This is a genomic window from Acinetobacter bouvetii (assembly GCF_902753875.1).
GTDB classification, from domain to species: domain Bacteria; phylum Pseudomonadota; class Gammaproteobacteria; order Pseudomonadales; family Moraxellaceae; genus Acinetobacter; species Acinetobacter bouvetii_A.
On the sequence record NZ_CADDTS010000006.1, the window covers coordinates 57672 to 115342 of the forward strand.

Here is a 57671-nt window from a genome sequence, read left to right on the forward strand (position 1 = left end):
TAAAGTTTGCATGAAATTAAAACCGTTAATTAGACGAGATTTGCTTCTTCAGAAACAATCATATGTAAGATTTTTTGCGCCAAATCACGAGCAGCACCCTGATTTGTTTCAATAATATAATGTGCAACTTCACGATACAAAGGATCGCGAATTGCCAATAAATCACGTAACTTTTGTTCAGGATTTTCAACTTGCAAGAGAGGACGGTTTTTATCCCGATAGGTACGCTGTAATTGAATTTCGACAGGAGTATAGAGATAGACAACGATTCCACGTTGCTTGAGAAATGCACGATTAGGAGCTTGGGTCACCGCCCCACCACCGGTTGCAAGAACCAGGTGTGAACGAGCAGTGAGTTCATCAATCACCATCGTTTCACGGTTACGAAACCCCTTTTCACCTTCTTTTTCAAAAATCCAAGGGATCGTAGCACCTGTTTTACGTTCAATCTCCTGATCACTATCAAGAAACTCTCGCCCTAACAGTTCCGCTAAATGACGACCAACAGTTGTTTTCCCAGCCCCCATTGGCCCTACCAAATAGACATTTGGTAGGGTTTCAAACTCATTGCTTGGCAAGGAGTCACCTATTTATTTTGTTAAATTCAAAATATATTAATGATTTCTTGAAACACTGTCATTAACAATTCGTGGTGTAACAAAAATCAATAGTTCACTCTTGTTATCCGATTTCACATCTTTACGGAACAAACGTCCTAAATATGGAATATCTCCCAAGAATGGTACTTTGGTTTGTTGATTAATGGTTTGCTGTTCAAAAATACCACCCAGAACTACCGTCTCTCCATTATCCACCAGTACATTGGTGTTGATTTCATTTTTGTTAATGGTGTACTGCCCCGTTGGTGTTGCATTACCTATCGAGTCATTTTTGATTTGCAAGTTCATTTGAACCTTGCCTTCAGGTGTGATACTTGGCGTCACATCAAGACTTAAAGTCGCATCAACAAATTCTGTTTTTGAAACAGCATTTACACCACCACCCTCAGCTGATTGATAAGGAATCTGTGTACCTGACGCGACTTTTGCCTGCTGCTTATCCGCAGTCAACACTTTTGGCGTAGAGATGACTTCACCATAACCATCAGCCTGCAGTGCTGACAACTCAAGATCCAGCATGAAATCAGACAGGCTGATCAGACCAAAGGCAATTTTGCTTGCTCCTGTGGCAGTTACACCCAAATCCACATTCAAATTGTCAGGTCGTTGAATCGTATATTTACCATCATCACTTGGAGTTTTCAAATCCCATAAAGTGGTATCACTACCACCGACCAGCAAATCATTATTTTGATTAATCCCTTGAGACAAAATACCCCACTTCACACCCATCTGCTTACTGAACTCAGTAGATGCGCGGACAATACGTGCTTCAACCATGACCTGTTTTACTGACACATCCAGCAAATCAATCATCTTACGAATTTGATCAATTTTTGTAGAAGTATCATTCACAATAATAGTATTTGTACGTGGATCTGTAGAAATCGTGCCTCGCGGACTAAGTAAACTACCTACACTATCACCTAAAGGATCCGTTGCAGTACCACCGGAAGTATTTGATCCGTTGGATGCATTTTTACCATTGGTAATCAATTTTTCTATATCAGTCGCTTTTGCATAGCTAAGTTGAATATATTCGGTTTGCAAAGGCGCCAGTTTGACACTTTGTGCCAGTGCTTTCGCCTCTTCCTCTTCAGCCTTAATCAGTTCTGACACCGGTGCAATCCAGATCACATTACCATTACGACGCTTGTCCAGATTTTTAGTCTTTAAAATGATATCCAAGGCCTGATCCCAAGGAACATCTTTCAGACGTAAAGTAATATTACCTTGGACACTGTCAGCAGTGACCATATTGATGCCGGTAAAGTCTGCCAACAACTGTAGTACACGTCGCACTTCAATATCTTGGAAATCCAGAGAAATCTTTTTACCTGTATAAGTATTGGCAGCCTTAGGCTTAAGTGGATTTTTATCTTCTGGACGTTTGAGACTAATCGTTAACTTATTATCAGTCTGATAAGCCATATATTCATAGCTACCCGATGTCTGAATGGTAATAACACCATTTCCGCCATCATTCTGAGCATCAACTGTTGATACAGGTGTCGCAAAATCATTCACGTTTAAACGGCGTGCCAGATGGGTTGGTACTTTATTACCTAAAGTTCTTACAACAACTTTACTACCTTGTTGCTGCACATCGACCGGCGTATTACTTCCTAACAAATCAACAACAACCTGACCTTCACCCTGACTGCCACGCTGAAAACCGATATTAGAAATGCCTTGCGCAATTTTTTGAGCCACTACAGGTTGTGCAGCAAAATCATTCCCAGCCGAATTAATTTTGAGAATAAAAGTATTACCTTCAACGCGCGTAGTAAAAGCACCAGCATCTGTTAAATTAACAGTTAAACGTGAACGCTGTGCATCAGAACTGACATCTATAGAACTTGCTTCTTTAGTAGCAACAGGAATGCTATTTTGATGGAGATTCTGCTGTGCCTTATCAAAATCAAGAATCAGACGTGATGGCTGTTCAAGTTGATATGCTTGAGGCTGTGGTGGCAAACCATTAAACATCACACGAATTTCTGTACCCTGACCTGCGATCTGCATTGGTACGATATTTGTAATACTGACCTGTGCATTGGCAACTTGCATAACTGCTATTGCAACAGCACCCATAGAAAATTGACGAAACAAATGGTTCATTGTATTACCATCCCCAAATATAAAATCTTTAAAACTATTATTCATTTTTATTCCTTTTAAACTTAAGGCGCCGGTCCAATTAATACCAGACTTCTTGGACGTTCCACGTATCCCTCTCGCCCATCTGGAATAATTTCCACAAGATCAATTTGCGTAGGAGTAATATTAATCACACGTCCGTGATTCATCCCCATATAACTACCGCGCTGTACCCGCTCAATTTCACCATCAGGTGTCTGGATTAATGCCAAAATCTGTCCAGACTGGCTACGCATACTACCCTTCATGTTTAAGGATTCTATTGCGTAGCTTTCTAAAGGCTGAAGCTGACGTGACAAATTAGGGTAAACACGTTTGCCAGCCATAATTTTTAATTCAGCAGCCAGCGAACTAGGAACAAAAGGACTTTTGAGCTGGTGAGCCGAGTAATTGAATGTCGGAACTGGTGGAAAAACCGGTGCAGGCTCAATAGCCAAAGGCGGTTGATTACGAATATTTGCCATTTGCTCATTTACCGCATCAATGCGCGAATCACATCCGACAAACAACAAACCCACCATCATGCTGAGAGAAATATTTTGTATTTTCATTACTGTGCCCCTCCAGCCGTAGCAGTTGAATTAGCATCAGCAGCTTGAGCATCTGCAGCTCCAATATAGCGATATGTTTTTGCCTTAACACTGTAATTTACTTGAGGAATTTCAGACTTCTTCTCTTTATTTTCAGTTGCTGTAATATCAAAATCGTGCAAAGTGACAATACGAGGCAATGCCGCAATACCGCTAACAAAAGAACCAAAAGCGTGATAATCACCTGTTGCTTCAATAGCAATCGGCTGTTCGATAAAGAACTCTTGTTTTATTTCATTTTCTAAACGAATATTTTTGAATTTCAAGCCAGAGTTCACACCAGTGACGTTGATATCCTCAACCAATCCTGGAATTTCCGTTTCCTTAGGCAATTGTTCCAGTTGCTGATTGAAATTCGCTTCCATTTCCTGCAACTGAGCTTGTAATTGCTGCAAATTACGAAGTTTGGAATCTTTTTCACGAAACTCGTTGAGCAAATTTTGCTCTTGAGCAGCAGCATTAGAAATATCGTCTAATTTACCTTTAATTGCTAAAAAATAACCCAATAACCCAATCATCAATACAATTAAAATCCAACAAGTGATTTTAACGGATAATGGCCAGCTCCCGTAGTTATTCATATCCAAAGTATTGAACTGCTGCAGGAACTTGTCCAGCGTCAATTTCTTTTTCGTTACAACAGCTTCATTTGGATTTAATTCATCAAATTCATCGAGACTCATTGTGCTGCCCCCGCTGTTGAATTAGCTGTATTTTGTTGCCCTTCAGGTTGTGCTTCTGGCGTGGCTAGCTGTGCAATCTGATCTAAATCGGCAGTCACAACAAACGAACCATAATTTTCTTCAACACGTGGCACCACAGAACTTGGAGCTTTATCTTTTTTCTCTTCAACAGCTAAAAAAGAATTCATAAAGGCATTACGATACCAGGCAGATGCTTCTAAATTACGTAAAAACTCAGCCACAGTATTCGGACTTTCAGCCTTACCTTCAATCGTGAATTTATCCCCGGTACGAACAAATCTAGTAATATACAAACTACCTGGTGTTACACGAACCAATTCATCAATCAGGCGTACAGTAACCGGACGCTGCCCTTGTAAACCTTGAATCAGCTTCATGCGCTCAATAATCGCATTACGCTGCGCTTCTAAACCTTCTAATGATTTAAGTTGCACATCAAGATTCTGATTAGTACTGCTAATTAACTGGTTTGCCTGTTCCTGATCTTCTAGTTTGTGATCATAATAAAACCATGACAAAGTAACCGCCAAAGCCCCGATTAATGCAGCCGCAATACAAATTGCAATAAATTCTTTTTTTCGTTTCTCTCTTAGCTCATCACGCCAAGGGAGTAAGTTAATTCTTGCCATTAATCAAAACTCCTTAATGCCAAACCACATGCCACCATGAGTGAAGAAGCATCATTCTCTATTTTTTTAATATCGATTTGTGGAGAAAACCCCATTTGCAAAAATGGGTTGGCAATCGTCACGCGATAACCCAGTTTTTGTTGTAATAACTTCGCTAGCCCCGGAATGTTGGCATTACCCCCTGCCAAAAGGATATGATCAATTTCATTAAACTGTGAAGATGAAAAAAAGAACTGCAATGATCGTGCGGCTTGCTGAACCACAGCTTCAAGGAAAGGCTCCAGCACTTCAACATCATAGTCATCAGGCAATGAACGGCTCTTCTTGGCACGTCCTGCTTCCTCGAAAGACAAGCCATAGCGATTTTGTATTTCTTGAGTGAGCTGTTTACCGCCAAACACCTGCTCTCGGGTATAAATCACTTTATTATTTTGCATTACAGACAGGGTCGTCATGGTATGACCAATATCTAAAATACCGACCGTGTTTACCCCCATTGGCAGGGTATCAGAAAATACCTGATAAGCATTTTCGATTGCAAAACTTTCAACATCTGCGGTTTTAGGTGTAAGGTTCGCCAGCTCCAGTACCTCGGCACGTGCTTCTACATTTTCCAGGCGAGTCGCCACCAAAAGCACATTAACCCGATTAGGATTGGCCAAACGATCTGGAAGGACTTCAAAATCCAGGCTGGCTTCATCTAGAGGGAAAGGAATATATTGTTCCGCATCCATACGAATTTGAACTTCACGCTCATCATCCGTCATATCAGCATCCATCTCAATGGTTTTAGTAATTACCATAGAGGTTGGAATAGCCAGGGCTGCATCTTTAGATTGTGTATTGGCAAGATTAATCGCCCGCTCTAATGCATCACCCACTGCTTCTGGATTTAAAATATTTTTTTCAACAACACTACCTTCAGGCAGAGGAACCAGTGCATAACTGTCTACCCAATACCTGTTACCGCTTTTAACAGAAAGTTCTAAAACTTTAACAGAAGTAGAACTAATATCTACTCCTACTAACCCCTTATTCGGCTTACGATATAACCTGAGCACAATATAATTCCTATTATTTTTTTATCCCCAATAAAAGTAACCTACTAATCAGTGTTGGTCTATAATTTTATGCAGATACAATAACTCATCTAACAATCTGCATGTGTAAAGGCTATACTGACCGCCAATTAGTTTGCCATTAGCTCTTATTAAAACTTACTTGTTATGAAAAAGCTATCTCGTTCGGGCCATGTTCATCCATTTTTTTTGATCATAATTATAGTTTTGGTCTCAATTCCGATGGGATTTTATGGCATGTATCTCTATATTGCCCCATCGCTACCCAAAATGACCACCTTAAAAAAGGCGCCGTTATTAAAACCTTTACAGGTTTACAGTGCTGATAATGAGCTAATTGCTGAGTATGGCGGCAAATTATCTGTGCCGGTGGAATACAAACAGATTCCTAAACCCTTTATTTACGCCTTTCTTGCTGCAGAGGATTCCTCATTCTTTGAACACAGTGGGATTAGTTTTAAAGGTTTAGGCCGTGCTGTCAGTGAAACCATTACCGGTTCCAATGTACAAACCGGTGGTTCGACCATCACCATGCAGGTGGCAAAAAACTATTATTTAACGCCTGAACGCACACTGAAACGCAAACTGACTGAAATTTTCCTGGCCCGCGAAATCGAACAAAACCTGACCAAAGAAGAAATTCTCACTTTGTACGTGAATAAAATCTTCTTGGGTAAAAATGCATACGGGATTGCAGCAGCAGCTAAAATTTACTACAACAAAAATCTGGATCAACTCACTATTGCCCAAATGGCGATGATTTCAGGCTTGCCTAAAGCACCATCCAAATATAATCCGGTAGTCAATCCGACCCGTGCCTTAGAACGCCGTAACTGGATTTTAGGTCGCATGTTGCAATTGGGCTATATCAATCAGCCTCAATATCAAAAGGCGATTGCTGAACCAATTAACCTGGATATGCCAGAACGCGGCATTAATAACAAATATCCCTATGTCGGCGAAATGGTCCGCTCAGAATTGATTGAAAAGTTTGGTGAACAAGCAATTGATTCGGGTTATAAAGTTTATACGACCATCGACAGTAAACGCCAAGCCTATGCTGAAGAAGCTGTACAACAAGGATTGGAAGCTTATGATCGTCGTCATGGTTGGCGTGGTGCTGAAGCCAATGACAAGCCTCTAAGCGATTTTATGGCCTATGCAAACACCTATCCTGCCAAAGTCATCAAAGTCGATAACAACTCTTTTGATGCCTTGATGCAAGATGGATCTACCGTGACTGTGCCCTGGTCAGGCATGTCTTGGGCTTATCCATATAGAAATGCCAACAGCGTAGGCCCTGCACCAAGCAAAGCATCTCAGATTGTTAAAGTTAAAGATATTATTCGCTTACGCCCCAATGATAATAAAACTTCATGGGCACTGGTTCAGATCCCCAAGGCTCAAGGCCAGCTAATTGCATTAAATCCAAATAATGGTGCCATTGAAGCCATTGTAGGGGGATATAATTTTTATCAGTCCAAATTCAATCGTGCCCTACAAGGCTGGCGCCAACCGGGTTCAACCATTAAACCCTTTGTCTATGCCTTGGCACTTGAACGTGGCATGACGCCCTATAGCATGGTCAATGATAGCCCGATTACCATTGGCAAGTGGTCTCCAAAGAACTCGGATGGACGTTATCTGGGCATGATTCCATTACGTCGTGCCTTGTATTTATCTCGAAATACTGTTTCTGTTCGATTACTACAAACAGTGGGTATCGAGCGTACCCGGCAGTTATTGATGGATTTTGGCCTACATGAAAATCAAATTCCACGAAACTACACCATTGCTTTAGGAACACCCCAAGTTCTTCCTATCCAGATGGCAACCGGCTATGCCACCTTTGCTAATGGTGGTTATCGCATTCAGCCACATTTTATTGACCGGATTGAAGATGCTTACGGTAAAGTGATTTATCAAAGTAACCCGGAATACGCATGTATTTCCTGCATTAATCAAAACGATGACGACTCTGAATCAGCCGAACCCGTGACACCGGATGACGAAGTAATTCAAGTGACCGATCAGACTTTGCCTGAAGAAAAAGAACTGGCAAAACTGGAACTGGATGAAGCAAAAAGTAAATACCGCCAAGCGCAACGTATTTTAAAATCAAGTTCTGCTTATGACATGGCCAATATTTTGCGTGATGTGATCCAGCATGGTACAGGTCGTGCTGCATTGCGTATTGGTCGTGATGATCTGGGCGGCAAAACCGGAACCACCAATGATGCCAAAGATGCCTGGTTTGCTGGCTTTAATGGCAAGTTGGTAACAGTAGCCTGGGTCGGTTTTGACCAGCCAACGACTTTGGGTCGTCGAGAATACGGTGGTGTTGCAGCTTTACCAATCTGGACCAACTTTATGGGCAATGCCTTAAAAGGCACACCTGCTGCCTGGGTTCATTTTGATAAAAATGCCAAAGCCCCTACCAATCATCGCCAAACCATTACTGTAGGTGAGCCTGATCGCGAAGATCGCTCTTCTCCACCACTGGCGCTACCATTATACCGCCCTGCACCTGTCGCTCCTGCACATACTCCGGAACGTGATTTTGACGACTTACCTGGAGAAGAAATCCTGGTTCCAGAGAATAAGAATCCACCTAATTTGGAAAAGCAGAATAACAAGTCAGATGCACTTGACCATTTGATAGATGTATTTCAGTAAAACTAAAAAAGCCCTCATCTGAGGGCTTTTTTAACACTCATTTTTTCTTAAAGACATAAATCTGGAACTGAGCCTTTAACTCAAATTGCTCAAGCTGCTCTAGCACCTGCCGACGTTCTGGCTTGGCTTTATAGGCATAAGGCGTCATGGCAATCAGATTTTTCAAATCCGCTTGAGACAAGCTAAATGGCGCTTCCACAATACTTTCATCAACCAGCTCAAAGCTGTCCTGCAATTGCTCAACAAACTTATGCGGCTCATGCGGATTGACTGTTTCAAACAGCGCCTCACGCATCGCATACAGATGTTCTGTCGCCGGGGTCACCACCATCAAATAGGCTTCAGGCTTGAGCACTCGCAAAATTTCCTGTTTGGGAATCGGGCTAAACAAACTGCTGCACAGATCAATCGAGTGATCCAGCACCGGTAAGGTTGCGCCTGTTCCCACCACCCAAGTCACGTTTTTATTCAGTTTTGCCGCCACCTGTACCGCATTTTTGGCAATATCTACACCGATACATTGCAGCACTTCAGCCTGCATGGCATTGGTGTAATAGCCTTCACCACAGCCAATATCCAGCAGGTTTTCAATCCGTAATTCACGGATTTTTTTCACTACTGCTTGCTGCAAGGGTGCATAAAAACCGGCACTCAAAAATGCCCGGCGGGCTTGCACAGATTCCGGGGTATCCCCCGGGTTTTTACTGTGCTTGTGTTGAACCACATGTAAATTGACATAGCCCTGCTTGGCTACATCGTAACTATGATGATTTGCACAGCGCCATGTTTTCTCTGTTAACTGCAATGCCTCACGACAGACAGGACACATGAGCAGATTCATAATTTTCTCCAAAGTCTCAATCGACCATAAAAAAGCCGGCAAATGTGGGAGCAAATGCCGGCTTTTTTCAATATTTGCTTAACGTAATTTTAAGGTCATTAGGCCTAAAACCACCAGCATAATTGTAATAATCCAGAAGCGGATCACCACCTGAGTTTCACGCCAGCCTTTTTTCTCGTAATGATGATGCAAAGGCGCCATCAGGAAGACACGCTTGTTGCGCATACGCAGCGAACCGATTTGCAGGAATACGGAAATGGCTTCCACTACAAAAACCCCACCCATAATGGCAAATACAATTTCCTGACGAACCATCACTGCAATAGTACCCAGCATTGCACCTAATGAAAGTGCACCTACATCGCCCATGAAGACTTGCGCTGGATGCGCGTTGTACCACAGGAAGGCTAAGCCGGCGCCAATCATGGCCGCACAAATCACCACCAGTTCAGATGAATATTTCACATACGGAATATGCAGATAATTGGCAAAACGAATATCACCAGCCAGATAGGCAAACACCCCTAAACCAGCAGCAACCAGAACAATCGGCATAATCGCCAAGCCATCCAGACCATCGGTCAGGTTGACCGCATTGGATGCCCCATTAATCACCAGATAGGTAAAGATAATAAAACCAATGCCTAAAGGAATAGCGGATAATGGAATAGTCAGATTTTTAAAGAACGGAATCAACAGATCCAGCATATTGCTGGTGTGCACAGGATTGACTTGTTGAGTGGCAATCACATACAACGCAATACCGGCACCTAGCGAACCGACTGAAGTCCAGAAGAATTTTTTACGCGCAGGCAGACCAGCATTGTCTTTATAGCGAACCTTAATCCAGTCATCGGCCCAACCTACAGCCCCAAAAATCACCATCACACCCAGGACAATCCAGACATAGGGATTGGATAAATCGGCCCAAAGCAAGGTAGATATCCCGATCGAGAGCAGGATCAAAATCCCGCCCATGGTCGGTGTACCCATTTTCTTGGCATGGTTTTCAGGAGCAAAAGAACTCACCGCCTGTCCGTATTTTAATGCCTGTAATTTACGGATCATCATTGGACCCAATACCAGTCCAATGGTCAATGCAGTTAAGACACTGAGCAAAGATCGCAAGGTTAAATAACGGATCACGCCGAACGAGCTGTGATAGCCCGCGAGATGTTCAAATAGCCATAACAGCATTAAAGTTTCTCCATCAAATCAGCCATCAATGTTTCCATGTGGGTATAGCGAGAACCTTTAAACAGGAAACTCATGGATTGAGGTTGATGTGTTTCAATTAAACTAAGTAAGAAAGGAAGCGCTTGCGCCTGCGTCAGGAAGGCCTGCATTTTTTTGCCGTATTGGGTACTGCGTGCGCCTTCCTGAGCGGCAGGTGCAAACTCACCTACAGCCACCACGAAATGCACACCCGCAACCGAAACCAGGTCTCGGCCCAACATATAATGCTGCTGCGCGGCACTTGCGCCCAACTCTCCAATATCACCAATGACCATCACCTTAACCCCTTCCTGCTGCGCCAGCACTTCTGCAGCTGCGCGCATGGACGTCGGGTTGGCATTATAAGTGTCATCAATAAATAGATGTTTTGCAGTACGAATAAAATTCAGACGACCTTTTGCGCCTTTAGCCTGCTCCAGACCGGTCACAATGTCATCCAGCGCAATACCAATCGCCAAGGCAAAAGCCGTTGCGGCAGTGGCATTTTGCACATTGTGTTCACCGGCAAAGGGTAAATTCACCTGACGAGTGCCTTGTGGGGTATGCAGCATAAAAACCGCAGATTGTGGCTGCAATTCTATTTCGATTGCATACACTTCACCGCCCTGACCAAAACTCAAGACTTTTTCGGTTTGTACCGCTTGTCGAATCGGTTCTGCAAAATCATCTGCCGCCGGAACGATTGAGGTACCTGCTGGATCAATATGACGATAAATTTCAGATTTAGCCCGACAGATACCATCACGTCCGCCAAATTCACCCAGATGCGCCGTACCAATATTGATAATGCCGGCCACATGCGGTTGCACCAGATTAGAGGTGTAATCAATCTCACCCTGATGGCTGGCACCCAGTTCCATAACGGCATACTGATGTTCGGCACGCAGCTCAAGCAGCATCATTGGCACACCCAAATCGTTATTCAGGTTACCGCGAGTAATCAGAGTTGGTGCTAGACGCGAAAGAATACTGCCCAGCATTTCTTTGGTGGTGGTTTTACCACTGCTGCCAGTCAGGGCAATCACTTTCAGTTGTGCATTTTGCGCACGGCGATAAGCCCCAAGATGCCCTAAAGCCAATCGGGTATCTTCAACCACAAGCTGGCAAATATCCGCATCTACAGGATGGCTGACAATGGCAATTTCACAGCCTTTGCCTGCGACCTGAGCAACAAAATCATGGGCATCAAAGCGTTCACCTTTAAGCGCTAGAAACGCATCGCCTTTTTCTGCAAAACGTGAATCGCTCAAGATACGCTTGATTTCACCCTGAGGGATCTGGTCATTCAGCCAATAGCCTTGAGTCGCTTCAGCCAGCTGAACAGCTGTCCATGGCTCTAAAGGTACCGTACTGGTCGTTGATGTATGCATATTGTTTCCTATTGGGCAGGATAAGCTGAATCTGGTGTGTGATGCTGTGCATCGATTGCAGATTGCACTTCAACCACATCATCAAACCAATGCCGTACCCCATCAATTTCCTGATAGTTTTCGTGACCTTTACCAGCAATCACCACAATGTCACCTGCCTGTGCATTTTTCACGGCAAATTTAATAGCTTCACGGCGGTCATGAATTTCATGCACCACATGATGGTCAAACTGGATGCCGGCTTTCATATCAGCAAAAATCTGTTCAGGATTTTCAGTCCGTGGGTTATCAGAGGTAATCAGCGCTACATCGGCATGATCTAGTGCTGCTTGCGTCATCAGTGGACGTTTGCCCCGATCACGGTCACCGCCACAGCCAAACACTGCCCATAAATTCTGAGTAACATGACGTTTCAGGGTTTGTAGAACTTGAATTAAAGCATCTGGCGTATGAGCATAATCCACCACAAATAGACGCTGGTCATCACGCAGTACCTGCATGCGACCAGGTGCACCTTTGAGTTGTGGTGCCACGGCTATCAAATCGGCCAAGTTAAAGCCAGCCTGTTCAGCGGCAATCAAACTAGCCACAATATTTTCCACATTGAAATGACCGAGCAATGGGCTATTCACTTCAAATTCACCCTGTGTAGTCACCAGTTTAAATTTGGCACCATTCAAACTATATTGAATATCCTGAACCTGATAATCGGCAGCCTGTGTGGTTGAATAGGTTAAAATTCGAGGCTGTGCAGAATTGGCTTTGGCGGCATCCAGCATAACCTGTGCATGCGCATCATCAATATTGATAATCGCCACTTTAAGCGAGGTAAATTGAAACAGCAGCGATTTGGCTGCCGCATAGGCTTCCAGCGTACCGTGATAATCCAGATGGTCACGACTTAAATTACTATACGCTGCAATTTCAATGACACAGCCATTCAAACGGCCTTGTTCCAGACCATGGGAGCTGGCTTCAATCGCAGCGAATTCAGCACCTGCCTGAGCATATTCATGTAAGGAATTTTGCAGCTGCAAGGCATCCAGAGTGGTATGCGAAGAAGCTTCCAGATTTGGCAAAATGCCGTTCCCCGTGGTGCCCATCACGGCACACTTGCGGCCCTGCAACATCAGCAGTTCAGCAATTAAACGGGAAATGGTAGTTTTACCATTGGTTCCGGTCACGGCAATAATGCGCGTAGCAGCGACAGGTTGCGTAGCCTGTAAATATTGCTTTTGCCAATACCCCATCAAATGACGGACATTTGGCACCACGATACTATTTTCCAGACCGAGATCGGTTTCACTCACCACCGCCAAAGCACCATGGGCTAATGCCGACTGGGCAAATTGCACGGTTTTTTCCGGTTGCGAAAAACTAGTCAGGGCAATAAAAATTTGCCCTGCTTCAACTTTACGACTATCTAAACCAAAACCACTGAATGGTTTGGTCATCCATCCAGCGATTTTTGGGGCGGTGTAGAGATCTTGAAATGTAATGGACATTCATCACCTATTACTGGATTTTGGGAGTATCTAAAGGTTTATCTAAAGGTACATTCATTAAACGTAGTGATTCTTGCATCACACGTGCAAATACCGGTGCTGCCACCAGACCACCGTAATATTGCCCTTTGGGATTTTCAACCACGACAATCATGGCCAAACGCGGATCACTGACCGGTGCAATCCCGGCAAATAAGGCACGATAATCTGTTTGTGAATAGCCTTTACGGTCCGGACGCAATTTATGTGCGGTCCCGGTTTTACCTGCCACGCGATAGCCTGGAATATTGGCTTGTTGCGCGGTACCGCCAGGTAAAGTCACGGCTTCCATCATCAATAACACTTGTTCTGCAATTTTCGGATCAACAATCTGTTCGCCTTTCGGTGGCTGTTCTAATTTATATAAACTTAAAGGCACTTTTACGCCTTTATTGGCAATCATGGCATAAGCATCGGCAATCTGTAATACCGTAGCATTCAGACCATAACCATAAGCCATGGTGCCGACTTCAGATACATTCCATTTGCTTGGTGGTAAAATCAGACCGGCACTTTCACCCGGAAATTTAACTGCTGAGCGCTGTCCCAATCCCACACGTTTATAAAAAGTCGGTAAAGTTGCATAAGGGAGTGATAAAGCAATTTTAGCTACCCCAACGTTGGAAGACTTCTGGATAATTCCGCCCAAAGTCAAGGCGCCATAATTATGTGTATCACGAATGGTATGATTACCAATACGCATACTGCCCGGTGAAGTATTGACCACCGTATTTGCCGTATATTTACCACTTTCCAATGCCATGGCCACGGTCAATGGTTTCATGGTTGAACCCGGCTCAAATGAATCGACTGCACCGCGGTTACGCATGGCATCTTTATTGGCTAAGCTTTTTTTATCATTCGGATTATAAGAAGGCCAGCTGGTCATCGCCAGAATTTCACCGGTTTTGATATCCACCGCAATGGCTGTTGCCGAACGTGCATTATTGGCCACCCCTGCCGCAGTCAATTCACGATACATAATATATTGCAGACGTGAATCGATACTGAGGGTGATGTTTTCTCCAGCTTCAACTTCCTTGATCACTTCAGGATCTTTAAAACGGTTGCCACGTTTGTCACGGACAATTTGCTGCTCGCCATCATGACCGGATAACGCCGTATTCAGCTGCATTTCCAAACCTTCAATCCCAGTGCCTTCACTATTGGTTAAGCCAATAATTTGTGCATTCGGCTGCGGCTGCGGATAGTAACGCTTATAATTTTTCTCGGTATAGACGCCCTGAAACTCACGTTTGGCAATCAGTTCAGCCTGCTGTGGCGGAATTTCTTTTTGCAGTACCAGATAACGTGAACGAGGCTTTTCGTTCATTTTCTTTTTTAGCTCAGCACGGTCAATTCCGACCGCATCGGCAAGTTCATCCAGATTCAGGTTTTTATCTGGCAACTGACGTTTTAGCTTGCGGTTATGTGGATCTTTCGCCAGTTCAGCGGTGATTTCTTCAAACTGTTTTTTGGTATCAAAATAATCACGCGGATCAATCACCACCTTCATGACTGGCGTACTAATTGCCAGCGGCACACCATGACGGTCATAAATCACACCACGCATGGCGCGGACTTTTTCCGTTCTTAAAATGTTAGCATTGGCCTTGTTCTGCAAAAAGTCTTTGTTAATGACCTGCACATAAAATGCCCGTCCCACCAAAGCCAAAAAGCACAGTAGAACCACGCTCCACATCAGATAAAAACGCCACATATCCACACTAAGCGTGGTTTTTTCCGTAATCGGCTGCTGCTTTTTGCGTGTTGTCTGCTTTGTTCTCTTGTCCACCATATTACAGCTAGCCTTATTTTTTATCGTCTGAAGTCATTGGTAAAGAAATTACGACCGTTTGTGCCGCAGGTGGCGAGTACATGCGCAACTGGGTCACTGCGCGTGTCCCAATCTGTGCCGTCGCACCAAAGGTTTGTTGCTCGATTAGCAAACGCCCCCACTCTGCATTCAGATCATCCTTTTCCCGCATAAAAGAACTGAGTTCGCGATAATCATGTCGATATTCAAAGACTTGAAATACCACCATAATAGCGCTAACAAAGACCAATAGCAGCAAAACAGCATAAGCGATGACTTTTTTCATCGATTTTTTTTCTGTTTTGTTTTCTGATTTCTTTTCAACAACTTCAGTTTTCATTATTCGCCTTTTGAAGCTAAGCGCTCTGCAACTCTAAGCCATGCACTACGAGAACGAGGGTTGGCTTTCACCTCTTCTTCACTGGCACGGACTCGGGAAATTTTCTTTAAACGACGGGTATCTTCCCGTTTCTGTGGCAATCCCCAACTGGTATCTTCCGCCAAAGTCGATTCTTTTTGAATAAATTGTTTAATTAAACGATCTTCGAGCGAGTGGAAACTGATCACTGCCAGACGACCTTCAGGTTTAAGCACCTCTACCGCTTGCGGGAGGAAAGCTTCAATATCATCTAATTCTTTATTAATGGCAATACGGATGGCTTGAAAAGTTCGGGTCGCAGCATGTTTATTTTTTTCCCATTTTGGATGCGCCACTTTAACAATTTCGGCCAGTTGAGCTGTGGTTTCAATATAACCTGCAGCTTTAATGGCTTTGGCAATCCGGCGGCTATAACGCTCTTCCCCATACTGGAAAATTACATTTGCCAAGGCTTCTTCTTCAATATCTACCAACCATTCAGCTGCCGTCGGACCTTGGGAATTATCCATACGCATGTCTAAAGGTCCATCTTTCATAAAACTAAAGCCACGTTCAGCCTGGTCCAGCTGTGGTGATGACACACCCAAATCCGCCATCACGCCATCAACCAGATCAATCCCGTGCGCTTCCAGTTCCTGCTTCAAATCTGCAAAACTGGCATGAATAATTTTAAAACGTGAATCTTCCTGTTCCAGAAGCGCCGCTGTTTCCAAAGCTTGCGGATCTTTATCAAAGGCATAAACACGTGCATTTTCATCTAATTTTGAGAGTAATAAACGGGTATGACCACCTCGACCAAAGGTCCCATCGACATAAATTCCTGTATTTCGATCTGCCAACAAGGCATCAACAGTTTCGTGAAGTAATACAGAAATATGCGACATAAGGGTTCAATCAATACTAGGAAAAATGTAACTGCACATTATTACCTTGTTTTGATAAAGCTCCAAACGACTTTTTGTAGGGAAATATTACTTTTCATAGATAAAACCGTTTCTAACTGAATTCAATCCAGATCTGCTCTATCGTGCATATGATTTTTATTGTTCCCTGCTTTTGATATCGTTGAAATAATGGTGAATTCTACAACGCTACCATCATAAAAAAGCCAACCCCTCAGGATTGGCTTTTTGCGATCAATTCAGATTAACGTTTACTGTTATAAATCTGATCAAAAATCGCACCATTCACAAAGTGGGTTTGTTGTGCTTTGGCCCAGCCACCAAAAACCTCATCAATAGTGAAGGTTTTCAGTTTAGGGAATTGAGCAGAGTATTTCGCTAACACTTCTGGATTACGTGGACGGTAGTAATATTTAGCTGCCATTTCCTGACCCAATGGTGAGTACAAGTAGTTGATATAACCTTTAGCTAACCATTTATTGCCATCTTTTTCGACCGTTTTATCTACAATGGCCACTGATGGTTCAGTAAGAATGGACATAGACGGATAGACAATATCAAACTTGTTTTTACCTAAAGTTTTTTGTGTCACTAAGGCTTCATTTTCCCAAGTTAGCAATACATCACCAATGCCACGTTCAGCAAAAGTGGTCATTGAAGCTCGCGCCGCCGAGTCCATCACCTTAACATTGTGGTACATTTTACCCACAAAATCTTTAGCCTTGGCATCATTACCCCCCGGTTGTTTCAGGGCGTAACCCCAAGCAGACAAATATACCCAACGCGGTAAACCACCAGTTTTCGGATTTGGCGTAATAATCTGCACACCCGGTTTGATCAAATCAGACCAGTCCTTAATATGCTTTGGATTACCTTTACGCACCATAAACACGATGGTAGAAGTGTATGGTGCAGAGTTATATGGAAATTCTTTTTGCCAACCTGGTTGGATCTGACCCGACTTGACGATTTCTTCAATATCGTTTGCCAAAGCCAGAGTCACCACATCGCCTTTTAAGCCATCGACCACAGAACGGGCCTGTTTACCTGAACCGCCATGCGACTGTTTAAAATTAACGGTATTACCAGTTCGTTCTTTCCAGTATGCACCAAATGACTTGTTGAATTCTTCATAAAATTCACGTGTTGCATCATAGGACACATTTAAAAATTCACGCTCTGCCGCCTGAGCAGAAGTTGCAGTAAAAGTCATGCTGGAAGCCAGCAATGCTGCACTAAATAAGGCTTTCAATTGAGTTTTCATTGCGATACAAATCAATCATCTACATTACTGCTAAATATATGAAATAAAGTCATAAATCGCAATCAATTAAACTCTCCGCAATTCAACAAAATACCTTTCCAATACAATTAAAATAATGTTTTTATTAAAAATAATTAAAACAGTTTACTTATTCCATATATATACCGTTTTCTGAATTGCATATGCAAAAAACGGATAACAAACTGTTATCCGTTTTTTAGAACTGGCTTTAATCTTCAGAAAGATTTATTTTTTCTCGCTGTAGATCTGATCAAAAATCGCACCATTCACAAAGTGGGTTTTCTGTGCTTTGGCCCATCCACCAAATACATTACCAATCGTAAACAGTTTGATTTTAGGGAATTGAGCAGCATATTTTGCGGCAACTTGTGGATTACGCGGACGGAAAAAATATTGCGCGGCCAAATCCTGTCCTTTAGGTGAATATAGATAGTTCAAATAACCCTTAGCCAAATTACGGTTGCCATCTTTATCCACATTTTTGTCGACAATCGCCACAGATGGCTCGGCTAAAATTGAAATGGACGGATAGATAATCTGATATTTGTCTTTGCCCAGACCTTGAGTTGCCAGCAATGCTTCATTTTCCCAAGACAACAGCACATCCCCAATGCCACGCTCAGCAAAAGTGGTTAAAGAACCTCGAGCACCTGAATCCAGCACTTTGACATTGCTATATAACTTTTTGACCAGCTCACGTGCCTTAGCATCATTACCGCCCGGCTGTTTCAGTGCATAGCCCCATGCAGACAGATAAATCCAACGTGGAGCACCTCCGGTTTTCGGATTAGGCGTAATAATTTCCACCCCAGGTTTGGTTAAATCATTCCAGTCTTTAATATTTTTAGGATTGCCCTTACGCACCAGAAAAACCACGGTGGAAGTATAAGGCGCAGAATTATTCGGGAACTGTTTTTGCCAGTTTTTATGAATCAGTCCAGCATTGACAATTTCATCGATATCATTTGCTAAGGCTAAGGTCACCACATCTGCCTGCAATCCATCAATTACGGAACGGGCCTGCTTACCCGAACCACCATGAGATTGCTTAAAATTGATGTCCTGGCCGGTACGTTCTTTCCAGAAAGTACCAAAGGCCTGATTATATTCCTGATAAAATTCACGCGTTGGATCATAAGACACATTCAGAAAATCTTTAGCTGCAAAGCTATGTGAAGTGATTCCCCCGAGTAAAGCCAAAACTGTAGATGCGATTATTTTTTTCATCGATAGTGCTCTTATTAAATAATCCAGCCACTATATAAATCAAAAATAATTTTAACAATCATTAACTTATAATGATTTATGGTTTAAAAATCAATTTTATAGATATTCACTAAAATGCTTTAATATGCTTATAAATGAATAATGGGAAAAATCAAAAGACACTGCTTCTTTGAGTTTCTTCATGTTGTCTCCATATTTATTTGCTAAAAAGACGCTAGGGTTATAAGTTTTTATCATTTTGTAAAAAAGTGTGATCCAGTTCTACTTTTGTATTTTTTTATGTGGTTAAATGGTAGTCACACATAGGATTAAAAAAATATATAAAATTCCAGCACCAATAAGGGGGATGTGGAAATGCAATATACAAACTTGATTAAAGCGTTTAGCTTAAGTTTAACTTTAGGGTTTATGGCTCAATTTGGACATGCTGCGGCAATTAAAGCGACCGATAGCAAAATAATGGGGCCGGAAAAATCTTCACTGATTGAAAAAGCATTGCTACAGCAGAAGAATGGTTCCAATACCTTACGTGCTGACAATGATTTAAAAGTACTGACTGAAATTAAAGTTGCACCGACTCAAAGCTTTTTTGCTGCTCAAAATCAGAAGTTTTCTCGTTTTGTACAAGCTTTGTTCCCGCAAAATAACTCTTAATTCCCGACCTAATTGTCCAGCGAACTTCTTACCCCTTTAGAAGTTCAAACCAAGCCTAATCATTTCAATGTTGAATTTAACATTAAGTGATTAGGCTTTTTCGTTATAATAGCTTTCATTCACATTCTGAAAAAAATTGGTTATGACTGTTCGTACTCGTATTGCTCCTTCTCCTACCGGTTTTCCACACGTCGGTACTGCATATATTGCCCTGTTTAACTTATGTTTTGCCAAAAAACATGGCGGTGAGTTTATTCTTCGTATTGAAGATACAGACCAACTTCGCTCAACCCCTGAATCTGAAAAAATGATTTTAGATTCTCTGCGCTGGTTAGGCTTAAACTGGTCAGAAGGTCCTGATGTTGGTGGTCCTCACGCACCTTACCGCCAATCTGAGCGTATGGACATCTATAAACAATATGCCTTGGAACTGGTAGAAAAAGGCCATGCCTTCTACTGCTTTGCAACAACGGAAGAGCTGGATCAAATGCGTGCGGAACAGCAAGCACGTGGTGAAACTCCTCGTTATGACGGTCGTGGCTTACTACTTTCTGAAGAGGAAGTACAACGTCGTTTGGCTGCGGGTGAAGCACATGTCATTCGTATGAAAGTGCCGGCTGAAGGCAGCTGCAAATTTAACGATATGCTCCGTGGTGAAGTGGAAATTCCATGGGCACAAGTCGACATGCAAATTCTGCTGAAAACTGATGGCTTACCGACTTACCACCTTGCAAACGTGGTTGATGACCATCTCATGCAAATTACCCATGTGATCCGTGGTGAAGAATGGATTCCGTCTGCACCGAAGCATCAGTTGCTTTACAAATACTTTGGTTGGGATATGCCTGTGCTTTGCCACATGCCACTACTACGTAACCCGGATAAATCAAAACTGTCTAAGCGTAAGAACCCAACTTCAATCAACTACTACAAAGACATCGGGGTTTTGCCTGAAGCATTATTGAACTACTTGGGTCGTATGGGTTGGTCAATGCCAGATGAACGTGAAAAATTCACTTTGGCAGAAATGATTGATCACTTTGACATTCAACGTGTATCACTCGGTGGCCCGATCTTTGATGTAGAGAAACTGAATTGGCTCAACGGTCAATGGATTAAAGCACTCTCTCCTGCTGAACTATTAAATACTTTATTGGCTTGGAAAGCAGACCGTCAAACATTAGAAGATATTGCCGCTGCGATTCAGCCACGTATTAACTTATTGTCTGAAGCGGTGAATTGGGCCGGTTTTTATTTCAACCAGTTCCCGAGCATTAGCAAAGAACAGTTCGAAAGCAAAAAATTGTCTGAAGAACAGGTTCGTCAAAGCTTGCAGTTTGCCATTTGGCGTTTAGAAAGCCTGTTTACCTGGAATAACGACACCGTAAGCCAAACCTTAATGGATTTGGCCAACCAGATGGAAATTAAGCTGCGAGACTTTATGCCTACGTTCTTTATTGCCATTGCCGGCTCAACCAGTTCAACACCAGTCATGCAATCGATGGTCACTATTGGTCCTGACTTAACATTTGCCCGCTTACGTCATGCGCTTGAAATTGTCGGCGGACCGAGCAAAAAAGAAACAAAAGTATGGGAAAAGCTCAACGAAAGCTTAAAATTGCCGAAAAATGATGCAGTTGATCAAGCATAATTGATTTTATAGTTGACGTGTGAGTGCAATCCCCCTAATATTGCGCTCACACAAACTGGGGTCATAGCTCAGTTGGTAGAGCGCTACAATGGCATTGTAGAGGTCAGGAGTTCGATCCTCCTTGACTCCACCAAGTTTTTTGTTTTACCTGTGTTTGCCTCATAAGTCCCTATCGTCTAGAGGCCTAGGACATCGCCCTTTCACGGCGGTAACCGGGGTTCGAATCCCCGTAGGGACGCCAAATTCAAAAAAGCCACTAAGTTATTTAGTGGCTTTTTTATTGCCTAAATTTTCATTCAAGCTATTTTAATCTTGTGTTTTTTGCTTTCTATCTCATTCCGATTAAAATAAGCCATAGATTAGAATTGTGGAGTTGCAATGCAATATCGTTGCCCAAAATGCCAAAGCCCTAAAATTATGCCCGTTGCTCAAGCAGGAAGCCCCGCTGCGCGACCTGTGGTACCTAAAAGTCTGGTCTTTTTAATTCCAGCCGTTTTTATCCTGTTGCTTTTAGTCTTGATTAGCATTGCCATGTGGATTTTCGGTGATGGTGCTGGCACTACCCTTCAAACTGCGACCGTGGTTGTGTTTGTCATCTGCTTGATTGCAGGCTTTATGTTTTACCGCGACCTTCCTGACTTTAAAATTTCCATGCAAGGCTTTATGCAATCCCAAAAGAAATGGAAATGTCGTGAATGCAATCACGAGTGGGAAATCTAAAAGTCTTTATATTTGTCATCTCCATTTCACATCAGCTACAGGCTTAACCCTAGTGCTGGTGTAAATCATGCTCATGATGTAAATGCTTCCCTTCATCTCCATGAGCATGGCTGTGTGAATGCGCTATACATTCATCATTTTCTATCTGTAGCGTCATTTCAGTAATGCCATGCTCATGGCTGAGCATTTCCAAAGCTTCACGATAAAGCTGGTTATGATCGGCCTGTGGTGCATATAAATGTACGGTCAGATGAATATTCTTGGAGCTAATTGCCCATACCTTCAATTGATGAATACTTTCAACATCTTTTAAGTTCAAAAGATCTTGACGTAATTTTTCAATATCAATTTCCTCTGGTACACCTTCCAGCAGTATATTGATACTCTGTTTCAGCAAGACCCAAGTGCGCGGCAATACCCACACCCCAATCAGTACTGCAATTAAGGTATCAACCCACATCCAACCAGTGAAATAAATAATCGCTGCGCCAATAATCACCCCTACTGATCCCAAAGCATCACTCAATACTTCCAGATAAGCGCCTTTTACATTCAAGCTTTGCTCAGAGCTGGAAAATAAGATGCGCATTGAAATCAGGTTAATTAGCAGCCCGATTACAGCAACAATGAGCATACCGATGCTTTGAATTTGAGGCGGTGTAGAAAAACGCTGATAGGCTTCATATAAAATATAAATGGCCACGATAAAAAGCATGGAGGCATTAAACAGGGCAGCTAAAATTTCAAAACGTTGATAGCCAAAAGTCCGCTTATTATCCGCAGGCATTTTCCCAATTTTAATCGCTACTAAAGCAATGGCTAAGGCAGCTGCATCGGTAAACATATGTGCAGCATCTGAAAGCAAGGCTAAACTTTGAGTAATAAAGCCAGCAACCACCTCAATGATTAAAAAAATCGTGGTGAGCATCAGAGCAAAAGTGAGCTTTTTGATATTGGCTTCAGTCACAACCGCATGACTATGATCATGACCATGATGTTCACTCATTGCTGGCTCCTGTTATATCCAAAGATTTTGCATTGATTGTTTTAAAGCATAGCAATCAATCATCGAGTTATAAAATTACGTTTTTCGAATTTATTATCAAAACAAAAAAACCAGCCCGCAGGCTGGTTTTTTATTCACATTAAAATCAGCAATTAACTGCCAATTTTTTTGTATTTAGTACGTTTTTGCACAGCTGCATCACCTAAACGTGCCAAACGATATGCTTCATATTCAGCATAGTTACCTTCATAGAATTCAGGCTGTTCGTTCTCAAATGACAAGATATGCGTTGCAATACGGTCTAGGAACCAACGGTCATGCGATACCACCATCACTGTACCCGGGAATACCAAAATGGCATCCTCAAGTGCACGTAAGGTTTCGATATCCAAGTCGTTCGATGGTTCATCGAGTAAGATCACGTTAGCGCCCATTTGCAGAATTTTCGCAAGTTGTAGACGGTTACGCTCACCACCAGATAACTCACCAACACGTTTTTGCTGATCTTGACCTTTAAAGTTAAAGCGACCGATATAAGCACGTGATGCGATTTCATAGTCACCGATACGCAAGATATCTAAACCGCCAGAAACTTCTTCCCAAACAGTTTTATTGTTATCTAAAGTGTCACGGATCTGACCCACATAAGCCACTTTAACCGATTCACCTAAGGTCACGGTACCAGTATCCGGTTGTTGTTCGCCAGTCATCATACGGAATAAGGTTGTTTTACCCGCACCGTTTGGACCAACAATACCGACAATCGCTGTTGCTGGCACAGTGAAGGTCAAATCTTTATACAGCAAGCGACCATCAAACGATTTGCTGATGCCTTCAACTTCTACAACCTTGTTACCTAAACGTGGACCAGGTGGAATGTAGATTTCAGAGGTTTCATTACGCTGTTGGAACTCACGTGAGTTAAGCTCTTCAAAACGCTCCATACGCGCTTTGTTTTTCTTTTGCTGGCCTTTGGCATTTGAGCGAACCCATTCAAGTTCTTTTTTCAATGCCTTAGCAAAAGATTCTTCTTGTTTATTTTCCTGCTCTAAACGGGCATTCTTTTGTTCCAACCAAGAAGAATAGTTACCTTGGTAAGGAATACCATGGCCACGGTCAAGCTCCAAAATCCACTCTGCAACGTTATCCAAGAAATAACGGTCATGGGTAATCGCAACGATGGTACCCGGGAAGTCTTTCAAGAAACGTTCTAACCAAGATACAGATTCTGCATCCAAATGGTTCGTCGGTTCATCAAGAAGTAACATGTCCGGCTTAGACAGCAATAAACGGCACAGTGCAACACGACGGCGTTCACCACCTGAAAGCAAGGTGACATCTGCATCCCAAGCTGGAAGGTTTAACGCAGCCGCAGCTTGATCCATTTGGTTGACAATGTTGTGTGCATCCCAAGAATGGATAATTGCTTCTAACTTCTCTTGCTCTTTTGCAAGTGCATCAAAGTCAGCATCTTCAGCTGCATATTCAGCGAAAACTTCATCTAAACGTGCAAGTGCATCAAGTGGTTCACGTAAGCCATCTTCAACGTTACCACGAACATCTTTTGCTGGGTCAAGTGGTGGTTCCTGCTCAAGGTAGCCGATTTTAATACCCGGTTGAGCACGCGCTTCACCTGAGAAATCTTTATCTACGCCAGCCATAATACGAAGCAAGGTTGATTTACCTGCACCGTTTAAACCAAGCACACCAATTTTTGCACCTGGAAAGAATGATAAAGAGATGTCTTTCAAGATTTCGCGCTTAGGCGGAACCATCTTAGACACACGGTTCATCGTGTAAATATATTGGGCCACGTAGGACTCCTCTATAGAAAAAGCAACATTCGCAAGCGAACGACAGCCGCAGGCGAACAGATATTTGGCGGGCATTATACGATGAATGTGCCAAAAAAATAAGATATAGCTTTCATCCTCAATAGATTGTTACAACTAAAGACGAGTTTATTTTTTAAACATGATTTTGCAAACTCATGTTGCCGCAGTTTTGCTGAAAATCTTTTAGCTTTATAAATAAATAAGATATTCATGTCTATAAATATGCGGTTTTATTAATATTCATAAATGCTATATTGATGAAAATTAACTCACGAAGATGACGTAAACATGACTTATAAAGATGAAACATTGGCCATTCATGCCGGCTATAGCCCGGAGCCGACTACAAAAGCTGTCGCAGTACCTATTTATCAGACCACATCTTATGCCTTTGACAACACTCAACATGGGGCTGATCTCTTCGATTTAAAGGTTCAGGGCAATATCTATACCCGAATTATGAACCCGACCACCGCAGTTTTAGAGCAACGTCTGGCGGCGCTCGAAGGCGGCATTGGGGCTTTGGCGCTCGCATCTGGCATGTCAGCCATTACCTACGCCATTCAAACCATTGCCGAAGCTGGTGACAATATTGCTTCAGTGTCCACCTTATATGGCGGTACCTATAATCTGTTTGCTCACACTTTGCCTAAACAGGGCATTGAAGTGCGTTTCTTCGATTATCAAAATCCGGAAGCCTTACGAGGCTTAATTGATGACAAAACCAAACTGGTATTTGTCGAATCGATTGGTAATCCACTGGGCAATATTATTGACCTCGAAGCCATTTCCAAAATTGCCCATGAATATGGGGTACCAGTGATTGTCGACAACACTGTTGCCACCCCTGCACTGCTCAAACCTTTTGAACATGGGGCCGACATTGTGGTGCATTCCCTGACCAAATATATTGGCGGACATGGTAATTCCATTGGCGGTGCAATTGTTGACAGCGGTAAATTTCCCTGGGGCCAATATCCTGAGCGCTTTAAAGTCTTGAATACGCCTGATCCAAGTTATCATGGGGTCAATTATGTAGAAGCTTTGGGTGCTGCAGCGTATATCGCACGTGCCCGTGTCGTACCGCTACGCAATACCGGCGCAGCCATTAGTCCACTGAGTGTTTTTCTGATCCTGCAAGGTCTGGAAACTTTAAGTCTACGTATGGAACGCCACACCGAAAATGCGCAAAAGGTAGCCGAATATTTACAGCAGCACCCCAAAGTCCAATGGGTCAATTATGCCGGACTCAAAGACCACCCTCAGCATGCTTTGGCACAAAAATATGTGAAAGGTAAACCATCTGCCATCCTGTCTTTTGGCGTGCAAGATGGCCGGGAAGGCGGAACCCGTTTTATTGATGCCCTACAGCTCTTCACCCGACTGGTGAATATTGGGGATGCTAAAAGTCTGGCTTGCCACCCTGCCACCACCACCCACCGTCAATTGAATGAGGAAGAACTCAAATCTGCAGGAGTCAGTGTAGATATGGTCCGTTTATCCGTGGGGATTGAACATATAGATGATTTGATTGCTGACTTGGAACAAGCGCTGGCTCAAGTTTAAATCTTTTATATTTCAATACATTTCAGCCTTCTTCCCGATGCGAAGAAGGCTTGAGAGGAGCCTTCATCTTTCTTGTTATTTCTCTTGGTTTTATTTTAAATTCATGGTAAAAATCAAATTACAGGTAGAACAATAATAGAGCAAATACTCTAATTATATTTGTAAATTCAACAACTTATCTATAGCTTTTTTTTAAACATCCGCTATTATTGACTACTCCAGAATAGCTCAAATTCCCCAATATTTTGAGCCCTAGAATCAATTAAAAAAACATAATCTAGAATTTCATTAAGCCAGGAAAATATTGTGAATTCAAAACTAGAGAAACTTTTTCAGAATCGAGTTAACGGAAAAATCGTCTTAATCACTGGTGCATCTAGTGGTATCGGTTTGACTGTTGCACATAGGCTTGCCGATGCCGGTGCTCATGTTCTGCTCGTGGCTCGCACCAAAGACACACTCGATCAAGTCAAACAAGAAATTGAAGCCAAAGGCGGAAAAGCCTCCGTTTTTCCATGTGATTTAAATGACATGGAATCTATTGATGAAGTATCAAAACAAATTTTAGCCTCTGTCGATCATATTGATATCCTGATTAACAATGCAGGGCGTTCAATTCGTCGTGCAGTGCATGAATCAACCGATCGTTTCCATGATTTTGAACGTACCATGCAGCTGAATTACTTCGGTGCCATTCGTTTGGTCATGAATATCCTGCCGCAAATGATGGTACGTCGTGATGGTCATATCATTAACATCAGCTCGATTGGTGTATTGGCCAATGCAACACGCTTCTCGGCTTATGTCGCATCTAAAGCAGCACTAGATGCCTTTAGCCGCTGTCTTTCTGCTGAAGTGCATTCACATAAAATTGCCATTACTTCAGTCTATATGCCGTTGGTACGCACCCCGATGATTGCGCCAACCAAAATTTATAAATATGTGCCCACCTTATCTCCTGAGCAGGCATCAGATTTAATTGCCTATGCAATTGTCAAACGTCCGAAGAAAGTAGCGACCAACCTTGGACGACTGGCTTCAATCACCTATTCGATTGCACCAGACATTAATAACAAATTGATGTCAATTGGTTATAACCTGTTCCCAAGTTCTTCTGCTTCGGTAGGTCAGCCACAAAAACTGAATTGGGTGCAAAAAGCGTATGCACGTTTGTTCCCAGGTGAACATTGGTAAGATTATGCAATACGAAAGCCAGTCAATAGACTGGTTTTTTTATGCTATAAACATCCTTAACTTTTTTTTGCTTTTAGATTTTTATGCGGATTGCTGCTCTCATTTTCCAATATAGCTGTTTTGCCTTTGCTCTTTTTCTTTGCTATCAAGTCGGTACTGCTATATACCTGCAAGATTATAAATTGATGGATATCGTCAGTGATATCGGTACGATTCTAATTTGTATCGATTTAGGCATGTTCCTGTATTTCAATAAATCTTTAACAGCACTGAAGATGAAAGTAGCGTCTCAACAGCCTGCTGTTCAGGTTTCAATTATCGAGAACATAACACGTAAGTTGGGTCATTTGGGTATTATTCTGATTATCTGTAGCTGGATTGTGCCAATCATTAATTCATAAAGATCAAATAAAAAAACCTCCCGATTGGGAGGTTTTCTTTTAGCGACTAAAGATTATTTAGAACCTTTAATCCCGGCTTGAAGTAATAACGCACCCAAACCACCAATTTTATTTTCTTGGGGTTTATTCGCTTGAGGTTTTTTATGACCTTGTGGGCGGTCACCTTGCGGACGTGCATGCTGTGGACGTTTACCTTGAGGCTTACGTTCACCGCGTTGTTCATTCTGAGCATTGTCACGGCGTGGCTGGCGTGGTGCTTTAGCAGGTGCTTCTGAACCTTCAGGACGCATAGACAGGTTCACACGGTTACGTTCAGCGTCCACAGTTAATACACGCACCTGAACGATTTGACCCGGTTTCACCACTTTATGCGGATCAGAGACAAACTCGTTTGCCAGTTCAGAAATATGCACTAAACCGTCTTGGTGTACGCCTACATCCACAAATGCGCCGAAGTTGGTGACATTGGTGATTACGCCTTCCAGCTGCATGCCTTCAGTCAATTGCGACACTTCAGTGATGTCTTCACGGAACTTCGCAGTACGGAATTCCGGACGCGGGTCACGACCCGGTTTTTCAAGTTCAGACAATACATCTTGAATGGTTGGCAAACCAAACTGGTCATTAGCAAATTCTTCTGCATTCACTTGGCGAATGATTTCAGAATTACCAATAATATCTTTTACGGTCGTTGCTTTGGCTTCGACAATTTTGTTTACCAAGCCATAAGATTCTGGGTGAACTGCAGATGCATCTAATGGCTCAGAACCGTCTTGAATACGCAAGAAACCAGCTGCCTGTTCAAAAGTACGCTCGCCTAAACGTGGTACTTTTTTCAAATCTTGACGACTGTCAAAACGGCCATTTTCCTTACGGAAGTCAACAATTTGCTGTGCAATCGATTTGTTCAAACCTGCGATATAACCCAAAATTGCTGAAGATGCGGTATTCACATCTACACCGACCGAGTTCACACAGTCTTCCACTACTGCTTCTAATGTTTTCGCCAAACCAGTTTGGTTCACGTCATGTTGGTACTGACCCACACCAATCGATTTTGGATCAATTTTTACAAGTTCCGCCAATGGATCTTGTAAACGACGTGCAATCGATACGGCTCCACGAATTGAAACATCCAGTTCAGGAAGCTCTTGTGATGCCAATTCAGATGCCGAATAGACTGATGCACCGGCCTCAGATACGGAAACACGAGTCAATTTCAGGTCGCTATTGGCCGCCATCATTTCAGCAACCACAGCTTCAGTTTCACGACTTGCAGTCCCGTTACCAATCGCGATCAAATCAACATTGAATTCACGGCAAAGACGCGCAAGTTCAGCAATCGAACCCTCTTTATCTTCTTTTGGTGCAAACGGATAAATGGTGCTATGTGCAAGCACATCGCCAGAAGCATTCACTACAGCCAGTTTCACCCCGGTACGGATACCTGGGTCTACACCTAAGGTACAACGAGCACCAGCAGGAGCAGAAAGCAATAAATGACGCAGGTTTTCTGCAAATACGTCCATCGCTTCTGCTTCAGCAGCCAAGCGTTTTTCAGTCAATAATGAATGTTCGATTTGTGGACGAACTTTACCTAACCAGAACAGTTTTGCAGTTTGCTTCAAGTAATCTTGACGGCTTTGCGGTTGAACTGTTTCCAGACTGTATTCAGTTTCGATACGGTTCAATGGAAGTTCATCTTCACCATCGACTTTTAAGCCCAAGACATTTTCCTGACGGCCGCGAAGCATCGCCAACAAACGATGTGAAGGGACTTTATTCAGGTTTTCAGAGAAATCGAAGTAATCACGGAATTTTTTACCAACTTCTTTTTTCTCTTCACTTGCAACTAAGCTTTTAAGCGTTGCAGTTTTTGCAAAGGTCGCTTTTAACTCAGTTGTGAGTGCAATATTTTGTGCCCAGTCATCAATCAGAATGTGCTGGATCGCATCCAGTTGGCTTTCCGCATCTGGATAATCTTCATGACTAAAGCCCGCTAACGCTTCAGCAGGGTCAACTTGTTCATTAAAGATTTTTTCAGCGACAGGCCCCAAGCCAGCTTCTTTGGCTTTAAAAGATTTGCTGGTACGTTTAGGACGGTACGGTGCGTAAAGTTCTTCTAAAGCATTCTTGGTTTCAGCAGCATTTACACGTGCCAACAAATCATCTGACAATTTATTTTGTTCTTTCAGCGATTCGATTACTTTTTCACGGCGTTCAAATAAATCACGTAGATACGATAAACGGGTGTCGAGTTGGCGTAACTGGGTATCGTCCAAGCCTTGCGTTACTTCTTTACGGTAACGTGCGATAAATGGAACGCTGGCACCTTCATCAATCAGTTTGATGGCAGCTTCTACTTGATTTGGACGTACGGCAATTTCTTTTGCTAACTGCTGAACTAAGTCAGTCATCGTGTTTGATCCCACAAGGATAAGTACTAAATTGCATGATTATAAAGACCAAGCCCATAAAATCCACAATTGTTTTGATTAAATTTATAAGTGGTCAATATTGCCAATCCAGCTCTTTTTCATAATTTGCTCTAAAATTAGGTGATAAGTAGATTTTTAACCTAGATATTCAGCATGATAAGCGCTAATTTAGATGTATACATTTGGTATCTATGTCTTGATTTTATCTGCAATATTTGTTGCTTTAGAGCATAGCAAACAGATACCAATGAATCGTATACTCAAGAGCATCCGAACTTTTGTTTACGATGACAATAAAGAATAAGGAGCACATCATGAGTTTAGTGGTACCTGCTGAAAAAACAGATCCAGTACAAACCGAAACTGATCGCGTCGAACGCATACTCGTTGTGGATGATGATGTGCGATTACGTACGTTGTTGCAGCGCTTTTTAGAAGATAAAGGCTTCGTGGTCAAAACGGCACACGATGCGACACAAATGGATCGTTTATTGCAGCGCGAACTTTTCTCCCTGATCGTGCTCGATTTCATGCTTCCAGTAGAAGATGGCTTGAGTATTTGCCGTCGTTTACGCCAGTCGAATATTGATACCCCAATTATCATGCTCACTGCACGCGGCAGCGATTCAGACCGTATTGCCGGGCTAGAAGCAGGTGCAGATGATTACCTGCCTAAACCGTTTAATCCGAATGAGCTGCTGGCGCGTATTCGTGCGGTTTTACGTCGTCAGGTACGTGAAGTTCCGGGTGCGCCAAGCCAGCAGATGGAAGTCGTGAGTTTTGGCCCATGGTCACTAGATTTATCTACCCGTACCCTCACCCGTGAAGGTCAGGTGGTGACTTTGACTACAGGTGAATTCGCGGTACTGAAAGCCTTGGTACAACATCCACGTGAACCATTGACTCGCGACAAGCTGATGAATCTGGCACGTGGCCGTGAATGGGGGGCTATGGAACGTTCTATCGATGTTCAGGTATCACGTTTACGTCGTCTGGTGGAAGAAAACCCTGCCCGCGCACGTTATATCCAAACTGTTTGGGGCGTGGGTTATGTGTTTGTTCCAGATGGCGCGGAATAAGTTTAAGCAAAGATTAATGTCACTAACACGACGGAGTCTTTTCATTAAACCTGATAGATATGCAATAACCTGCGGTTCGCCTTACTTTTGTTTCGGCAAAAGTAAGCAAAACCATTGTCATCCGCAAAACTCGTCCATTTTCTGCACGTAAATGAAATCATCGCAGAAACTTTATATATTAAAAAGCTCCTGCCTCAAACAGTTGCGGATGACCTGAGCGCGTATCGGACATGGTTTATTGTTCTAATACTTTAAATTTTGCTCTAGGATCATGCGTGAAACTCGAACCTATCGACCCACAAAAATTTACTGATTACGTCGCTTACTCAGAAAAAAAGAGAACTCGCTGGAATCGTTTTCTCGACAAAATTAAGCCACGCTCAGCTGCAATGCGTACCACAGTGCTCGTGTTATTCATTGTATTTTTCAGTTTATTTATGTCGTTGTGGTTCTTCTGGCGTACGCTTTACTTACCGGAAATTCAGCAACACGCACGCTACCTAGGTGTTGAGCTGGAAATCATCAACAACCCCGATTTACGGATTTTCCATAACGATGCCGAAGTGGACGTTGATACCTGGTTAAAAAACCGAGTCGGCATTGAATACATTACCGATCCTAAAGAATATCCAAGTGTACGTGACAAGGTCATTGCCGAGTTTTTTACCAATCAGATTGAAAAAGCACTCGCCAAAGAACTGAAAGTTGAAAATGTCACCGTATATTTCCAGTTTAAACCCAGCCCACGTATTTGGATTCAAACTCCTGAAATGAAGGGCCACTGGGTACGTGAACCGTTAAAAACCTATGCCAACTATAGCCCAGAACTGGTATTTGGCTGGTTATTGGGTGTCCCCCTCATTGCCGCTGCCATCATTTTAACTCTGGTTCGCCAGTTAAACCGCCCGCTACGCCGTTTGCAAAATGCAGCGAACAGCTACAGTAAAACAGGGTCTGCGCCCTATTTGGAAACCAATCATGGCCCACAGGAAATTCGTGAAGTCAACCAGGCATTTAATCACATGATTTATACCCTGGATCAGACTGAACGCGATCGTCGGATTATGTTGGCAGGCATTTCTCACGACTTGCGCACGCCCCTTACCCGCATTCGTTTAAGCGCGGAAATGATGCCCGATGAAGACTTTTTGAAAGAAGGTCTGATTTATGATGTGGAAGATATGGATGCTATTCTGAATCAGTTCATCTCATATATGCGTGATGGTTCTGATGAGGAACTGCAAGATACTGATCTGAATATGCTGCTACAAGAATTGGTGATTCAGTTCAAACCCTTGAAGATTCTTTTTAAAGCACAGGAAATTCCAAATATTCAGGCTCGTAGCCAGTCATTGAAACGTCTGATTGGCAATCTGATCAACAATTCCAAACGTTATGGCGCCGAACCAATTGAACTGTCAGCCAAAGTTGAAAATGAACATATTCTGATTAGTGTAGCTGACAATGGCGAAGGCATTCCTGAAGACCAGATTGAAGACCTGATGCAGCCGTTTGTTCGCGGAAATGAAGCACGTACTATTCAAGGTAGTGGTTTAGGTTTGGCCATTGTGAAACGTATTGTCGATATGCACCAAGGCAAACTCACGATTCATAATCGCCCTCAAGGCGGCTTAGAAGCACTTATTTCTTTACCTATTTTTCATGATCAAACGGAGGAGAACATTCAGCACAGCACTTTAGGGAAAATCAAACAAACTTTGACTGAACACTTTTAACAATTGATCAAATAAGCAACAAACAGTTTTGTTTAAGGATTAATCTATTAATTTTTAGATGATTAAAATCAGCAATTTAAAATCCATAAAAAATACTTATACCCACATTTTTTCAAAAAATTAGACCTTAGCCTAACAGGCATGCACAATTTATTTATGGGACGGTACAATCCGTCTAGTTTTGAACAAGAATTGAGCGTAAACCATGTCTTTAGATCGTATTCGTTTAGCGTCACTTCATGACAAAGTCATGAGCGCAGAACAAGCTGCTACTTTTATCCAAGATGGTATGACTGTAGGTATGAGTGGATTTACTCGTGCAGGTGAAGCAAAAGCTGTTCCTCTAGCACTTGTAAAACAAGCTCAAACTAATCCTTTGAAAATTACCTTAATCACAGGCGCAAGTCTGGGTAACGACTTAGATAAAAAATTAACTGAAGCTGGTGTACTTGCTCGTCGTTTACCGTTCCAAGTGGATAGTACTTTACGTAAAGCCATTAACAAAGGCGAAGTCATGTTCATCGATCAGCATTTGTCTGAAACTGTTGAACAAATGCGTAACCAACAATTGAAAAAGCCAGATGTAGCAGTAATTGAAGCTGTTGCCATTACTGAAGATGGCGGCATCATTCCGACCACTTCTGTAGGTAACTCTGCAAGCTTTGCTATTTTTGCTGAAAAAGTAATTGTTGAAATCAACACCAATTTAAGCCCGGCATTTGAAGGCTTGCACGATATCTATATCCCAACCTATCGTCCAACACGTCAAGCAATTCCATTGACGCATGTAGATCAACGTATTGGTACTGCTGCAATCAATATCGATCCTGCTAAAATTGTCGGTATCGTATTCAACAATGAATATCACGACTCTCCATCAACTGTGACTGAACCAGATGATGAAACTCAAGGTATTGCCAACCACCTGATCGCTTTCTTTGAACAAGAAGTGGCTGCTGGTCGTTTACCAAAAGATTTAGGACCATTACAGGCAGGTATCGGTTCAATTGCCAATGCCGTATTGACTGGTCTGAAAGAATCAAACTTCGAAGATCTAGTGATGTACTCTGAAGTACTTCAAGACTGTACGTTCGAATTGATCGATGCCGGCAAAATGAAATTTGCTTCAGGTTCTTCAATTACCCTTTCTGCTAAATATGGCGAAAAAGTATTTAACAACCTTGAACAATACAAAGACAAACTTGTACTTCGTCCACAAGAAATTTCGAACCACCCTGAATTGGTGCGTCGTTTAGGTATTATTGGTATCAACACTGCATTAGAGTTTGATATTTACGGTAACGTAAACTCAACTCACGTTTGCGGTACCAAAATGATGAACGGTATTGGTGGTTCAGGTGACTTCGCACGTAATGCTCACTTGGCAATCTTCGTGACTAAATCAATCGCAAAAGGCGGCGACATTTCTTCTGTTGTGCCATTTGCATCTCACGTTGACCATGCAGAACACGACGTTGATATCCTTGTAACTGAACAGGGTCTTGCTGACTTACGTGGTTTAGCGCCGCGTGAACGTGCTCGTGCGATTATCGACAACTGTGCGCACCCAATGTACCGTGATGCCTTGAATGACTACTTTGATCGTGCATGTGCAAAAGGCGGTCAAACTCCACACATCTTGCGTGAAGCATTGTCTTGGCACTCTAACTTTGAAGAGCAAGGTCATATGCTTGCTGTTCAGGCTGAAGCTAAAAGTGCTTAATTGCCCGACTGTGGCATAGTATTAAAAAAGCGTACTCCGGTACGCTTTTTTTAATTTAGCAACGCTACCTGCATGATAAAAAACAACGCTCAGCTAACACTAAAAGTGATTTCAAAATCATCATTTCCTTAGCGCCTATAAACGTTGTTCAACCGCTTGACGATTTTGCTTTTTAATTTTTTCCATTTGCGCATTTAAGTCTAAGACCTGCTTATATAGGTCATTAAACGGCTTGATCGGCTGGTCCTGATAAAACATAAACCTCTGGTTCTTTTTCTCCCATTTATTATTTTTAAGAATCTGGAATAAGGCATCGGCCTTATCTAAAACCAGAAGTTCCAAGGCAAATAAGGCGTGGGTCTGATCGCTATCCCGGCTTTCACGCAAGCTATCGGTTAACTGACGTCTCAAATGCGATTTAATGGATAACTGTTTGGCCCGAGCCAAAGTGTTTTCTTCACGTTGCGCGCTTTGCTCTTGATACTGGGCTGCAAGCAAATGTGCTTGGCGCAGCATCTGTTCCGTTTCTACATATTTCTGCTGGCGGTCTTTGTCTAAGCGGTCGATATTTAAAAACTGATCCCAGTGTATTGCCTTAAGCTCACGCAAATAGGCATTTCGTGCTTCTGCATTTTGAATCATTTCGCTCAGCACAAAGTCAGCCATCACCTTATAATCACCCTGCAAACGATGATCCGATACATTGATATTGATCGGCTTTGACCATTCCTGAGCTTGCTGATAAATCAGTTCAGCTTTTTCATACAATACCGTTTGGTATTGATGCACCTGACTGAGCTCTTGTTGTTGTTCGGAATATTGATAAAACATCCAGCCAAATACAGTACATGTCGCCAATCCTAAGATAAGAAAAATCCTGGGCATATCAGACTCCGCAATACGGTGTTTTCATCATCATAACGTGTTTTGGTTTAAATCGTTTATTTTTCAAACAAAAGCTTTATAAAGCTGGTAACCCTCTTGCGGCTTTCTGCCGTATTGACGCTTTAAATTTTGCTTCGAATCCCCATCAATATAGACAAGAAAAGAACAGAGAATCCTTATGCGCGTAGATATTTGGTCAGATGTAGTTTGCCCATTTTGTTATATTGGTAAAAAACGTCTGGAAGCTGCTGCTGAACAGGCAGGTGTAGAACTTGAAGTTCATTGGCACAGTTATGAACTTGATCCAGATGCACCGCCCCGTCAGGAAATCTCCAACTCTGAACGTCTTGCGCAAAAATATGGACGTAGCGTTGCAGAGGTCGAAGAAATGCAGCGCAATATTGCAGCCATGGCTGCGGAAGAAGGCATTCAGTTCAACTGGGAAAATGCCAACTCGGGCAATACCTTTAATGCACACCGCATCATTCATTTAGCGCAAAGTAAAGGTCTGGGTTCAGAAGCCAAAGAAGCCTTTTTCTATAGCTATATGACCCAAGGTTTGGCCATTGGTGAACGTGAAACACTGGAAGATGTCGCAGCACGCATTGGATTGAATCCGGTAGAAGTGGACGATGTCCTCAATTCAGATGAATATGCAGACTTTGTCAAATTTGATGAAGAAATTGCACGCGATCAATTAAAAGTGACTGGCGTTCCTTTCTTTGTATTTGATCAGCGTATTGCCTTGGCCGGTGCCCAGCCACGCGAAGTGTTTTTAAAAGTGATGGAAAAAGCTTTAGAAGCACCGCAACAAACTGAAATTGAAGCGGATGATAACGCAATTTGCAAGGATGACAACTGCGATCTGCCTGAAAAATAAGGGTGATCGTTCAATAAATTACACTTAATAAAAATCCCCAACTTGGGGATTTTTTCATTTCAAGGCGGCTTGATTTATTCAACTTAATCAACCAAGAAACTAATCTTTAAATTTACACGATACTCAGTAATTTTATTGTCTTTGATGACCACTTTTTGTTCATTAATCCATGCACCCTGTACATTTTTTACCGTTTCCGTCACTTTATGTATACCGGATTGAATCGCATCTTCAAAACTTTTATTGCTGCTTGAATTCACTTCAACTACTTTTGCGATAGCCATCGTTTTAACCTCAGGTTTTATTATTTTGAACTTTGATAATAGGGTATTTTTTAATCAAAAAAATCACTTTTAACATTACACCGCAAAAACTTACATACAGAACACAATACCGCTCAGAAGAGTTAACCTATTACAAAACTCAACTTATCTATACAAGGCTTGGACACAATATGAGTTTCTATTCGCTAGGCTTATATGCGGGATAATTCAATTCCAGATCATGAAATTTTTAGAGGTAAATATGAACACTGAAACACAAAACCCTGCTGTTGATTCTACCCCTGTACAAAATTCTGCTGTTGATTCCAGTTCGACACAAAGTGCCTGTGCCAAATCTCGCTTTTCTCCCACTCTAAAGGGAGTGCTTATAGGAGCGGTTGCAGGCAGCGTATTACCTGTTTTTGGTACCTTTAGCGGTGCGATTATTGGAGGTGTCGCTGGCAAAGTTTATGAGAAAAAATGTCAAAATAAATGCCATGAAAATTAATATTTTTTTATATTTTTAAGCAGCTTAAGACAGATTGCGCCGCTCAATCTGTCTTAGAGCAAAAACTCTAAATATATGATTTATATAATAATTTAAACTGACCATTCATCTTTTTCAACGTATTTGCTCTTCCTGAGTTTGATTATTTTTTGATACTATTTATGTGAAATTTATTTTTTATATCTCCCCATTGTCCAAATTCGTTTTGGGCATCCTTTCACTTAAAGGAAATGATGATGAACGCAATGAAATCTCTTTTGGCTGTAGCGGTTGTGGCTTTCTCTGCAAATGTATCTGCTCAAATTGTTTATATTCCAGATTTTCCTGTAAAAAAAGCAGTTGAAACGGTAAATAATGCTGAGCAAAAAGCGCCGGCTTCTGCTCCTGCTAATCAAGAGACAACTGCATCTGAAGCAAAAGCTTAACCAGCCTATTCAGATTCAAATAAAAAAACAGACTGAAGCTATTCAGTCTGTTTTTTTATGCATAGTCCGTCTCAAAAACCAGCCCTGTATTTTTGGCTCATATTCATGATCCCGCCCATTTTTAGCCTCAGTTCAGCCTGACTTTTTGAGCCCAGATATAAAATGAAAACCATGCCCATAACCCAAACTGATCTTTGCAACCAAAAATAATTGCTCATTTTTTATCTAAAATTTACATTTTTTGCTAATTATGTCTATAGATACTCAAAAACTGACATTTTTTTGCATGCTTTTTCTTTACAAATACATATAATCAAAGGAACTAAATGAATAATTTTCCTGAATAAAAAGTGTTCATATGCAAGAACTTCAAGCGCTGATTCAAGGTAAGATTCCCCCACAAACGGTTAAGATCGAGCATTTAATCGCGCTTGCCGAACGCTACCCACAAACGACATCTGCAGAATATAAATTACTTGAACTGGCGACCAATATCGTTTTGGCAAGTTATCTAGAAAAAGCACATAAGCATCTCTAGGGGTCAGTGCATGAATGTTTTAGAAAAAGTGATGTTGATTAAAGAACTCAATTTCTTAATTGACGGTTTAGAACAGCGTTCATTGTCTTTTTTTGAAATTGCGCGATCGAAAACACGGATTAAAGAAATTTTTGCTCTATGTGACGAGCCAATCTTTAAAAAGCAGATTATAAAATTCAAATCACAAACCCAGCCTAAAATTGCTGCGCTGGATTTTGCAGATCAAACCCTATTTAAACTTTCATTTCGTGGGTTTTTTCAGCAGGAAAATGCCTTAGAACAAGCTCTGTACCAACATAAAAATTCAGGTTGGGCAACTCTTTATCATCCAAAGAAAGGTTGGCAAATCTGGCTAATTCCTGCTCCAGAGCGTACTGCCTTGATCAGCGAATGGGGAGATCTTGACGATGCTTATCAGTGGATGATGGCACAGCAGCAACTTTATGCCTGCCTCAAAACAGATTATGAATTAAAAAATAGCCAAAACCTTATAGAGCGACAAATCGTACCGGTATTAACCGAGATCGAAACACATATAAATTCATCAATAGAGACACAACGAGATCACCAATTCAATGCTGCATCAGATTTAAACATTAAGCCTGTTGAGATTGCATTGCTGGATGAACCTTTAATTCAGATAGATAGTTCTCAACCATCAGAGCAATCCTCTACAATTTCCGCAAACCAAACTGATATGGTTAATCCGGTTGTTATTGAATCAATAGCTGGCTCTGTTGCTACAAAAGAAAGCCATGGCATTGACTCCAATGTCGTTTCTCACACCCCACAACGCTTGCAGCTCAACGCATATACGGCACAATTGCATCTCTTGCAGGACAGAGAAGCTTCTGCCCAACAGTTATTCAAGCTGGAAATTGCTAGCCAGCCTGAAATCTTGCAGCACATTGATTTTTTCTTGCAGGGTTCAGACCTGCAAGACTGGGCAAACCGGCCAGTTTATCTGGCTGAACAAATGGATCAATACGGTCGTTTTATTAAATATTTAGCCTTGTTGGGTGCTGACAATCCAATACAGGCCATAGATTGCCTGCGTGAATTAGATGATCACCATCATTTGGCTGCGATAAAAGACATCTCATGGAATGATCTAAGTGATGGTTTTTCCCGCATTGAAGACATTTTTCAGCTGTATAATCAAAAGGCGAACTCAGTCTGGCAAAGTGAAGACTATATGCCTTTTATCCCTACCCAGTTGATTCAAAACCAAAAATTTATTCAATTTGAAGAAAGTGCCGCAGACTGTCGAACACCGCTACTGTTACTCAAAGAGCGGCAAAAAATCCGCATCATTCATGGACAAAAACGCCTGAGTTTATTGCCAGCGGAAGCCGCATACCCTTATTTAATGTTAGAACGTCATCACGGCATTACTTGGCAAATGATTCAACGCATTGTTTCCCGACTCAATCCACCTATAGATTGTCAAAAATTATATAAAGAGATTCAAAAACATATTTCAGATTAAGTTTTTATTTTTTGTAGTCAACGCTTGCTTTTTCGCTTCATTTTTTACAAGACTAGAGAATGATCAGACACATAAGAGCAAGGATATGCTTAAAAAAAATATAAAATTGTTGAAACCAATCTTATGTATGTGCTTACTGGGGATGGTGTCAACTTCAGGCTGGACGGAAACGAATGAAACCAGTCAAGATCAATCTGCGGCACCGCTATCTCCGGCCCAGACGGGTGACGATTTTAATCTGCTGTATCAAATTCCAAGCTGGATAGATGCACTTCCTACTTTTTTACCCAAACAGTCAGATGAACCCATTGTTCCTCCAATGCTGGCGACTGAAAATCAAACCTGGCTTGACCGGCGACAACAAGAGATTCGCAACTGGGCAGATCATACCTCACATAAAATTGACAACTGGTTTGGGGAAACCGATCCGGCCGATCCGGCTTCAGCGACATTGCGCCTGATTGTAGATAACAACTGGAATAAACATGACGGTTATAACATTAAGCCTCGTGTAAGAGGTAAAATTAAGCTCCCGACATTAGAACGCAAAGTCAGTGTTGTATTTGGTGATGATACGCTGGATAACGAACTCAATAACAAGGTGGCCATTACCGATGAAAATCCAGACAGCACCACCAATAAAACTTTAGACCGCGAGCGTACACGCGAGAATAACAGTTCTTTTGCATTTCGCTGGTCCGATTTTTCCAAATATATTCCTTTTGATACCGATCTGGATTTAGGTTTACGTTCAGGAGATGATATTTATCTACGTCTGAAAGTATCTAAAGACTGGAAACTGGAAAATGATTTTAGTTTTCATGCTGAACAAATTTATCGTTATGGTGTAGATAGTAAAAATTACCTTAGAACCAATACCGAACTGACCCATGCTCGACCTAATCAGGCCTTGTTATCCAACCAGTTCAGCCTGACCTATGCAGATGAACAAGAGGATGATTTGAAATGGGACAATTACCTGTTCAGGCAACACCAGTTTTTCCATAACAACCGTTTTACCTACGGCTTATACACTGGCGGTTTTTATAATAATCAAGATCTGCGCCTTAACAGTTGGGGACCCTATATTTCATGGCGGCAGCCGGTATGGCGAGAGTGGTTTTTTGTACAGGGTGATTTAAATTATCTCAATGACCATCGTGAAGACCGGAGTCATTTCATTGGTGCATTGGTACGTCTGGAAGCCCTATTTTAAGCGGCTATAGTTCTCCCAGATGTAAATTCCGCCATAAAAAAACCTCCCGAAGGAGGTTTTTTTATATCCTCGAAGCTTGGCTTATTTCAACAACAAGTTATTGATGCGCTTTACATATTCAGCAGGATCATCCGGCAATCCACCTTCTGCAATCACAGCCTGATCAAAGATCACATTGGCCAAGTCATCAAACTGATTCGAGCCTTCCAGTTTTTTCACCAATGGATGTTCCGGGTTAATTTCCAGAATCGGTTTACTTTCTGGCACAGCCTGACCCGCCTGTTTGAGCATACGAATCAATTGTGGCGAAAGCTCACCTTCACCTGTCACTAGACATGCCGGTGAATCGACCAGACGGGTGGTAACACGGACTTCTTTGGTTTTGGCTTTGAGAGAGTCTGACAATTTTTCCACAACCGGTTTAAACTGTTCGGCCGCAGCTTCCAAAGCTTTTTTCTCATCCGCATCCTGCAAATCGCCCAAGTCTACAGCGCCCTTAGACACATTCTGCATTGCAGTGCCATCGAACTCGTTCACGAATTCCATGGCCCATTCATCCACACGGTCTGCCATTAACAGCACTTCAATGCCTTTTTTCTTGAACAGTTCCAGTTGCGGTGAATTTTTTGCAGCCGACAGACTATCTGCAGTCACGTAATAAATTGCCTTCTGGCCTTCTTTCATCCGCGCTTTATAGTCGCTTAAAGAAGTCGTAACTTCATCATTGGTCGAAGTCGAGAAGCGTAATAATTTTAAAATACGCTCACGATTGCCCATGTCTTCGCCCAGACCTTCCTTAATCACGGAACCAAATTCAGCATAGAACTGCTTGAATTTGTCTTGGTCTTTTTCATCTTCAGATTTTGCCAAGCCATCCAGCATGGTCAGCACACGGCGAGTATTACCCTCGCGAATGGTTTTCACATCTCGGCTTTCTTGCAGTAATTCACGGCTCACGTTTAATGGAAGATCGGCACTATCCACCACCCCTTGCACAAAACGTAAATAGTTTGGAATCAGGTTATCTGCCTCATCCATAATAAACACGCGCTTTACATACAGTTTGATGCCAGCTTTGGCTTCGCGGGTAAAGATGTTGCTGGCCGCCTTGCTTGGAACATACAACAACTGAGTATATTCGGTACTGCCTTCGACACGGTTATGCGTCCAGGCTAAGGGTGCCTCAAAGTCATGGCTGAGGTTTTTATAGAACTCGGTATATTGCTCTTCGCTGATTTCATTCTTATTGCGGGTCCACAGTGCACTGGCAGAGTTAATGGCTTCCCATTCATCTGTTTTTACCATGTGACCCGGCTGAGGCTCTTCCCCTTCAACAACCTCAGGTTGTTGCCAAACTTCTTTTTGCATTTCAATGGGCAAGCTGATGTGATCAGAGTATTTATTGATAATCTGCTTAACTTTATACGACTCTAAATACTCAAGTGCATTGTCACGTAAATGCAGAATGATATCGGTTCCACGTGAAGCCTTATTGATCTGTTCAACTTCAAAATCACCTGTTCCCGTGCTGATCCAGCGTACCGCATCTTCTGCATCTGCAGCGGCATGACGCGACTCCACGGTAATCTTTTCAGCCACAATAAAACCGGAGTAGAAACCCACCCCAAACTGGCCAATCAGTTGTGCATCTGCTTTCTGATCGCCAGACAATTTCGACATAAAGTCCTTGGTTCCAGACTTGGCAATCGTCCCCAGATTATCAATCGCTTCCTGTTGGGTGAGACCAATACCGTTGTCAGAAATCGTGATGGTGTTATTGTCTTTATTTAGGCTTACACGTACATGCAAGTCAGGATCATTTTCATAATATTCAGGATGATTAATCCCTTCAAAGCGCAATTTATCGCAAGCATCTGACGCGTTCGAAATCAGCTCGCGCAGGAAAATTTCAGGGTTTGAATAGAGAGAATGCGTCACTAAATGTAAGAGCTGCGCTACCTCAGCCTGGAAACTATGTTTTTTGGCGCTTTGTTCGCTCATCAGTCACTCCTTAAATTCATCACACAGTTTTTATTGAATGCTTAATGAATGGAGTGACTTCAGAAATTTTCAATAGTGAGGCCTATATTTTTCTTAAAAAGGACCTTGTTGATACACTCGATCCATATACAAATCCAGTTTTTGTTGGCGCATTTTATAGACTTCAATTAAACAACGGCTGGAGTTGCCACACTGATCACGCAGCTGTAACCATTTAACTTGTTCATCCTGAATCACGCCACGCGTGCCCATCGGCACCAAACGTTTAATAATATTGTAGGTAGTGGCCATTTTTACATCGGCATCATTGACCGCACGATACTCGCAAATAGCATGTTCCGTTTGCGTTTTGGCTTTGTCACAATTAAAACTGGCTGCATAAGTAGAACCAGCGAAAAGACTAAAAAAAACTGCACTATATATCGTGAATATTTTCATGAATTATTCTTTCTCTTTTAGTTTATTTTCTATACTCAACTTAAACAAAAATTTGTTGTTTAAACAGTATCAAATTGCTCATTCTATGTGTTTTATTGTGACGATATACAGAAGCAAAAATCCCCATCAAAGATGGGGATTTAGGCGCTGATTTTTATGATTAGAATTTGTAGCTATAACCGATGGTATACACCCAAGGATTCACTTCCAAATCACCTAATTTGACTGGTGTACCATTTGCAGTTTTCGCTGTTAATTCAGTTTTTACATCGGCATAACGTGCATCTACAAAAACACCCCAATTTTTTGCATCTGCAGGTTGGAAGTTAAAACCGATCTGACCGGCAACACCGTATGCAACCTCTGCATCCAGACTTTCAGCACCCGTCACCGCTTTAGTGGTTGAAGATAATTCTTCATCCCAAGGCACGACAACAGTTGCACCAACACCAATATAAGGTGTAAAGCGAGTTGAGTTTTTAAAGTTATATTTTGCAGTAATGGTCGGTGGTAAATGCTTGAAAGATGCTGCATTTTCGATTGGACCGATATTCACATCATGTTGAAAAGGTAGTGCAAGCAATAACTCTACTGAAATTGGAGAATTAGCGAAAAAATATTCTACTGATGGTGTGAAATTAACTTCATTGCTCACTTCTGCTTTTAATGGTGTTACCGCACCACCAACAGGAACATTTAATGTACCGTTGTCATCATTTTGTGGTGCCAAAGCAGATGCACCTAATTTCACTTGCCAGTCACCTGCCATCGCAGAAGCAGACATCCCCAATAATGTAATAAGAGCAACTTGTTTTAACATTTTAAACAACCTCTGGAAGAATTATAACAATAAATTTTTAAGGATTAATTAATATTAAACATGAGTATTATTAATATGCAATAGCTATTAATTATTTATAATTTTATTTATTTTTAAATATATGAAAATATTGAATATTTATTTTAAACTGACCAACTTGGTTGGTTTTAAATACCAACCAAGTTAATCAGATTAATTATTATATTCCAAGTATATTGCTTGGTTTTATTATATTAAATTATTTATAATATTTATTTTAAATACATCTATTAAAATAGGCAATAAAACTGAATTAAAAATTCAATTAAAGTACCATCGCCGCAATCCAGCCAAAGACCAATAACGGAATATTGAAATGGATAAAGGTCGGAACAACCGTATCCCAAATATGATCATGCTGACCATCCACACCCAAACCGGCCGTTGGACCTAAAGTGGAATCTGAGGCTGGAGAACCGGCATCACCCAAGGCTGCAGCAGTACCAATCAATGCGACAGTCGCCAATGGAGAGAAGCCAAACTGCACGCACAGCGGCACGTAAATGACAGCTAAAACCGGAACACTAGAGAATGATGAACCAATTCCGATAGTCACAAACAGACCAATAAACAGCATCAGGAAGGCAGCCAAGGCTTTGTTATCACCAATCAGATGTACCACGCCATTCACCAAATGATTGATATCACCGGTATGAGTCATAACTGAGGCGAAACCTGCTGCAGAAATCATGATGAAACCTACCAGCGCCATCATGCGCATCCCCTGAACAAAGACATCATCGGCATCTTGCCATTTGAAAATCCCAGCACCAGACAACACCGCAAAACCGACCAACCCGCCCAGAATCATAGAACCTGAATACAACTGGGCAGCCAAAGTCAAAGCAATCGCAAGCAGTGCCATTAAAATGGTTTTTTTCGCAATGACTGGCGCTTGTTCAGCTTCTTGCTTGAGTTCTTCTGCATCGACATCCAAATTCACTTCACCAGCGCGAATAGGTTTGTCTAGGTCAATGGTGGTCACACGAGCAACAGCACGATCGATATAATGACGCGGTTTACGATAACTGACGAATACGGCGATTAAGGTACCTATCAACATGCCCAGAACTGGTATTGCCATACCCATTGGCATCATCCAACGCTCGACATGCAAATTGTAAGCTGCACCAATTTTATTGATGTTGCCCATCAAAATTTGTTCAAGGAAAATGGAACCAAAGCCGACAGGAAGGAAAATATAGGTTCCGACTAAGCCCATCGTCAGCACGCAAGCAGCAGCACGACGGTCTAGATTCATGTGATTCATCACTTTTAATAACGGAGGAACCAAGACCGGAATAAAGGCAATATGCACAGGAATCAAGTTTTGAGAAAAAATAGCCGCAATCAGTAAAATGCCAAGAAGCAAATATTTTACTTTTTTGGTTTTTTGATGAGTCGCTTCCTCACCCAATAAACCAATCAGTTTATGCGCTAACAAATCTGGTAAACCTGATTTTGACAAAGCAAGTGCAAATGCACCCAATACCGCATACGCCAGAGCAACTTCTGCCCCATCGCCCAGACCGGCATTAAATGCGGTTACGGTATCTGACAGACTTAGTCCTGCAACCAAGCCACCAATAATCGCTGAAATGACCAAAGTCAAAACAACAGAAACTCGTGCCAGTGAAAGTATAAACATCACGGCAATCGCAATTACTACTGCATTCATGAAAATTTTGAGGAAGATGAAAAAGCCGATATTTTATCAGATTCAACCTTTTGAAACTGTAAATAAATCGGCTACTGAAAATTAATTCAATATATTGATTTAATTTGAATTTTAAATAAATTAATCAAATTCAAGCATTTTCCAGAGCAAATGCTTTGATATATTTTGCAACCAATTCTGGCTGGCTTAATATTGCCCAGTGATTGGCATCAATTTCAACACGCTGAAAATTTTCCGCCCATTGCGGCACTTCATCAATCAGTTCGGGACTGACAAAATTATCTCGTTTCAACACAATCGCCTGTACCGGACACACGGCAAAACGTTGCCGTGGTTGGGTAAGTCGCGGTAGAAAATTTGCACGATACAGTCCAATCCCATGTTGACCATCTGATATAATATGCTTATTTAAAGGTAAATCTTTGCGATGTTCTAACTTCTGCAATACCTTGTCCCATTTTTCAGGGCTAAACAAAGTCCAGACCGTAGGTGCCAGCAAAGGCAACTGGAACGCAGCGATATACCAAGACTTGGTTAACTGCTTGAAAAAATTAAACTTGTTTTGCTTAAATTGATGACGCATCCAAAAGGCGGCATGATCTAAACACGGGCCTGAAATGGTACTGTAAGATAAAATCCGCTGCCTAAATTTAGCTTCAGTCACCGATTCCCAAGACTGAATCGAACCCCAGTCATGGGCGGCCAAATGAAAAGGGCGATTTTCCAGTACCGCATTCACCACACTTTCCAGATCCTGAGACAACTGTGCCAAGCGATAGTCACGAATACGTTTTGGAACAGATGATTTCCCGGCTCCACGCACATCATAAGTGATAATATAAAAATCCTGAATCAGTTGCTGAATTACAGGTTCCCACACTTCCTGATTATCGGGATAACCATGTACTAAAACCAAGGCCGGTTTTTCTTCGCTTCCCCATGTTTTGACATAGAGACGTTGCTGATCTTGGGTCGTGACCCATAGCGTTTGCGCTTGCATCTTGTTTTATCCTCTATTTTTATTGGCTATTTATTGCAGAGTCCGGGCAATCTGATCAATGCGACCTTTTTCATTCTGTTTTAGTATGTTCTGAAGCCATAAAAAAACAATTGACCAAAATGAGCCTTTTAAAAAAACTACAGACAATTCCTGCCATTTCCAAATTTTTACTCAACCGTTATGCACCCTATAAAGGTGCGGGTATTGAGATTGAAAAAATAGATCTGGCCAATTATCACATTCGGGTCAAAATGCCCCTGACCCATAAAAATCAAAATGCCGTTGGGGTACATTTTGGCGGCAGTCTATATTCGATGGTGGATCCTTTTTATATGTTGATATTGATCCATCATTTAGGGTCAAAATATATTGTCTGGGATAGAGCAGCTTCCATCCAGTTTTTATCGCCCGGTCGCGGTACAGTCTATGCCGATATCCGGCTGGATGTAGCAGAAATCCATCAGATTAAACAGCTTGCAGAAAATCATGCTCCGGTTTACCGAAACTATAGTGTGAATATTTTTGATGAATCTGGCATCCGGATTGCTGAAGTCCAAAAGACGGTATACGTTCGTCGTAAAAAGCCCAAAGCGGCGATTTCCAGCACATAAAAAAGCGCCTGATCGACAAGCGCTTTATTTTCCTATTCAGGCTAAATTAACGTTTTTTCTGCTCAATGGCGGCACCTGCACCACCACCAATCGCACCACCAATCGCAGCGCCGGCATTTCCACCAAAGACGCTTTTACCAACGGCAGAACCAATCGCACCACCAACACCACTATAGGTCGCATTACGGTTAGAGCCACCTTGGGTTTTACTACCAATTGCAGCGCCTGCACCACCACCTACTGCGGCACCTACACCTCCACCAACTTTACTCCCTACACCGCCACCAACAGCACCACCCAGTGCTGCTGCACCAATACGCTGTTCTCTCGGAGACATACTGTCACAACCAGCCAACATGAAAGTGGACAAGGTTGCTACCGCCATTAAGCCCATTAGCTTTTTCATGAGATCTGTCCTTTTGGCTATTTGTTACAGCATAAGTTATGAGTGTGAATTTAATATCAGCGTACTGTTACTTTTACTGGTTTTAATGCTGAATTTTGTAATATGTTTTAGACTAAAATACGTAAAGATCGATTCAACTTATACAATCTTAGCTATTCTCCCTCTGCATCCAAAAATCAGTTAATGCATGCCAATTGATCTAGGGACTTACAATAAAAATAAAACGCTGAATAACTTAAACAGGAAGGATCATCAGAATGAAAAAACTTCTCTTGTTGATATCAATATTGTTTAGCTTTAATCCATCAACCTATGCCAATGATACTAATCCCAAACTGCTCTCTACCCCGAAAACCTTGAAGAATCTGGCATATGGACTGCATCCGCAACAAATCATGGATGTCTATTTTCCCGCCAAAGCACTTAGCAATCAAACGCCGGCACCATTAATTGTGATGGTACATGGCGGAGCGTGGGCCATTGGTGATAAAAACAATACGGCTGTAGTCAAAAATAAAGTGGCTTACTGGACCAAACAGAATTGGATTTTTATTTCAATCAATTACCGATTAGTGCCTGAAGTCACTGTACAGCAACAAACTCAAGATATTGCCGAAGCACTGATTTATATCCAGCATCAGGCAGTCAATTGGCATGCCAATCCCAAACGTCTGGTTCTTATGGGACATTCCGCCGGTGCACATTTGGTCAGTCTGCTCAGCACCCGGCCCCTTTGGCTGACCTCGCAGCCCCAGCCTTGGCCTGCGACCATAGCTCTAGACAGCGCTGCCTATAATATTGAAAGCATTATGCAAACCCGACATGCACGGTTTTATGATCAGGCCTTTGGAAAAAGACCCTTAAACTGGCAGGCGCTTTCTCCTATTTCACAGCTACATCAAGCTTTACCAGCGTTTCTTGCTGTTTGTTCAACCATTCGGCCAGACCAGCCTTGTACACAGGCACAGCAATTTATTCAGCAGGCCCAAAAATTAGGGACTCAAGCCCAGTTATTGCCTATTGCACTTTCACATTCTGAAATCAACAGATCACTGGGGCAAAATAATTCCTATACCCAAGCAGTCAATCAATTTATACAAAGCCATTCTCCTCCATGATGTAATAAATCAAATCTGCTTCTCCATCCCCAAGCATAAAAAAGCCACCCGAAGGTGGCTCTTTTTTGATTAGTTTAAAGGACTAATTACAGACCGTTAAACTCATCGCTGAATGCTTGGCTTAATGCCTGGTCTACATCAGAGAAGTCATTTACTAAAGCATGTTCTGCAGCTTCTGCTTCTTGACGACGACGTTCCAAGTGGTAAGCCAAACCTGTACCCGCTGGGATCAGACGACCTACAACTACGTTTTCTTTCAAGCCACGTAAATCATCTTCTTTACCTGTTACAGCCGCTTCAGTTAACACACGAGTGGTTTCCTGGAACGATGCAGCAGAGATGAACGAGTCAGTAGAAAGCGATGCTTTGGTAATACCCATCAATTGACGTTCAAACTTCGCTGGGAACTTGTTCTGTGCAAGAACGGCTTGGTTCTCGCCCATCACGCGGATGTAATCCACTTGTTCGCCTTTGATGAAGCTGGTATCGCCACCGTCAGTGATATCAACTTTACGCAACATTTGACGTACGATGACTTCAATGTGCTTATCGTTGATTTTTACACCTTGCAGACGGTATACGTCCTGAACTTCGTTCACGATGTAGTTGGTCAATGCCACTTCGCCTTTCAAGCGTAAGATGTCATGTGGGTTTTGCGGACCATCAGAAATGGTTTCACCACGGTTCACATGTTCACCTTCGAACACGTTGATGGTACGCCATTTCGGAATTAACTCTTCGTAGATCTCAGAGCCATCATCCGGAGTAATCACAAGACGGTTCTTACCTTTCGTCTCTTTACCGAAGCTTACGACACCCGAAATTTCAGCAAGAATAGCATGCTCTTTCGGTTTACGTGCTTCGAACAAGTCAGCTACGCGTGGAAGACCACCGGTAATATCACGGGTACGTGAAGATTCTTGTGGCACACGACCGATAACGTCACCAACACCAATCGTTTCGCCATCACGGACAGAAAGAATCGTGTTTTGTGGCAAGAAGTAGAACTGTTCGCCGCCATCTGTAGTATCCAATACGACAGCAGGACGCATATCTTTACCTGATGCAGGACGTGAAGTCACTGGCAAGATTTCGATAGTAGTCATACCTGTTGCATCATCAGTTTTCGATGTTGCAGTTACGCCATCAGCAATTTGGCTGAAACGTACTTTACCTGCAACTTCGGTAACGAGTGGATGTGTATGTGGATCCCAAGTTGCCACGATACCGCCAGCTGCTACAGCTTCGCCATCTTTCAACAAGATAGAGGCACCGTATGGCAATTTATAGCGTTCGCGTTCACGACCCAAGTCATCCGCAATACCGATTTCACCTGAACGAGATGTCGATACCAAGTGACCTTTGGCATGTTGTACTGTTTTCACGTTGTGGAAACGTACTGTACCTTTGTTACGAACTTGTACGCTGTTGGCAGCAGAAGTTCGGCTTGCGGCACCACCCACGTGGAATGTACGCATGGTTAACTGTGTACCTGGCTCACCAATTGATTGAGCAGCCATTACACCGACAGATTCACCTGGGTTTACCAAGTGACCGCGTGCAAGGTCACGACCATAACATTTCGCACATACACCGAAGGTAGATTCACAAGCAACCACTGAACGTACTTTAACTTCATCGACACCTGCATCTTCAAGGAAGGCTGCAATTTTTTCGTCAATTAAAGTATTACGTGGAAGAATCACTTCGTCAGAACCGACTTTCTTCACATCTTCAGCAACTACACGACCCAATACTCGAGTACCTAAGTTCTCGATGACATCACCACCCTGAATGAATGGAGTCATTACAAGACCGCCTAAAGTACCGCAATCAGGCTCGGTAATCACCAAGTCTTGCGCTACGTCTACAAGACGACGAGTCAAGTAACCAGAGTTCGCTGTTTTCAATGCAGTATCGGCCAAACCTTTACGTGCACCGTGTGTTGAAATGAAGTACTGAAGTACGGTCAAACCTTCACGGAAGTTGGCTTTAATTGGGGTTTCAATGATCGAACCATCCGGTTTCGCCATCAAACCACGCATACCCGCTAACTGACGAATCTGAGCTGCCGAACCACGGGCACCTGAGTCAGACATCATATAAATCGAGTTGAATGATTTTTGTTTCTCGTCTTCACCCTGTTTGTTTTTAACAGTGGTAAATGACAAGTTGTCCATCATCGCTTTCGCTACTTGGTCATTGGTACGCGCCCAAATATCGACAACCTTGTTATAACGTTCACCAGCAGTTACGAAACCTTGTTCGAACTGTTGTTCAATTTCACGAACTTCAGCTTCAGACTTGGCAATAATTGCTTCTTTGTTTGGTGGAATCAGCATGTCTTCCATACCAACAGATACACCAGAGCGAGTCGCTTGACGGAAGCCCAAGTACATCAATTGGTCAGCAAAGATAACCGTATCTTTCAAACCTAATTTACGGTAGCAAGAGTTAATTAACTTAGAGATGTTCTTTTTAGTCATCTCAATGTTAATTTGCTGGAAGTCCATACCTTCAGGCACGACTTCCCAAAGTAAGCAACGACCAGGTGTTGTATCAACAATAATGGTTTGTTGTTCACGGTTACCATCTTCGTCAATTACAGTTTGGTGCACACGTGCTTTAACGCGAGCGTGTAAATCAACCTGACCTGTCGCAAGTGCACGGTTTACTTCGTCAGTATCCGCAAACACCATGCCTTCACCTTTGGCATTGATTGCATCACGCGTGATGTAATACAAGCCCAAGACCACGTCCTGAGACGGTACGATGATTGGTTCACCGTTCGCTGGAGACAAGATGTTGTTGGTAGACATCATTAACGCACGAGCTTCTAACTGAGCTTCAAGTGTTAATGGTACGTGTACCGCCATTTGGTCACCATCGAAGTCGGCGTTGAACGCAGCACATACGAGTGGGTGAAGACGGATCGCTTTACCTTCAATCAAGGTCGGTTCAAATGCTTGAAGACCCAAACGGTGAAGTGTCGGCGCACGGTTCAACATCACTGGATGTTGACGAATCACGTGAGCAAGAACGTCCCAAACTTCTGGCGTTTCACGCTCAACCATTTTCTTCGCAGCTTTAATGGTGGTTGCTTGACCAGAGGCTTGTAGTTTCGCAAAGATAAACGGTTTGAATAATTCAAGCGCCATTTTCTTCGGAAGACCACATTGGTGTAAACGTAAAGATGGACCTACGGTAATTACCGAACGACCAGAGTAATCGACACGTTTACCGAGCAAGTTTTGACGGAAACGACCTTGCTTACCTTTGATCATGTCTGCCAAAGATTTAAGCGGACGTTTGTTCGAACCTGTGATTGCACGACCACGACGACCGTTATCAAGTAACGCATCTACAGACTCTTGCAACATACGTTTTTCGTTACGTACGATGATGTCTGGCGCAGAAAGGTCAAGAAGACGTTTCAAACGGTTGTTACGGTTGATCACACGACGGTAAAGGTCATTCAGGTCAGAAGTCGCGAAACGACCACCTTCAAGAGGAACCAACGGACGAAGGTCTGGTGGAAGAACTGGCAATACAGTTAACACCATCCATTCTGGCTTGTTGTTTGACTCTTTGAATGCTTCCATCAACTTCAAGCGTTTAGACGCTTTTTTGAGTTTAGTCTCAGAAGTTGTGTTTGGAATTTCTTCACGCAGACGTGAAATTTCAGCTTCAAGATCGATGTCTTTTAACAAGTCCTGAACGGCTTCTGCACCCATTTTCGCGCTGAATTCATCACCGTGTTCTTCTAAAGCAGTGAAGTATTCTTCATCGTTAAGAAGTTGGTATTTCTCCATTGGAGTCATACCCGGGTCAGTTACGACATAAGATTCGAAATACAATACGCGTTCGATATCACGTAAAGTCATATCAAGTAGCAAACCGATACGGCTTGGTAATGATTTCAAGAACCAGATGTGTGCAACTGGAGAAGCCAATTCGATGTGACCCATACGTTCACGACGAACTTTCGCAGTTGTAACTTCAACGCCACATTTTTCACAAATGACGCCTTTGTATTTCATACGCTTGTATTTACCACACAAGCATTCGTAATCTTTCACTGGACCAAAGATTTTGGCACAGAACAAACCATCACGTTCAGGTTTGAACGTACGATAGTTAATTGTCTCAGGTTTTTTAACTTCACCATGAGACCATGACTTAATCATTTCTGGTGACGCAAGACCAATACGGATGCGATCAAACTCTACTGGAGCATGACCATCAGAATCCGTCTTTTTGCGCATGATATCGAGCAAGTCTTTCAATTTTTTTCTCCGTGTGTTGTGGAGATTTTCACTCTACAACTGGGTCACAAATATTGTTTTTTACCGAAATTTGGGAATCTCCCCTAACCCCTCTTTATAAAAGAGGGGAACTTTCCCCCTTTGAAAAAGGGGGTCAGGGGGATTTCTTAGTCACCATTTTTCAGTTCAATGTTGATACCTAAAGAACGGATCTCTTTAGTCAATACGTTGAACGATTCAGGCATGCCCGGATCCATATAATGGTTGCCATCTACAATGTTCTTATAGATGCGGGTACGGCCTTCAACGTCATCCGACTTAACAGTAAGCATTTCTTGCAGCGTATAAGCGGCACCGTATGCTTCAAGTGCCCAGACTTCCATCTCACCGAAACGCTGACCACCGAATTGAGCTTTACCACCCAATGGCTGCTGAGTTACTAATGAGTAAGAACCTGTAGAACGCGCATGCATCTTGTCATCAACCAAGTGGTTCAGTTTCAGCATGTACATGTAACCTACAGTTACAGGACGGTCAAAACGTTCACCGGTACGACCATCATACAATACAGTTTGACCGGTACGTGAAATGCCGCCAAGTTCAAGCAATTCTTTGATTTGACCTTCTTCAGCACCATCAAATACCGGAGTCGCTAAAGGCACACCCTTACGCAGGTTACCTGACAAGGCCAAGATTTCATCATCAGTCAGGCTGTCAAGGTCTTCTTGCTGACCGCCAACTTTGTTGTAAATCTTGTCTAAGAAGTCACGAAGCTCAAGTACAGTACGTTGCTCTTTCATCATCTTGTCGATTTGATCGCCAAGACCTTTCGCCGCCATACCCAAGTGAGTTTCAAGAATCTGACCCACGTTCATACGTGATGGTACACCCAGCGGGTTAAGTACCACATCTACTGGCACACCGTTAGCATCGTGTGGCATGTCTTCCACTGGCAAGATGTTGGATACAACACCCTTGTTACCGTGACGACCCGCCATTTTATCACCCGGTTGGATGCGACGTTTTACAGCAAGATAAACTTTAACAACTTTCAATACGCCAGTGGTCAATTCATCGCCTGTAGAAAGTTTGCGTTTTTTCTCAGCAAATTTCTCGTCAATCTCTGCGCTCTTCTCTTTCAAGAACACTTGAATTTGAGTTAAGCGTTCAGCAATTGCTTCATCACTTGGCTGGATATCCAGTAAGTCAACCAGTTCTAAACCAAACAACAAATCTTCAGTCAGTTTGTCACCGCGTTTAGTGTTACCACCACCGTTAGATTCTTGACCTTTCAACAGGCGAACGATACGTTCACGCGCTGCTTCTTCGAAGATTTTGTATTCTTCTTTCAAGTCTTTACGGTAAGCATCCAATTGCGCTTTTTCAATTGCTTGAGCACGTTCGTCTTTTTCAAGACCGTCACGTGTAAACACTTGAACGTCAATAACAGTACCTTTAACACCTGAAGATACGCGTAAAGATGAATCTTTCACGTCAGCGGCTTTTTCACCGAAGATTGCACGAAGCAATTTTTCTTCCGGAGTCAACTGGGTTTCACCTTTAGGCGTTACTTTACCTACCAGGATGTCACCTGCGGTTACTTCAGCACCGATGTAAACGATACCTGATTCATCAAGTTTAGAAAGCGCAGCTTCACCGACGTTAGGGATATCGGCAGTAATTTCTTCTGCACCTAACTTGGTATCACGTGCTACACATGACAATTCTTGAATATGAATCGAAGTTAAACGGTCTTCTTGAAGTACACGCTCAGAAAGTAAGATCGAGTCTTCGTAGTTATAACCGTTCCAGGTCATGAACGCTACACGCATGTTTTGACCCAATGCCAATTCACCGCCATCTGTTGATGGACCATCAGCAAGAACGTCGCCACGACCGACTTTATCGCCCAATTTCACCAGTACTTTTTGGTTAATACAGGTGTTTTGGTTCGAACGGGTATATTTGATCAGGTTGTAGATATCTACACCTGCTTCACCTGCCACCATCTCTTCTTCGTTAACACGAATCACGACACGAGAAGCATCAACGAATTCGATACGACCACCACGTTTCGCAAGGACACATACACCTGAGTCATGCGCTACGTTTGCTTCCATACCGGTACCAACAAGCGGCTTGTCGGCAATCAACGTAGGTACAGCCTGACGTTGCATGTTTGAACCCATCAATGCACGGTTGGCATCATCGTGTTCAAGGAATGGAATTAGTGATGCAGCAACAGAGACAACCTGCTGAGCAGAGACGTCCATATGCGTCACTTTTTCAGGAGGTATACGTACGAATTCACCTTGATGACGTACAGAAACGAATTCTTCAGTCAAGTTACCGTCTTTGTCGACGCCAGAATCGGCCTGTGCAATCACAGTACCTACTTCTTCAATCGCAGACAGGTATTCAACGTCGTCAGTTACACGACCATCAACAACTTTACGGTAAGGGGTTTCCAAGAAACCGAAGTTGTTACATTTCGCATAAACAGAAAGCGAGTTGATCAAACCAATGTTTGGACCTTCCGGTGTTTCAATTGGACAAACACGACCATAGTGAGTTTGATGTACGTCACGTACTTCAAAGCCCGCACGTTCACGTGTCAAACCACCAGGACCGAGCGCTGATACACGACGTTTGTGTGTAATTTCAGACAACGGGTTGTTTTGGTCCATGAATTGAGACAACTGGCTTGAACCAAAGAACTCTTTGATTGCAGCAGCCACTGGCTTCGCATTGATTAAATCTTGCGGAGACAGGTTATCTGTTTCAGCTTGGCTTAAACGCTCTTTAACAGCACGTTCTACACGAACCAGACCTACACGGAATTGGTTTTCTGTCATTTCGCCAACAGAACGAACACGACGGTTACCCAAGTGATCGATATCGTCGACTTCGCCTTTACCGTTACGGATTTCAACTAATGTTTTTAATACATCAGTGATATCTTCGTTAGACAGAATGCCTTCAACTTCACGTGACTTCTGATCGGTTCCCACTTCATAAGGACGACCCAAACGACGGTTGAACTTCATACGACCGACTGGAGACAAGTCATAACGTTCAGAAGAGAAGAACAAGTTATTAAACAGGTTTTCAGCAGCTTCTTTTGTTGGTGGCTCACCTGGACGCATCACTTTGTAGATTTCTACCAGTGCTTCTTCACGACCCGTTGTAGTATCGGCACGCAAAGAGTCCGCAATGAACGAACCACGGTCGATGTCATTGGTGAACAATACGTTGAACTGTTTTACGCCGCCTTCAGCCAATTTCACCATGATTTCATGGCTCAATACAGTATTGGCTGCAATCACGTCACCATCACGTAAAGTTACATCTTCAGCGATAATACGTTCGTATAGGTATTCATCAGGAACTGAAAGTTTTTCCAGACCTGCTGCTTCCATTTGACGAACGTGACGCGCGTTAATACGTTTGCCTTGTTCAACAATCACTTTGCCATCTTTGTCAGCAATGTCGAATTGCGCCATTTCGCCACGTAGACGTTCTGGTACAAGGTCAATTTGGTAACTACCCATGTCCAGATAGACAGGTACTTTTTCGTAGAACATATCCAGGATTTGTTCATTGCTATAACCCAGCGCACGAAGTACCACAGTCGCCAACAATTTACGACGACGGTCAATACGTACATAGACTAAGTCTTTAGCATCGAATTCAAAATCCAACCATGAACCACGGTAAGGAATAATACGTGCAGAATAAAGAACTTTACCGCTCGAATGTGTTTTGCCTTTATCGTGGTCAAAGAACACACCTGGTGAACGGTGTAATTGAGATACGATTACACGCTCAGTACCATTGATTACAAAAGTACCGTTTTCAGTCATCAGTGGCATTTCGCCCATGTAGACTTCTTGTTCACGTACATCTTTAATCGATTTAGTTTCGCGATCTTTGATGATCAAACGAATTTTTACACGCATTGGTGCGGCATAAGTTGAACCACGTAAAATACATTCACGTACATCAAACTCAGGCTTACCAAGACTATACT

The 57671-nt window shown here is 42.5% G+C and carries 47 protein-coding genes and 2 tRNA genes (2 of these 49 cut by a window edge); 20 read left to right on the plus strand and 29 right to left on the minus strand.

Annotated features, from left to right (window positions below; genetic code table 11):
• The 7 genes from aroB to FB6_RS01565 all read right to left on the minus strand — a co-directional run.
• Window positions 1-12, minus strand: the start of a protein-coding gene (gene aroB, locus FB6_RS01535; RefSeq protein ID WP_174558314.1) for a 3-dehydroquinate synthase. Its footprint begins 1074 nt before the window's first position; 12 of the gene's 1086 nt are visible here — the first part of the coding sequence; its start codon is at window positions 10-12; its stop codon lies beyond the left edge, outside the window.
• 17 nt (window positions 13-29) lie between these two features.
• Window positions 30-578 carry a shikimate kinase AroK gene (gene aroK / locus FB6_RS01540; protein ID WP_174558315.1) on the minus strand — a complete coding sequence of 183 codons (549 nt, stop codon included), beginning with the start codon at window positions 576-578 and terminating at the stop codon, window positions 30-32.
• A gap of 36 nt (window positions 579-614) precedes the next feature.
• Entirely contained in the window at window positions 615-2741 is a 2127-nt protein-coding gene (gene pilQ, locus FB6_RS01545; RefSeq protein WP_174558316.1) for a type IV pilus secretin PilQ family protein, read from the minus strand.
• A gap of 62 nt (window positions 2742-2803) precedes the next feature.
• The gene (locus FB6_RS01550; RefSeq protein ID WP_174558317.1) at window positions 2804-3331 is read right to left on the minus strand and encodes a pilus assembly protein PilP; all 528 of its coding nucleotides are present in this window, start codon (window positions 3329-3331) and stop codon (window positions 2804-2806) included.
• Window positions 3331-4053, minus strand: a complete 723-nt coding sequence (locus FB6_RS01555; protein WP_174558318.1) for a type 4a pilus biogenesis protein PilO — start codon at window positions 4051-4053, stop codon at window positions 3331-3333. The genes FB6_RS01550 and FB6_RS01555 overlap by 1 nt, the downstream gene beginning before the upstream one ends.
• Complete coding sequence (locus FB6_RS01560) at window positions 4050-4703, minus strand: PilN domain-containing protein (protein ID WP_174558319.1); 654 nt, start codon at window positions 4701-4703, stop codon at window positions 4050-4052. Before FB6_RS01560 ends, FB6_RS01555 begins: the two co-directional genes overlap by 4 nt.
• The gene (locus FB6_RS01565) at window positions 4703-5764 is read right to left on the minus strand and encodes a pilus assembly protein PilM (RefSeq protein ID WP_174558320.1); all 1062 of its coding nucleotides are present in this window, start codon (window positions 5762-5764) and stop codon (window positions 4703-4705) included. Before FB6_RS01565 ends, FB6_RS01560 begins: the two co-directional genes overlap by 1 nt.
• 165 nt (window positions 5765-5929) lie before the next feature.
• Between FB6_RS01565 and ponA the strand changes: the two genes are divergently transcribed.
• Window positions 5930-8458 (plus strand): penicillin-binding protein PBP1a, encoded by a 2529-nt coding sequence (gene ponA, locus FB6_RS01570; RefSeq protein ID WP_174558321.1) that lies wholly within the window; start codon window positions 5930-5932, stop codon window positions 8456-8458.
• 37 nt (window positions 8459-8495) lie between these two features.
• On the opposite strand, the gene FB6_RS01575 is transcribed toward ponA, so the two are convergent.
• The 9 genes from FB6_RS01575 to FB6_RS01615 form a co-directional block, all read right to left on the minus strand.
• Window positions 8496-9299 (minus strand): putative RNA methyltransferase, encoded by an 804-nt coding sequence (locus tag FB6_RS01575; protein ID WP_174558322.1) that lies wholly within the window; start codon window positions 9297-9299, stop codon window positions 8496-8498.
• Window positions 9300-9377: 78 nt separating this feature from the next.
• Window positions 9378-10496, minus strand: a complete 1119-nt coding sequence (gene mraY / locus FB6_RS01580; protein WP_174558323.1) for a phospho-N-acetylmuramoyl-pentapeptide-transferase — start codon at window positions 10494-10496, stop codon at window positions 9378-9380.
• Window positions 10496-11905, minus strand: a complete 1410-nt coding sequence (locus FB6_RS01585) for a UDP-N-acetylmuramoyl-tripeptide--D-alanyl-D-alanine ligase (RefSeq protein ID WP_174558324.1) — start codon at window positions 11903-11905, stop codon at window positions 10496-10498. The genes mraY and FB6_RS01585 overlap by 1 nt, the downstream gene beginning before the upstream one ends.
• An 8-nt stretch (window positions 11906-11913) precedes the next feature.
• Window positions 11914-13410 carry a UDP-N-acetylmuramoyl-L-alanyl-D-glutamate--2,6-diaminopimelate ligase gene (locus FB6_RS01590; RefSeq protein WP_174558325.1) on the minus strand — a complete coding sequence of 499 codons (1497 nt, stop codon included), beginning with the start codon at window positions 13408-13410 and terminating at the stop codon, window positions 11914-11916.
• A gap of 10 nt (window positions 13411-13420) precedes the next feature.
• The gene (ftsI, locus tag FB6_RS01595; RefSeq protein WP_174558326.1) at window positions 13421-15247 is read right to left on the minus strand and encodes a penicillin-binding protein PBP3; all 1827 of its coding nucleotides are present in this window, start codon (window positions 15245-15247) and stop codon (window positions 13421-13423) included.
• A gap of 13 nt (window positions 15248-15260) precedes the next feature.
• Window positions 15261-15605, minus strand: coding sequence for a cell division protein FtsL (ftsL, locus tag FB6_RS01600; RefSeq protein ID WP_174558327.1), 345 nt, complete (start codon window positions 15603-15605; stop codon window positions 15261-15263).
• On the minus strand, window positions 15605-16528 hold the full coding sequence (gene rsmH / locus FB6_RS01605) for a 16S rRNA (cytosine(1402)-N(4))-methyltransferase RsmH (RefSeq protein WP_174558328.1): 924 nt from the start codon (window positions 16526-16528) through the stop codon (window positions 15605-15607). Before rsmH ends, ftsL begins: the two co-directional genes overlap by 1 nt.
• A 262-nt stretch (window positions 16529-16790) precedes the next feature.
• Window positions 16791-17810 carry a sulfate ABC transporter substrate-binding protein gene (locus tag FB6_RS01610; protein WP_217427317.1) on the minus strand — a complete coding sequence of 340 codons (1020 nt, stop codon included), beginning with the start codon at window positions 17808-17810 and terminating at the stop codon, window positions 16791-16793.
• Between the two features lie 246 nt (window positions 17811-18056).
• The gene (locus FB6_RS01615; protein ID WP_174558329.1) at window positions 18057-19058 is read right to left on the minus strand and encodes a sulfate ABC transporter substrate-binding protein; all 1002 of its coding nucleotides are present in this window, start codon (window positions 19056-19058) and stop codon (window positions 18057-18059) included.
• A gap of 354 nt (window positions 19059-19412) precedes the next feature.
• Between FB6_RS01615 and FB6_RS01620 the strand changes: the two genes are divergently transcribed.
• The 5 genes from FB6_RS01620 to FB6_RS01640 all read left to right on the plus strand — a co-directional run bounded on the left by FB6_RS01620 (window position 19413) and on the right by FB6_RS01640 (window position 22083).
• Window positions 19413-19712, plus strand: coding sequence for a hypothetical protein (locus FB6_RS01620; RefSeq protein ID WP_174558330.1), 300 nt, complete (start codon window positions 19413-19415; stop codon window positions 19710-19712).
• Between the two features lie 142 nt (window positions 19713-19854).
• Window positions 19855-21363, plus strand: a complete 1509-nt coding sequence (gene gltX, locus FB6_RS01625) for a glutamate--tRNA ligase (protein WP_174558331.1) — start codon at window positions 19855-19857, stop codon at window positions 21361-21363.
• 57 nt (window positions 21364-21420) lie between these two features.
• Window positions 21421-21496, plus strand: a tRNA-Ala gene (locus FB6_RS01630).
• Between the two features lie 32 nt (window positions 21497-21528).
• Window positions 21529-21604 (plus strand) — tRNA-Glu (locus FB6_RS01635).
• A 137-nt stretch (window positions 21605-21741) separates the two neighbouring features.
• Window positions 21742-22083 (plus strand): hypothetical protein, encoded by a 342-nt coding sequence (locus FB6_RS01640; RefSeq protein WP_174558332.1) that lies wholly within the window; start codon window positions 21742-21744, stop codon window positions 22081-22083.
• A 49-nt stretch (window positions 22084-22132) separates the two neighbouring features.
• Here FB6_RS01640 and FB6_RS01645 read toward each other — a convergent pair whose 3' ends face one another.
• Both FB6_RS01645 and ettA read right to left on the minus strand, forming a co-directional pair.
• A complete protein-coding gene (locus tag FB6_RS01645; protein ID WP_174558333.1) occupies window positions 22133-23089 on the minus strand; it encodes a cation diffusion facilitator family transporter in 957 nt (318 codons plus the stop codon).
• Between the two features lie 152 nt (window positions 23090-23241).
• Window positions 23242-24903, minus strand: coding sequence for an energy-dependent translational throttle protein EttA (ettA, locus tag FB6_RS01650; protein WP_174558334.1), 1662 nt, complete (start codon window positions 24901-24903; stop codon window positions 23242-23244).
• A 309-nt stretch (window positions 24904-25212) separates the two neighbouring features.
• Between ettA and FB6_RS01655 the strand changes: the two genes are divergently transcribed.
• From FB6_RS01655 to FB6_RS01665, 3 genes are all read left to right on the plus strand, one after another.
• Window positions 25213-26490 (plus strand): O-acetylhomoserine aminocarboxypropyltransferase/cysteine synthase family protein, encoded by a 1278-nt coding sequence (locus FB6_RS01655; protein WP_174558335.1) that lies wholly within the window; start codon window positions 25213-25215, stop codon window positions 26488-26490.
• A 306-nt stretch (window positions 26491-26796) separates the two neighbouring features.
• Window positions 26797-27684, plus strand: a complete 888-nt coding sequence (locus FB6_RS01660; RefSeq protein WP_174558336.1) for an SDR family NAD(P)-dependent oxidoreductase — start codon at window positions 26797-26799, stop codon at window positions 27682-27684.
• An 83-nt stretch (window positions 27685-27767) separates the two neighbouring features.
• Window positions 27768-28085: a hypothetical protein gene (locus tag FB6_RS01665; RefSeq protein WP_174558337.1), complete on the plus strand. Its 318-nt coding sequence runs from the start codon at window positions 27768-27770 to the stop codon at window positions 28083-28085.
• Between the two features lie 53 nt (window positions 28086-28138).
• On the opposite strand, the gene FB6_RS01670 is transcribed toward FB6_RS01665, so the two are convergent.
• A complete protein-coding gene (locus FB6_RS01670) occupies window positions 28139-30502 on the minus strand; it encodes a Tex family protein (RefSeq protein ID WP_174558338.1) in 2364 nt (787 codons plus the stop codon).
• A 335-nt stretch (window positions 30503-30837) separates the two neighbouring features.
• Between FB6_RS01670 and ompR the strand changes: the two genes are divergently transcribed.
• The 3 genes from ompR to FB6_RS01685 all read left to right on the plus strand — a co-directional run bounded on the left by ompR (window position 30838) and on the right by FB6_RS01685 (window position 35061).
• Window positions 30838-31602, plus strand: a complete 765-nt coding sequence (gene ompR, locus FB6_RS01675) for an osmolarity response regulator transcription factor OmpR (RefSeq protein WP_086174583.1) — start codon at window positions 30838-30840, stop codon at window positions 31600-31602.
• 275 nt (window positions 31603-31877) lie between these two features.
• Entirely contained in the window at window positions 31878-33338 is a 1461-nt protein-coding gene (locus FB6_RS01680) for an ATP-binding protein (protein WP_174558339.1), read from the plus strand.
• Between the two features lie 205 nt (window positions 33339-33543).
• Entirely contained in the window at window positions 33544-35061 is a 1518-nt protein-coding gene (locus FB6_RS01685; RefSeq protein ID WP_174558340.1) for an acetyl-CoA hydrolase/transferase family protein, read from the plus strand.
• A gap of 135 nt (window positions 35062-35196) precedes the next feature.
• On the opposite strand, the gene FB6_RS01690 is transcribed toward FB6_RS01685, so the two are convergent.
• A complete protein-coding gene (locus tag FB6_RS01690) occupies window positions 35197-35946 on the minus strand; it encodes a hypothetical protein (RefSeq protein ID WP_174558341.1) in 750 nt (249 codons plus the stop codon).
• A gap of 178 nt (window positions 35947-36124) precedes the next feature.
• Between FB6_RS01690 and FB6_RS01695 the strand changes: the two genes are divergently transcribed.
• Window positions 36125-36826 carry a DsbA family oxidoreductase gene (locus FB6_RS01695; protein WP_174558342.1) on the plus strand — a complete coding sequence of 234 codons (702 nt, stop codon included), beginning with the start codon at window positions 36125-36127 and terminating at the stop codon, window positions 36824-36826.
• An 83-nt stretch (window positions 36827-36909) separates the two neighbouring features.
• On the opposite strand, the gene FB6_RS01700 is transcribed toward FB6_RS01695, so the two are convergent.
• Complete coding sequence (locus FB6_RS01700) at window positions 36910-37110, minus strand: dodecin family protein (protein WP_174558343.1); 201 nt, start codon at window positions 37108-37110, stop codon at window positions 36910-36912.
• A gap of 241 nt (window positions 37111-37351) precedes the next feature.
• Between FB6_RS01700 and FB6_RS01705 the strand changes: the two genes are divergently transcribed.
• The 5 genes from FB6_RS01705 (at window position 37352) to FB6_RS01725 (ending at window position 41265) form a co-directional block, all read left to right on the plus strand.
• Window positions 37352-37597, plus strand: a complete 246-nt coding sequence (locus FB6_RS01705) for a hypothetical protein (RefSeq protein WP_174558344.1) — start codon at window positions 37352-37354, stop codon at window positions 37595-37597.
• A gap of 236 nt (window positions 37598-37833) precedes the next feature.
• Complete coding sequence (locus tag FB6_RS01710; protein WP_174558345.1) at window positions 37834-38022, plus strand: hypothetical protein; 189 nt, start codon at window positions 37834-37836, stop codon at window positions 38020-38022.
• A gap of 358 nt (window positions 38023-38380) precedes the next feature.
• On the plus strand, window positions 38381-38560 hold the full coding sequence (locus FB6_RS01715) for a hypothetical protein (RefSeq protein WP_174558346.1): 180 nt from the start codon (window positions 38381-38383) through the stop codon (window positions 38558-38560).
• A 10-nt stretch (window positions 38561-38570) separates the two neighbouring features.
• On the plus strand, window positions 38571-40049 hold the full coding sequence (locus FB6_RS01720; RefSeq protein WP_174558347.1) for a hypothetical protein: 1479 nt from the start codon (window positions 38571-38573) through the stop codon (window positions 40047-40049).
• A 142-nt stretch (window positions 40050-40191) separates the two neighbouring features.
• Window positions 40192-41265, plus strand: coding sequence for a hypothetical protein (locus tag FB6_RS01725; protein ID WP_254592179.1), 1074 nt, complete (start codon window positions 40192-40194; stop codon window positions 41263-41265).
• 81 nt (window positions 41266-41346) lie between these two features.
• Here the strand turns inward: FB6_RS01725 and htpG are convergent, their stop codons facing one another.
• From htpG to FB6_RS01750, 5 genes are all read right to left on the minus strand, one after another.
• Window positions 41347-43266 (minus strand): molecular chaperone HtpG, encoded by a 1920-nt coding sequence (gene htpG, locus FB6_RS01730; protein ID WP_174558349.1) that lies wholly within the window; start codon window positions 43264-43266, stop codon window positions 41347-41349.
• A 93-nt stretch (window positions 43267-43359) separates the two neighbouring features.
• A complete protein-coding gene (locus tag FB6_RS01735; RefSeq protein WP_174558350.1) occupies window positions 43360-43704 on the minus strand; it encodes a lysozyme inhibitor LprI family protein in 345 nt (114 codons plus the stop codon).
• A gap of 160 nt (window positions 43705-43864) precedes the next feature.
• Window positions 43865-44524: an OmpW/AlkL family protein gene (locus FB6_RS01740; protein WP_174558351.1), complete on the minus strand. Its 660-nt coding sequence runs from the start codon at window positions 44522-44524 to the stop codon at window positions 43865-43867.
• Between the two features lie 304 nt (window positions 44525-44828).
• Window positions 44829-46241 (minus strand): Na+/H+ antiporter family protein, encoded by a 1413-nt coding sequence (locus FB6_RS01745; RefSeq protein WP_174558352.1) that lies wholly within the window; start codon window positions 46239-46241, stop codon window positions 44829-44831.
• Between the two features lie 130 nt (window positions 46242-46371).
• Window positions 46372-47241 (minus strand): alpha/beta fold hydrolase, encoded by an 870-nt coding sequence (locus FB6_RS01750; RefSeq protein ID WP_174558353.1) that lies wholly within the window; start codon window positions 47239-47241, stop codon window positions 46372-46374.
• Window positions 47242-47360: 119 nt separating this feature from the next.
• Here FB6_RS01750 and FB6_RS01755 point away from each other — a divergent pair, with 119 nt between their 5' ends.
• Window positions 47361-47852, plus strand: coding sequence for a DUF4442 domain-containing protein (locus FB6_RS01755; RefSeq protein ID WP_174558354.1), 492 nt, complete (start codon window positions 47361-47363; stop codon window positions 47850-47852).
• 46 nt (window positions 47853-47898) lie between these two features.
• Here FB6_RS01755 and FB6_RS01760 read toward each other — a convergent pair whose 3' ends face one another.
• Window positions 47899-48258 carry a DNA transfer protein p32 gene (locus tag FB6_RS01760; protein ID WP_174558355.1) on the minus strand — a complete coding sequence of 120 codons (360 nt, stop codon included), beginning with the start codon at window positions 48256-48258 and terminating at the stop codon, window positions 47899-47901.
• Between the two features lie 257 nt (window positions 48259-48515).
• Here FB6_RS01760 and FB6_RS01765 point away from each other — a divergent pair, with 257 nt between their 5' ends.
• Complete coding sequence (locus FB6_RS01765) at window positions 48516-49376, plus strand: alpha/beta hydrolase (protein WP_174558356.1); 861 nt, start codon at window positions 48516-48518, stop codon at window positions 49374-49376.
• Between the two features lie 86 nt (window positions 49377-49462).
• On the opposite strand, the gene rpoC is transcribed toward FB6_RS01765, so the two are convergent.
• The gene (gene rpoC / locus FB6_RS01770) at window positions 49463-53662 is read right to left on the minus strand and encodes a DNA-directed RNA polymerase subunit beta' (RefSeq protein ID WP_174558357.1); all 4200 of its coding nucleotides are present in this window, start codon (window positions 53660-53662) and stop codon (window positions 49463-49465) included.
• Window positions 53663-53808: 146 nt separating this feature from the next.
• On the minus strand, window positions 53809-57671 hold the 3' portion of the coding sequence (gene rpoB, locus FB6_RS01775) for a DNA-directed RNA polymerase subunit beta (RefSeq protein WP_174558358.1). 226 nt of this gene lie beyond the right edge of the window; the window shows 3863 of its 4089 coding nt (coding positions 227-4089); the start codon falls outside the window, past its right edge; its stop codon occupies window positions 53809-53811.

Bases quoted from the DNA above. Each gene is read 5' to 3' on its own strand.
- pilQ (WP_174558316.1), bottom strand. From the start codon at position 2,741: ATGAACCATTTGTTTCGTCAATTTTCTATGGGTGCTGTTGCAATAGCA.
- FB6_RS01550 (WP_174558317.1), bottom strand. From the start codon at position 3,331: ATGAAAATACAAAATATTTCTCTCAGCATGATGGTGGGTTTGTTGTTT.
- FB6_RS01555 (WP_174558318.1), bottom strand. From the start codon at position 4,053: ATGAGTCTCGATGAATTTGATGAATTAAATCCAAATGAAGCTGTTGTA.
- FB6_RS01560 (WP_174558319.1), bottom strand. From the start codon at position 4,703: ATGGCAAGAATTAACTTACTCCCTTGGCGTGATGAGCTAAGAGAGAAA.
- ponA (WP_174558321.1), top strand. From the start codon at position 5,930: ATGAAAAAGCTATCTCGTTCGGGCCATGTTCATCCATTTTTTTTGATC.
- FB6_RS01575 (WP_174558322.1), bottom strand. From the start codon at position 9,299: ATGAATCTGCTCATGTGTCCTGTCTGTCGTGAGGCATTGCAGTTAACA.
- mraY (WP_174558323.1), bottom strand. From the start codon at position 10,496: ATGCTGTTATGGCTATTTGAACATCTCGCGGGCTATCACAGCTCGTTC.
- FB6_RS01585 (WP_174558324.1), bottom strand. From the start codon at position 11,905: ATGCATACATCAACGACCAGTACGGTACCTTTAGAGCCATGGACAGCT.
- FB6_RS01590 (WP_174558325.1), bottom strand. From the start codon at position 13,410: ATGTCCATTACATTTCAAGATCTCTACACCGCCCCAAAAATCGCTGGA.
- ftsI (WP_174558326.1), bottom strand. From the start codon at position 15,247: ATGGTGGACAAGAGAACAAAGCAGACAACACGCAAAAAGCAGCAGCCG.
- ftsL (WP_174558327.1), bottom strand. From the start codon at position 15,605: ATGAAAACTGAAGTTGTTGAAAAGAAATCAGAAAACAAAACAGAAAAA.
- rsmH (WP_174558328.1), bottom strand. From the start codon at position 16,528: ATGTCGCATATTTCTGTATTACTTCACGAAACTGTTGATGCCTTGTTG.
- FB6_RS01610 (WP_217427317.1), bottom strand. From the start codon at position 17,810: ATGAAAACTCAATTGAAAGCCTTATTTAGTGCAGCATTGCTGGCTTCC.
- FB6_RS01615 (WP_174558329.1), bottom strand. From the start codon at position 19,058: ATGAAAAAAATAATCGCATCTACAGTTTTGGCTTTACTCGGGGGAATC.
- FB6_RS01620 (WP_174558330.1), top strand. From the start codon at position 19,413: ATGCAATATACAAACTTGATTAAAGCGTTTAGCTTAAGTTTAACTTTA.
- gltX (WP_174558331.1), top strand. From the start codon at position 19,855: ATGACTGTTCGTACTCGTATTGCTCCTTCTCCTACCGGTTTTCCACAC.
- FB6_RS01640 (WP_174558332.1), top strand. From the start codon at position 21,742: ATGCAATATCGTTGCCCAAAATGCCAAAGCCCTAAAATTATGCCCGTT.
- FB6_RS01645 (WP_174558333.1), bottom strand. From the start codon at position 23,089: ATGAGTGAACATCATGGTCATGATCATAGTCATGCGGTTGTGACTGAA.
- FB6_RS01655 (WP_174558335.1), top strand. From the start codon at position 25,213: ATGACTTATAAAGATGAAACATTGGCCATTCATGCCGGCTATAGCCCG.
- FB6_RS01665 (WP_174558337.1), top strand. From the start codon at position 27,768: ATGCGGATTGCTGCTCTCATTTTCCAATATAGCTGTTTTGCCTTTGCT.
- FB6_RS01670 (WP_174558338.1), bottom strand. From the start codon at position 30,502: ATGACTGACTTAGTTCAGCAGTTAGCAAAAGAAATTGCCGTACGTCCA.
- ompR (WP_086174583.1), top strand. From the start codon at position 30,838: ATGAGTTTAGTGGTACCTGCTGAAAAAACAGATCCAGTACAAACCGAA.
- FB6_RS01685 (WP_174558340.1), top strand. From the start codon at position 33,544: ATGTCTTTAGATCGTATTCGTTTAGCGTCACTTCATGACAAAGTCATG.
- FB6_RS01690 (WP_174558341.1), bottom strand. From the start codon at position 35,946: ATGCCCAGGATTTTTCTTATCTTAGGATTGGCGACATGTACTGTATTT.
- FB6_RS01695 (WP_174558342.1), top strand. From the start codon at position 36,125: ATGCGCGTAGATATTTGGTCAGATGTAGTTTGCCCATTTTGTTATATT.
- FB6_RS01700 (WP_174558343.1), bottom strand. From the start codon at position 37,110: ATGGCTATCGCAAAAGTAGTTGAAGTGAATTCAAGCAGCAATAAAAGT.
- FB6_RS01705 (WP_174558344.1), top strand. From the start codon at position 37,352: ATGAACACTGAAACACAAAACCCTGCTGTTGATTCTACCCCTGTACAA.
- FB6_RS01710 (WP_174558345.1), top strand. From the start codon at position 37,834: ATGAACGCAATGAAATCTCTTTTGGCTGTAGCGGTTGTGGCTTTCTCT.
- FB6_RS01715 (WP_174558346.1), top strand. From the start codon at position 38,381: ATGCAAGAACTTCAAGCGCTGATTCAAGGTAAGATTCCCCCACAAACG.
- FB6_RS01720 (WP_174558347.1), top strand. From the start codon at position 38,571: ATGAATGTTTTAGAAAAAGTGATGTTGATTAAAGAACTCAATTTCTTA.
- FB6_RS01725 (WP_254592179.1), top strand. From the start codon at position 40,192: ATGGTGTCAACTTCAGGCTGGACGGAAACGAATGAAACCAGTCAAGAT.
- htpG (WP_174558349.1), bottom strand. From the start codon at position 43,266: ATGAGCGAACAAAGCGCCAAAAAACATAGTTTCCAGGCTGAGGTAGCG.
- FB6_RS01735 (WP_174558350.1), bottom strand. From the start codon at position 43,704: ATGAAAATATTCACGATATATAGTGCAGTTTTTTTTAGTCTTTTCGCT.
- FB6_RS01740 (WP_174558351.1), bottom strand. From the start codon at position 44,524: ATGTTAAAACAAGTTGCTCTTATTACATTATTGGGGATGTCTGCTTCT.
- FB6_RS01745 (WP_174558352.1), bottom strand. From the start codon at position 46,241: ATGAATGCAGTAGTAATTGCGATTGCCGTGATGTTTATACTTTCACTG.
- FB6_RS01750 (WP_174558353.1), bottom strand. From the start codon at position 47,241: ATGCAAGCGCAAACGCTATGGGTCACGACCCAAGATCAGCAACGTCTC.
- FB6_RS01755 (WP_174558354.1), top strand. From the start codon at position 47,361: ATGAGCCTTTTAAAAAAACTACAGACAATTCCTGCCATTTCCAAATTT.
- FB6_RS01760 (WP_174558355.1), bottom strand. From the start codon at position 48,258: ATGAAAAAGCTAATGGGCTTAATGGCGGTAGCAACCTTGTCCACTTTC.
- FB6_RS01765 (WP_174558356.1), top strand. From the start codon at position 48,516: ATGAAAAAACTTCTCTTGTTGATATCAATATTGTTTAGCTTTAATCCA.